The organism is Pseudohalocynthiibacter sp. F2068, from assembly GCF_023015645.1.
Taxonomy (GTDB): Bacteria; Pseudomonadota; Alphaproteobacteria; order Rhodobacterales; family Rhodobacteraceae; genus Pseudohalocynthiibacter; species Pseudohalocynthiibacter aestuariivivens.
Window position 1 is genome coordinate 167,930 of record NZ_JALKAK010000005.1, and the last position, 55,464, is coordinate 223,393.

General features: G+C 51.7%; 58 protein-coding genes, 1 tRNA gene, 3 pseudogenes and 1 riboswitch (1 of these 63 running past the window's edge). Of the genes and pseudogenes, 28 read left to right on the forward strand and 34 right to left on the reverse strand.

The window, feature by feature from the left end; all coding sequences use genetic code 11:
- The 7 genes from MWU63_RS08280 to fabA form a co-directional block, all read right to left on the reverse strand.
- Positions 1–909 carry the 5' portion of a threonine/serine dehydratase gene (locus tag MWU63_RS08280; protein ID WP_213889181.1) on the reverse strand. 87 nt of this gene lie to the left of the window's left edge, so 909 of the gene's 996 nt are visible here — the first part of the coding sequence; it begins with the start codon at positions 907–909; its stop codon lies off the left edge, out of view.
- Entirely contained in the window at positions 906–1,727 is an 822-nt protein-coding gene (locus MWU63_RS08285; RefSeq protein ID WP_247077523.1) for an alpha/beta hydrolase, read from the reverse strand. The genes MWU63_RS08280 and MWU63_RS08285 overlap by 4 nt, the downstream gene beginning before the upstream one ends.
- Before the next feature lie 3 nt (positions 1,728–1,730).
- The gene (locus MWU63_RS08290) at positions 1,731–2,420 is read right to left on the reverse strand and encodes a haloacid dehalogenase type II (protein ID WP_213889177.1); all 690 of its coding nucleotides are present in this window, start codon (positions 2,418–2,420) and stop codon (positions 1,731–1,733) included.
- Positions 2,421–2,716: 296 nt separating this feature from the next.
- Positions 2,717–3,109 carry a GFA family protein gene (locus tag MWU63_RS08295; RefSeq protein ID WP_213889176.1) on the reverse strand — a complete coding sequence of 131 codons (393 nt, stop codon included), beginning with the start codon at positions 3,107–3,109 and terminating at the stop codon, positions 2,717–2,719.
- A gap of 147 nt (positions 3,110–3,256) precedes the next feature.
- Positions 3,257–4,045 carry an SDR family oxidoreductase gene (locus MWU63_RS08300; RefSeq protein ID WP_213889175.1) on the reverse strand — a complete coding sequence of 263 codons (789 nt, stop codon included), beginning with the start codon at positions 4,043–4,045 and terminating at the stop codon, positions 3,257–3,259.
- 9 nt (positions 4,046–4,054) lie between these two features.
- A complete protein-coding gene (gene fabB / locus MWU63_RS08305; RefSeq protein ID WP_213889174.1) occupies positions 4,055–5,281 on the reverse strand; it encodes a beta-ketoacyl-ACP synthase I in 1,227 nt (408 codons plus the stop codon).
- Between the two features lie 20 nt (positions 5,282–5,301).
- Positions 5,302–5,814, reverse strand: coding sequence for a bifunctional 3-hydroxydecanoyl-ACP dehydratase/trans-2-decenoyl-ACP isomerase (gene fabA / locus MWU63_RS08310; RefSeq protein ID WP_213889173.1), 513 nt, complete (start codon positions 5,812–5,814; stop codon positions 5,302–5,304).
- Between the two features lie 185 nt (positions 5,815–5,999).
- Here fabA and irrA point away from each other — a divergent pair, with 185 nt between their 5' ends.
- Positions 6,000–6,416: an iron response transcriptional regulator IrrA gene (gene irrA / locus MWU63_RS08315; protein WP_213889172.1), complete on the forward strand. Its 417-nt coding sequence runs from the start codon at positions 6,000–6,002 to the stop codon at positions 6,414–6,416.
- A gap of 47 nt (positions 6,417–6,463) precedes the next feature.
- On the opposite strand, the gene MWU63_RS08320 is transcribed toward irrA, so the two are convergent.
- A complete protein-coding gene (locus MWU63_RS08320; protein ID WP_247077534.1) occupies positions 6,464–6,847 on the reverse strand; it encodes a hypothetical protein in 384 nt (127 codons plus the stop codon).
- A 262-nt stretch (positions 6,848–7,109) separates the two neighbouring features.
- Between MWU63_RS08320 and MWU63_RS08325 the strand changes: the two genes are divergently transcribed.
- A complete protein-coding gene (locus MWU63_RS08325; protein ID WP_213889170.1) occupies positions 7,110–7,913 on the forward strand; it encodes a cytochrome c in 804 nt (267 codons plus the stop codon).
- A gap of 3 nt (positions 7,914–7,916) precedes the next feature.
- Here MWU63_RS08325 and MWU63_RS08330 read toward each other — a convergent pair whose 3' ends face one another.
- A complete protein-coding gene (locus MWU63_RS08330; protein ID WP_213889169.1) occupies positions 7,917–8,786 on the reverse strand; it encodes a hypothetical protein in 870 nt (289 codons plus the stop codon).
- Between the two features lie 130 nt (positions 8,787–8,916).
- Between MWU63_RS08330 and miaB the strand changes: the two genes are divergently transcribed.
- The 11 genes from miaB (at position 8,917) to aroA (ending at position 19,409) form a co-directional block, all read left to right on the forward strand.
- Complete coding sequence (gene miaB, locus MWU63_RS08335) at positions 8,917–10,257, forward strand: tRNA (N6-isopentenyl adenosine(37)-C2)-methylthiotransferase MiaB (protein ID WP_213889167.1); 1,341 nt, start codon at positions 8,917–8,919, stop codon at positions 10,255–10,257.
- 314 nt (positions 10,258–10,571) lie between these two features.
- Positions 10,572–11,051 carry an OmpA family protein gene (locus MWU63_RS08340; protein ID WP_213889445.1) on the forward strand — a complete coding sequence of 160 codons (480 nt, stop codon included), beginning with the start codon at positions 10,572–10,574 and terminating at the stop codon, positions 11,049–11,051.
- Positions 11,052–11,065: 14 nt separating this feature from the next.
- Positions 11,066–11,362: a hypothetical protein gene (locus MWU63_RS08345; protein WP_213889166.1), complete on the forward strand. Its 297-nt coding sequence runs from the start codon at positions 11,066–11,068 to the stop codon at positions 11,360–11,362.
- 148 nt (positions 11,363–11,510) lie between these two features.
- Positions 11,511–12,527, forward strand: coding sequence for a PhoH family protein (locus tag MWU63_RS08350; protein WP_246531703.1), 1,017 nt, complete (start codon positions 11,511–11,513; stop codon positions 12,525–12,527).
- A complete protein-coding gene (gene ybeY / locus MWU63_RS08355) occupies positions 12,514–13,029 on the forward strand; it encodes an rRNA maturation RNase YbeY (protein WP_213889161.1) in 516 nt (171 codons plus the stop codon). Before MWU63_RS08350 ends, ybeY begins: the two co-directional genes overlap by 14 nt.
- Before the next feature lie 35 nt (positions 13,030–13,064).
- Entirely contained in the window at positions 13,065–13,967 is a 903-nt protein-coding gene (locus MWU63_RS08360; RefSeq protein ID WP_213889155.1) for a hemolysin family protein, read from the forward strand.
- Positions 13,960–15,462: an apolipoprotein N-acyltransferase gene (gene lnt, locus MWU63_RS08365; protein ID WP_213889154.1), complete on the forward strand. Its 1,503-nt coding sequence runs from the start codon at positions 13,960–13,962 to the stop codon at positions 15,460–15,462. The genes MWU63_RS08360 and lnt overlap by 8 nt, the downstream gene beginning before the upstream one ends.
- 33 nt (positions 15,463–15,495) lie before the next feature.
- Positions 15,496–15,543, forward strand: a riboswitch (SAM-SAH riboswitch).
- A 4-nt stretch (positions 15,544–15,547) separates the two neighbouring features.
- On the forward strand, positions 15,548–16,729 hold the full coding sequence (gene metK, locus MWU63_RS08370) for a methionine adenosyltransferase (RefSeq protein ID WP_213889153.1): 1,182 nt from the start codon (positions 15,548–15,550) through the stop codon (positions 16,727–16,729).
- 16 nt (positions 16,730–16,745) lie between these two features.
- Positions 16,746–17,210: a preQ(1) synthase gene (queF, locus tag MWU63_RS08375; protein WP_213889149.1), complete on the forward strand. Its 465-nt coding sequence runs from the start codon at positions 16,746–16,748 to the stop codon at positions 17,208–17,210.
- An 8-nt stretch (positions 17,211–17,218) separates the two neighbouring features.
- The gene (gene trmB / locus MWU63_RS08380; protein WP_213889147.1) at positions 17,219–17,935 is read left to right on the forward strand and encodes a tRNA (guanosine(46)-N7)-methyltransferase TrmB; all 717 of its coding nucleotides are present in this window, start codon (positions 17,219–17,221) and stop codon (positions 17,933–17,935) included.
- 127 nt (positions 17,936–18,062) lie between these two features.
- Positions 18,063–19,409, forward strand: a complete 1,347-nt coding sequence (gene aroA / locus MWU63_RS08385; protein WP_213889146.1) for a 3-phosphoshikimate 1-carboxyvinyltransferase — start codon at positions 18,063–18,065, stop codon at positions 19,407–19,409.
- Positions 19,410–19,462: 53 nt separating this feature from the next.
- On the opposite strand, the gene MWU63_RS08390 is transcribed toward aroA, so the two are convergent.
- The 3 genes from MWU63_RS08390 to MWU63_RS08400 all read right to left on the reverse strand — a co-directional run bounded on the left by MWU63_RS08390 (position 19,463) and on the right by MWU63_RS08400 (position 21,652).
- Positions 19,463–19,918 (reverse strand): MarR family winged helix-turn-helix transcriptional regulator, encoded by a 456-nt coding sequence (locus MWU63_RS08390; RefSeq protein WP_213889144.1) that lies wholly within the window; start codon positions 19,916–19,918, stop codon positions 19,463–19,465.
- A 75-nt stretch (positions 19,919–19,993) separates the two neighbouring features.
- On the reverse strand, positions 19,994–20,473 hold the full coding sequence (locus MWU63_RS08395) for a YHS domain-containing (seleno)protein (RefSeq protein WP_213889141.1): 480 nt from the start codon (positions 20,471–20,473) through the stop codon (positions 19,994–19,996).
- Positions 20,474–20,602: 129 nt separating this feature from the next.
- Positions 20,603–21,652, reverse strand: a complete 1,050-nt coding sequence (locus MWU63_RS08400; protein ID WP_213889140.1) for a cupin domain-containing protein — start codon at positions 21,650–21,652, stop codon at positions 20,603–20,605.
- A 42-nt stretch (positions 21,653–21,694) separates the two neighbouring features.
- Here MWU63_RS08400 and cmk point away from each other — a divergent pair, with 42 nt between their 5' ends.
- The 6 genes from cmk (at position 21,695) to trpB (ending at position 26,935) form a co-directional block, all read left to right on the forward strand.
- Complete coding sequence (gene cmk / locus MWU63_RS08405; protein ID WP_213889139.1) at positions 21,695–22,315, forward strand: (d)CMP kinase; 621 nt, start codon at positions 21,695–21,697, stop codon at positions 22,313–22,315.
- A gap of 108 nt (positions 22,316–22,423) precedes the next feature.
- Positions 22,424–24,103, forward strand: a complete 1,680-nt coding sequence (rpsA, locus tag MWU63_RS08410) for a 30S ribosomal protein S1 (protein WP_213889134.1) — start codon at positions 22,424–22,426, stop codon at positions 24,101–24,103.
- 282 nt (positions 24,104–24,385) lie between these two features.
- Entirely contained in the window at positions 24,386–24,667 is a 282-nt protein-coding gene (gene ihfB, locus MWU63_RS08415) for an integration host factor subunit beta (protein ID WP_213889133.1), read from the forward strand.
- A 6-nt stretch (positions 24,668–24,673) separates the two neighbouring features.
- Complete coding sequence (locus MWU63_RS08420; protein ID WP_213889129.1) at positions 24,674–25,024, forward strand: lipopolysaccharide assembly protein LapA domain-containing protein; 351 nt, start codon at positions 24,674–24,676, stop codon at positions 25,022–25,024.
- Positions 25,025–25,055: 31 nt separating this feature from the next.
- Positions 25,056–25,709 carry a phosphoribosylanthranilate isomerase gene (locus tag MWU63_RS08425; RefSeq protein WP_213889127.1) on the forward strand — a complete coding sequence of 218 codons (654 nt, stop codon included), beginning with the start codon at positions 25,056–25,058 and terminating at the stop codon, positions 25,707–25,709.
- Positions 25,706–26,935, forward strand: coding sequence for a tryptophan synthase subunit beta (gene trpB, locus MWU63_RS08430; protein WP_213889126.1), 1,230 nt, complete (start codon positions 25,706–25,708; stop codon positions 26,933–26,935). Before MWU63_RS08425 ends, trpB begins: the two co-directional genes overlap by 4 nt.
- A gap of 66 nt (positions 26,936–27,001) precedes the next feature.
- Here the strand turns inward: trpB and MWU63_RS08435 are convergent, their stop codons facing one another.
- The 7 genes from MWU63_RS08435 to MWU63_RS08465 form a co-directional block, all read right to left on the reverse strand.
- Positions 27,002–27,934, reverse strand: a complete 933-nt coding sequence (locus MWU63_RS08435) for a carbon-nitrogen hydrolase family protein (protein WP_213889125.1) — start codon at positions 27,932–27,934, stop codon at positions 27,002–27,004.
- Between the two features lie 199 nt (positions 27,935–28,133).
- Complete coding sequence (locus MWU63_RS08440) at positions 28,134–28,508, reverse strand: DUF2237 domain-containing protein (RefSeq protein ID WP_213889123.1); 375 nt, start codon at positions 28,506–28,508, stop codon at positions 28,134–28,136.
- A gap of 56 nt (positions 28,509–28,564) precedes the next feature.
- A complete protein-coding gene (locus MWU63_RS08445; protein ID WP_247077536.1) occupies positions 28,565–29,728 on the reverse strand; it encodes a serine hydrolase in 1,164 nt (387 codons plus the stop codon).
- 55 nt (positions 29,729–29,783) lie between these two features.
- Positions 29,784–30,839, reverse strand: a complete 1,056-nt coding sequence (locus MWU63_RS08450; RefSeq protein WP_213889120.1) for a DUF2332 family protein — start codon at positions 30,837–30,839, stop codon at positions 29,784–29,786.
- On the reverse strand, positions 30,836–31,510 hold the full coding sequence (pth, locus tag MWU63_RS08455) for an aminoacyl-tRNA hydrolase (RefSeq protein WP_247077547.1): 675 nt from the start codon (positions 31,508–31,510) through the stop codon (positions 30,836–30,838). Before pth ends, MWU63_RS08450 begins: the two co-directional genes overlap by 4 nt.
- Before the next feature lie 212 nt (positions 31,511–31,722).
- Positions 31,723–32,385 carry a 50S ribosomal protein L25/general stress protein Ctc gene (locus MWU63_RS08460; RefSeq protein WP_213889116.1) on the reverse strand — a complete coding sequence of 221 codons (663 nt, stop codon included), beginning with the start codon at positions 32,383–32,385 and terminating at the stop codon, positions 31,723–31,725.
- 202 nt (positions 32,386–32,587) lie between these two features.
- Entirely contained in the window at positions 32,588–33,751 is a 1,164-nt protein-coding gene (locus tag MWU63_RS08465; protein WP_213889115.1) for an alpha-hydroxy acid oxidase, read from the reverse strand.
- Between the two features lie 156 nt (positions 33,752–33,907).
- Here MWU63_RS08465 and MWU63_RS08470 point away from each other — a divergent pair, with 156 nt between their 5' ends.
- On the forward strand, positions 33,908–35,014 hold the full coding sequence (locus MWU63_RS08470; protein ID WP_213889112.1) for a twin-arginine translocation pathway signal protein: 1,107 nt from the start codon (positions 33,908–33,910) through the stop codon (positions 35,012–35,014).
- Entirely contained in the window at positions 35,007–35,462 is a 456-nt protein-coding gene (locus tag MWU63_RS08475) for a MarR family transcriptional regulator (RefSeq protein ID WP_213889110.1), read from the forward strand. The genes MWU63_RS08470 and MWU63_RS08475 overlap by 8 nt, the downstream gene beginning before the upstream one ends.
- A 3-nt stretch (positions 35,463–35,465) precedes the next feature.
- On the opposite strand, the gene trpA is transcribed toward MWU63_RS08475, so the two are convergent.
- Entirely contained in the window at positions 35,466–36,257 is a 792-nt protein-coding gene (gene trpA, locus MWU63_RS08480; RefSeq protein WP_213889109.1) for a tryptophan synthase subunit alpha, read from the reverse strand.
- A 177-nt stretch (positions 36,258–36,434) separates the two neighbouring features.
- Here trpA and MWU63_RS08485 point away from each other — a divergent pair, with 177 nt between their 5' ends.
- The 4 genes from MWU63_RS08485 (at position 36,435) to MWU63_RS08500 (ending at position 39,452) form a co-directional block, all read left to right on the forward strand.
- Positions 36,435–37,265: a PhzF family phenazine biosynthesis protein gene (locus MWU63_RS08485; RefSeq protein WP_247077550.1), complete on the forward strand. Its 831-nt coding sequence runs from the start codon at positions 36,435–36,437 to the stop codon at positions 37,263–37,265.
- 80 nt (positions 37,266–37,345) lie between these two features.
- Complete coding sequence (gene ychF / locus MWU63_RS08490; protein ID WP_213889444.1) at positions 37,346–38,443, forward strand: redox-regulated ATPase YchF; 1,098 nt, start codon at positions 37,346–37,348, stop codon at positions 38,441–38,443.
- Between the two features lie 247 nt (positions 38,444–38,690).
- A tRNA-Ser gene (locus MWU63_RS08495) sits at positions 38,691–38,780 on the forward strand.
- A gap of 369 nt (positions 38,781–39,149) precedes the next feature.
- Positions 39,150–39,452, forward strand: coding sequence for a hypothetical protein (locus MWU63_RS08500; RefSeq protein ID WP_213889105.1), 303 nt, complete (start codon positions 39,150–39,152; stop codon positions 39,450–39,452).
- Between the two features lie 450 nt (positions 39,453–39,902).
- Here MWU63_RS08500 and MWU63_RS08505 read toward each other — a convergent pair whose 3' ends face one another.
- Entirely contained in the window at positions 39,903–40,082 is a 180-nt protein-coding gene (locus MWU63_RS08505) for a hypothetical protein (RefSeq protein ID WP_213889104.1), read from the reverse strand.
- Positions 40,083–40,625: 543 nt separating this feature from the next.
- Between MWU63_RS08505 and MWU63_RS08510 the strand changes: the two genes are divergently transcribed.
- Positions 40,626–41,018 (forward strand): nuclear transport factor 2 family protein, encoded by a 393-nt coding sequence (locus MWU63_RS08510; RefSeq protein WP_213889103.1) that lies wholly within the window; start codon positions 40,626–40,628, stop codon positions 41,016–41,018.
- Positions 41,019–41,476: 458 nt separating this feature from the next.
- Here MWU63_RS08510 and MWU63_RS08515 read toward each other — a convergent pair whose 3' ends face one another.
- From MWU63_RS08515 to MWU63_RS08555, 9 genes and pseudogenes are all read right to left on the reverse strand, one after another.
- Complete coding sequence (locus MWU63_RS08515) at positions 41,477–41,902, reverse strand: cytochrome c (protein ID WP_213888428.1); 426 nt, start codon at positions 41,900–41,902, stop codon at positions 41,477–41,479.
- Between the two features lie 1,094 nt (positions 41,903–42,996).
- A complete protein-coding gene (locus MWU63_RS08520) occupies positions 42,997–43,593 on the reverse strand; it encodes a hypothetical protein (protein ID WP_247077553.1) in 597 nt (198 codons plus the stop codon).
- A gap of 36 nt (positions 43,594–43,629) precedes the next feature.
- The gene (locus MWU63_RS08525) at positions 43,630–44,151 is read right to left on the reverse strand and encodes a helix-turn-helix domain-containing protein (RefSeq protein ID WP_247077555.1); all 522 of its coding nucleotides are present in this window, start codon (positions 44,149–44,151) and stop codon (positions 43,630–43,632) included.
- Positions 44,144–44,281 (reverse strand): hypothetical protein, encoded by a 138-nt coding sequence (locus tag MWU63_RS08530; protein WP_247077557.1) that lies wholly within the window; start codon positions 44,279–44,281, stop codon positions 44,144–44,146. The genes MWU63_RS08525 and MWU63_RS08530 overlap by 8 nt, the downstream gene beginning before the upstream one ends.
- The gene (locus MWU63_RS08535) at positions 44,278–44,571 is read right to left on the reverse strand and encodes a helix-turn-helix domain-containing protein (protein WP_247077559.1); all 294 of its coding nucleotides are present in this window, start codon (positions 44,569–44,571) and stop codon (positions 44,278–44,280) included. Before MWU63_RS08535 ends, MWU63_RS08530 begins: the two co-directional genes overlap by 4 nt.
- 97 nt (positions 44,572–44,668) lie before the next feature.
- Positions 44,669–44,884: an AlpA family transcriptional regulator gene (locus MWU63_RS08540; RefSeq protein WP_348646223.1), complete on the reverse strand. Its 216-nt coding sequence runs from the start codon at positions 44,882–44,884 to the stop codon at positions 44,669–44,671.
- Positions 44,885–44,958: 74 nt separating this feature from the next.
- Complete coding sequence (locus MWU63_RS08545; RefSeq protein ID WP_247077561.1) at positions 44,959–45,831, reverse strand: hypothetical protein; 873 nt, start codon at positions 45,829–45,831, stop codon at positions 44,959–44,961.
- On the reverse strand, positions 45,831–47,042 hold the full coding sequence (locus MWU63_RS08550; protein ID WP_247077564.1) for an integrase arm-type DNA-binding domain-containing protein: 1,212 nt from the start codon (positions 47,040–47,042) through the stop codon (positions 45,831–45,833). The genes MWU63_RS08545 and MWU63_RS08550 overlap by 1 nt, the downstream gene beginning before the upstream one ends.
- 133 nt (positions 47,043–47,175) lie before the next feature.
- Positions 47,176–47,543 (reverse strand): annotated as a pseudogene (locus MWU63_RS08555) (transposase); the annotation flags it as partial.
- A gap of 192 nt (positions 47,544–47,735) precedes the next feature.
- On the opposite strand from MWU63_RS08555, the gene MWU63_RS08560 reads away from it, so the two are divergent.
- Positions 47,736–48,365 (forward strand): hypothetical protein, encoded by a 630-nt coding sequence (locus MWU63_RS08560; RefSeq protein ID WP_247077567.1) that lies wholly within the window; start codon positions 47,736–47,738, stop codon positions 48,363–48,365.
- Between the two features lie 539 nt (positions 48,366–48,904).
- Positions 48,905–49,241, forward strand: a pseudogene (gene tnpA / locus MWU63_RS08565) (IS200/IS605 family transposase).
- Between the two features lie 156 nt (positions 49,242–49,397).
- Here tnpA and MWU63_RS08570 read toward each other — a convergent pair.
- The 4 genes and pseudogenes from MWU63_RS08570 to MWU63_RS08585 all read right to left on the reverse strand — a co-directional run.
- A complete protein-coding gene (locus MWU63_RS08570) occupies positions 49,398–50,423 on the reverse strand; it encodes a pentapeptide repeat-containing protein (RefSeq protein ID WP_247077578.1) in 1,026 nt (341 codons plus the stop codon).
- A 28-nt stretch (positions 50,424–50,451) separates the two neighbouring features.
- Positions 50,452–54,369 carry a response regulator gene (locus MWU63_RS08575; protein WP_247077569.1) on the reverse strand — a complete coding sequence of 1,306 codons (3,918 nt, stop codon included), beginning with the start codon at positions 54,367–54,369 and terminating at the stop codon, positions 50,452–50,454.
- Positions 54,370–54,382: 13 nt separating this feature from the next.
- Positions 54,383–54,658: a hypothetical protein gene (locus MWU63_RS08580; protein WP_247077570.1), complete on the reverse strand. Its 276-nt coding sequence runs from the start codon at positions 54,656–54,658 to the stop codon at positions 54,383–54,385.
- A pseudogene (locus MWU63_RS08585) lies at positions 54,655–55,464 on the reverse strand (hypothetical protein); the annotation flags it as partial. The gene MWU63_RS08580 and the pseudogene MWU63_RS08585, both read right to left, overlap by 4 nt.

The window sequence follows — 55,464 nt, forward strand, 5'->3', positions numbered from 1 at the left end:
AATCACTGCATCACCCTTAATCTCATCCTGATGGAACAACGCAGAAGCAAGGGCGATTGCGCCTCCGGGTTCAAGAATAATTTTCAACCTCAGAAAGGCAAGGGCCATTGTTTTCAGGCATTCTTCATCCGTTGCAACAATTCCGGGGCCGCAAAGTCGCTGCATGATCGGGAAAGTAATCTGGCCGGGCGAAGGAGTTACAATTGCATCGCAAATGGATTGGTTGCCAGAGGCATTTGTTTCAATGTTCCCAGATAGCAGTGACCGGGTCGCATCATCAAAATTTTCAGGCTCTGCAGGACGCGCGCGCAAACCCGGAGCACGCGCTTCGAGTGCCAGCGCGATACCAGAAGTAAGGCCACCACCACCGCAGCAGACAATGACATCTGCCTTGTCAATGCCCTCGTGAGCCGCCTGCTCTGCTATTTCAAGGCCAGTTGTACCCTGGCCTGCGATGACCAAAGGCTCGTCATACGGCTTGATCAAAGTAAGGCCGCGTTCCTTTGATAACGTCTCCCCAATCGCATCGCGGTCTTCGCCGAAACGGTCATAAAGAACAACCTCTGCCCCCAACGCGCGGGTATTGTCGATCTTCAGGTGGGGCGCGTCATACGGCATCACTATGACGGATGGGACGCCATGCATGCGTGCGGCAAGCGCAACGCCTTGTGCATGGTTTCCCGAAGAAAAAGCGATCACACCCTTGGTTCGCACCGCAGGATCAAGCGCAGAAAGGGCTGACCACGCTCCGCGAAATTTGAAGGACCCGGTATGTTGAAGGCATTCAGGTTTCACAAAAACCCGGCGCCCGGCGATTTCATCCAGAAACGGCGAAGACAAAAGTGGGGTGCGCCGCGCGTGACCCTTTAGACGCTTAGCAGCCGCTTCGATCATTGTGATATCTGTCATCGGATTTTATCCAGAAATTGTGAAATGATTTCAAGGCTTTCAGGTTCGTCGAGAAAAGGCACATGCGCGCGGTCGGGGATATTAGCAAACACCATGTCAGGGCGGCGGCGCTGCATTTCAGAGGCCGTTTCCGGTGACAAAAGGTCAGAGTTTTCACCGCGGATCAGTGCCAGCGGCAACCCTTGAAGTGCATCAAAAAATGGCCAGAGGTCTAGGGCAGGCTGCGCGCTTGCAACTTCAACAGCGCGGCGTAGTTTTGCGTCATAGGTGATGCCAAGACCGTGGTCAGTTTCGACATAATGTTTGCGTACTTCATCGTCCCAGCGGGATATGGGAACATCGTGGAAACCGACCATAAACTTGGCCCGGGCAATTGCCGCATCTTCAAACGTTTTTTGCGGAGGGCGACGACCGAGGTAGGTCATAATGTTTCGCAGACCTTCGTGCGCAATCTCTGGGCCGATGTCATTCAGGCAAACGCCAAGCAGCCGGTCCTTAACTGTACCTGCCAGCCCCATCGCAATAAGCCCGCCACGCGAGGTGCCAAGAATGGCTGCCTTTTCAAGGCCCAGATGATCCATCAGTTCCAACACATCCCGTGCCTCTGTTGGAACAGTGTAGGTCGTATAGTCAGCATGCTCCGATGCGCCGCGGCCGCGATAGTCCGGCCTGATCACCCGGATGTTTTTTAAATGCGGAACGACATAATCGAAGTCAGTCGAGTTTCGCGTCAGGCCAGAGAGGCATAGCAAAGGAAGACCCTCGCCTTCATCCTGGAAGGCGAGGGTCAAACCATCAGAAGATGTGTAATATTTCATATGTTAAAGGCGCTGGGCTAGATCTGGGATCGTTGTAAGATTGCTCAGTATGTTATGCGGGACCCAGGGCAGTCTGTCTACCGGTTCATTTGCGCGATTGGCCCATGCAGTCTGGAAGCCATAACCTGTTGCAGCAGCAGCATCCCAACCATTTGAAGAGACAAACAAAACCTGATCAGGTTTTGTGCCAAACCGTTTGCCGACGAGGTCATAAACGCTGCGGTGAGGCTTGAAGACACCGACAGATTCAACCGACAAAACGTCGTCAAGCACGTCAGACAGGCCGGCGGATTTTACAGCGCCATCCAGCATTGCGGGGGAGCCGTTTGACAGAATCGCGGTTTGCATGCCGTTCTCTTTGAGTGTTGCCAGCATTTTGGGAACTTCGGGGTAAGCCGAAAGCTCCCAGTAAAGCTGCAACAGACGCTCTCTTAATTCGGCATCGCCATCAAGACCCGATGCTTCGAGTGCCCAGTCCAGCCCGTTTTGCGTGACATCCCAGAAATCTGCATGGGCATCAGCAACGGCGCGTAGCCAGGTGTATTGCAGTTGCTTCAACCGCCAGTCATTTGCAACTTTGGGCCAGAGGTCAGCGAACGCTTCGCGCCCCGGCTCTGCCGCTGCTTCACGCGCCGCAGCGGATACGTCAAACAGTGTTCCGTAGGCGTCAAAGACACAAGTTGTGATAGGCATGGTGTTCTCCTTGGTTGCGGCGAGATTGGCATAGCGATTTGGCGAGGAAAAGGGCCATTCACTTAATGGTTATATCCTGTCCCGATCATTGACGGGTCTGTGGCAGCAGAGTGTTAACAATTCGTAAACGAGGTATCGGGCCGCTCATAGAAGCCGGTAATACGTCAGCAATCGTGATCCTGAACCAGACCCATCAAAACCGTTGCAATAAGGCGGGGTCCATACACAATCCACACAGGATAAAGCTGACATCCCTTACTTTTAGCCGAATAACCGCTTTTCAAAGATTGCGGAATTTAATTCTCAGCCCTACCAGTGGTTTCACGACCGTGCTCGTACAGCCTCGTTTCCGGAAATGGAGGCAACCAAGACTCACGATGAACGGTCCAGCTTTCGTAAGTTGGCACGAGTTGGTCCGCAGCATCCAACGATCCCAAGTGCACTTCGATTTCGTCTTCGCTGCGTGCAAAAACTGACGAACCGCAACGTGGACAGAAAAATCTCCCGGCGTAGTTGCGTGTTTCGCCTTCGATTGTAACCGCATCCTGAGGGAACACCGCGGAAGCATAAAAGAGCGCCCCATGATGCTTACGACAACCTAGGCAGTGACAAAGGCCCACCCGGTATGGGTTTCCCAACGCAGTAAATTGCACGTTGCCACAAAGGCAACTTCCCGTGAACCGATCCATGGGGTGTCTCCTCAAAATCAAACGGTCGGGATATCTACAACGAATTCTGTCAGGCGTCTACGATTTGGTAAGCCCAACAGCGGACATTCCCTGAAAAGCCGGAGACGGTCACCAAGGGCTCAAAGCAGCCCTTGGTGCCTGTGTTACCTACAGGTTTTCAGGCTGTGGCATTCCCAAAACATGGTAGCCGCCATCAACCGTGATAATTTCACCCGTCGTGCAAGCCCCATATTCAGAGGCGAGGTAAACTGCAGTACCTCCGATTGCCTCCAACGTCGCATTGCTGCGCAGCGGGCTGTTCGCTTCTGTCTGGCGAAAGGTTTTGCGCGCGCCGCCTATCGCGGCTCCGGCCAGGGTTTTCATCGGGCCGGGGCTGATCGCGTTTACGCGAATACCTTCTGGTCCCAGGTCATTCGCAAGGTAACGCACAGAACTTTCCAGCGCGGCCTTCGCAACACCCATCACGTTGTAATACGGTGTCACCCGGTTTGAGCCTTGGTAGGTCAGGGTCAGGATTGTGCCGCCATCGCTCATTAGCGGGGCGGCCCGGCGTGCGACTTCGATCAGCGAGTAGCAGGAAATACACAGCGAATTTTTGAAGTTTTCGCGGCTTGTGTTGATGAAACGGCCCGTGAGTTCGTTTTTGTCAGAAAATGCGATTGCGTGGACGACAAAATCCAGGCTGCCCCAACGATCTTTGAGCGTCTGAAATGCCAGATCAAGCGATGCATCATTATTGACATCTGCATCGACCAGTATATCCGAGCCGAGGCTTTCCGCGAGCGGGGCGACCCGTTTTCCAAAAGCCTCACCCTGGTAGGTGAACGCCAGTTCTGCACCTTCGGCGGCCATCGCTTTTGCAATGCCCCAGGCTATAGAACGTTCGTTGGCGACCCCCATGATCAGGCCGCGCTTTCCCTTCATCAACTCAGGCATTTTATTTAATCATCCGTGATATTTGCTCATGATCAAGGTGGCATTTGTGCCGCCAAACCCAAAGCTGTTTGAAAGGACTGTATCAAGATTTACGTCATTCAGGCGCGTTGTCACAATTTCACCTTCATCAAGTGCCGGGTCAAGTTCGGTGATATTGGCAGACGCTGTGATAAAATTGTCTTTCATCATCAGAAGCGAATAGATTGCCTCGTGTACACCGGTTGCGCCCAGACTGTGACCTGTCAGCGATTTTGTAGAACTTATTGGCGGAGTGCTACCCCGGCCAAAGACGCGACGAACGGCTTCTATTTCGGTGACATCGCCTGCTGGCGTCGATGTGCCATGTGCGTTGATATAGTCGATTTTGCGATCGCCGATCGTGGATAGTGCCACTTTCATAGAACGTTCGCCGCCTTCGCCAGATGGTGCGACCATGTCGTAGCCGTCCGACGTCGCGCCATAGCCGGTGACTTCGGCGTATATCTTGGCTCCGCGTGCCAATGCGTGGCTTAGTTCTTCTAACACCAAGACACCGCCGCCGCCGCCTATGACAAAGCCATCGCGGGTCGCATCAAATGGGCGAGAGGCCGTTTCGGGCGTGTCGTTATACTTGCTCGACATCGCACCCATTGCGTCAAACAGGCAGGAAAGGGTCCAGTCGACCTCTTCGCCGCCGCCCGCAAAAACGATGTCCTGTTTGTCCATCTGAATTTGCTCGACCCCATTACCGATGCAATGCGCACTGGTAGAGCAGGCAGATGTTATTGAATAGTTTATACCCTTGATTTTGAAGGGCGTGGCAAGGCAGGCAGAATTGGTAGATGACATGCAGCGGGTCACCATAAAAGGACCCATACGCTTGGGTGCGCCTTTCTCTTTAACTGCTGTGAAAGCCGTAAAGAAGTTCGACGTAGATGGCCCGCCAGAGCCCATTACCAGCCCGGTGCGCGGGTTGGACACTTCATTGTCTTCGAGTCCGGAGTCGGCGATTGCCTGTTCCATCGCAAGATAATTATAGGCAGCACCCGGCCCCATAAAGCGAAGCTGGCGCTTGTCTATGGATTCAACCAGATCGATCTTTGGAATACCGGCAACTTGGCTGCGAAAACCATTCGCGGCATAGTTCTCCTCAAATATAACCCCGGATTTTCCTGCTTGCAGCGAAGCAGTAACCTCTTCGGCATTGTTGCCAATGGGTGAAATGATCCCTATTCCGGTGATAACGACGCGGCGCATGGGTAGTCCTTTCCTTGATGTCAGCTGGCGTCTGTTGCCAGGCCGACCTTCATATCTTTTACGAGATAGATCTCTTCGCCATCCGCTTCAACCCGGCCATCCGCGACGCCCATCTTCAGACGACGGTCGATCACCTTTGTAAAGTCCACGTAATAACGCAACATTTTGCGGTCGGGTTTGACCATGCCTTTAAGCTTCACTTCGCCCACGCCAAGGGCCATGCCCCTGCCTAGCATGCCGCGCCAGCCCAGATTGAAGCCGGTAAGTTGCCACAAGCCGTCAAGACCAAGACAGCCGGGCATGATTGGGTTGCCGGGGAAGTGGCATTCGAAAAACCACAGGTCGGGGGTAATGTCGAATTCAGCAACAACATGGCCTTTGCCATTGGCACCGCCATCCGCGCTGATTTCGGTGATGCGGTCCATCATCAGCATCGGGGGCAGCGGCAACTGAGCGTTACCGGGGCCAAAAAGTTCGCCCCGCGCGCACTTCAAAAGCCCCTCTTTGTCAAAACTGCTTGGATATTCGGCCATAGAGACCCGCCCCCTGTTCGTCATGTATTTGTTATCACCCGTTTAGCACCTGAAAAAGACGGGTGGCAAGGGTTGCAAATCCAACAAATAAAAAGGCTCTGGAGGGTAGTTGCAATTGAAAATCATTTGAAATTGGCGCGAATTCAGCCATATATGAGGTGGAAGCAACCGAAAGTAGTCCACTTATGACCATCCGCGCGACCGAGAGAGGTACATCCTGGCTTAGCAGCGCGGGCCTGCGCCCGACGCGTCAGCGCATGTCGTTGGCTACATTATTGGTGGGTGATGGCAATGATCGCCATGTGACGGCAGAAAGCCTGTATGCTGCCTCTGTTGCTACGGGTGACAAGGTGTCGCTCGCGACGGTCTACAACACGCTACGCGCGTTCTGTGACGCCGGATTGATGCGTGAGGTAACGGTGGATGGTTCAAAAAGCTATTTTGACACCAATATCACGGACCACCCGCATTTTTTCTGGGAAGACAGCCACGAGCTGACCGATGCCCCTGCGGAGCAACTCGTGATTTCACGCCTGCCCGAGGCACCCGAGGGTGCAGAAGTCAGCAAGGTTGACGTCGTGATCCGGGTGCGGCGGGTTTAGGACTACCTTCAATTTATGAATTGCGGGTAATACTCAAAAGCGCTGCTTTAGTCTAAAAACTTCTCCAAAATTTCTGCGATCCATGGATCAGTGTAGTCAGAAATCGGATCATCGCTTTTGTCTTTTGAATGGTGATATTCGCCTTCGTCAAAGGCGCTGAATACTTCATAGAACATTTCGGGTATTTTGAATTCTCCACGATGCTCGTGAAGAATTACAACCCAAAGATCATTTACAATTGCATCACAAATTTCAAAGGACAAACGTCCTTGGTGGTATTCCTTGGCCAAGTACAATGCGAGTTTTTCGTAGAAATCGGGTAGCGTAAGTGATTCCGCCACCGCCCAGCGGATAACGTCCTCTTTAACAATGCGGAAAGTCCCGTTCTCCGGGTGATCGTTCGGCATCATTTCATCAAGAACAGCTTTCATTTCAATTCCGTGTGCTGAGCTACAGATACGCATAACTGAATTCTGGTCGAAGCACCCAATCAACTTACGTTGAGAATTGTTATTGCAGGCCAATCGATAACCGCAGCTCAACAATGTGAAGATCCTTCAAAATTTCAGAAATTAACGTTGCACAGTTGAGTTCCGGAATCTCCAGCATCGTTAGATAAAACAATGCTAAACTGAATTTAGGGAACGTCGCGAATCGCTGCGCTTTTAAGGCGCGGAAACCTCGGGAGGGGATATGCGACTATTTTCGTTAAGTTTTTCAGCAATAGTAGTAACAGCTTTGGTTGCGGGTGCCGCGGGGCAGCTCGAAGCCAGTGAAGCGGAAAACCATGACTATTCGCATGGTGAAGAGGCACAAATGTTTGTGCACGGTGCTCCGGAAAATCCAACAGACGCTTGGACGCTCGCTGCGGGTGGGCGCATTTATGACAACTGGTGGGTTGCGCTTGATAGGGACGAGCCGGAAGGGACGCATCCCTCTTATCCCGCAACGGGCAAAAAGGACGGCTCAACAACATGGCGCTGCAAAGAATGCCATGGATGGGACTATCTGGGGGCTGAGGGCGTTTATCGTTCTGGCAGCCATTTCACGGGGATCAAAGGTATCTCCGAAGCTATTGGAATGGATGAGGCCGAGATAGCGACCACGATGAGGGCCCCCACACATGGTTTTACCGCTGAGATGATCAGTGACGAAGAACTGGCGCGCTTAGCGGCCTTCGTTTCCCGGGGTCAGATTGACATGGCGAATTACGTCGATCTCGCAACTCGAGAAATCATCGCAGGCGATCCAGACAGCGGACGCGCGATTTTTCAGACAACCTGTGCTGTATGCCATGGATTTGACGGGCGTAGTCTTGATTGGGGCGATGAAGATGGGCCTGCCTATGTCGGGACCGAAGCGGTTGCTGCTCCTGATGAAGTCATGAACAAGATTCTGAACGCCCATCCGGGTGTTGAAATGATCAATCTTCGTGTGTTTGGTCCTGACGTTGCAGGGGATGTGCTGAGTTACATCGCGACGCTTCCGCAGGAGTAGGCTCTAAAACCACTGCCCCGGCTCCATCAAGCCAAGATCCAGCAATTGCTGCGAATGCCACTCGAACGTTGTGGAATTGTGCCAGGTGAAGCTTTCGATATCAAACTTGCTGCCGGGGTTTGATTTCAGCGCTTTTGCAGTTCGGAAACTGCAAATTGACGCCGTGATGTTGTGGTGCCAGGGGCAAGCGTAGGTATTCATTTCTTCATCGTTGAAGGTATGGCTTGGCAGTAACCGCAATCCCGGTTTGCTTTTGAACAGGGCAATCCGGTCAATCTTGCGCCGGATCATCGGGATATGTTCCTCATACCGCCAGCGCAGCCCGCCAAAGAAATCAAGCTGGCGTTCCTTCGGATGAAAGTGATTGTCAGGGTCTTTGCGCGCGAGGGCGTAGTACCCAGTTTTATCCATATGTGCGTCTTCCAGCGAGACTGCGGTGGGGTATTCATTAAGATCGCCCGCATAGAGATCGACGACATAAGTTAAGACGGAATCCCGGCGCTCCTCAGAATTGAAGGCCAGCATTTCACCTATGCTGCGCGTTTCACAAAACGGATAGAAAAGATATTCGGCGTTGTAGCAGTAGTAGATCCAGACATCTGGCGCGGCGTCATTGATGGCGTTCACCGCCGTTTCCGTCGCGCCATTTTCGTGCATATTAAACGGAATGCGATGTATTGCCTTTTCCAGAACGTCAGGAAGCTCTAACTCCGGCGGAGCAAAAACCAATGTCTCTTTGAACCCGGCCTGCTGGTGGTGTCGGATGGTTGTGTCGACTTCGACCAGATCTTCGACAAGAATCAGCGCAATCGGGCCTTTGGCCAGCACCTCTTTGCCTTTTGACAGAAAATCCTTGAGATCGTTGTAGATCATTTGCCTGCTGCCCGCCTTTTGCCGGTCCGTTTTGTCCAAAATCGATTAATTTTCTGTTCATTGCAAGCGTTGCAGCCGCGCTTCTCTTTCTATAGGAAGCTCCACTGAACAGATGTAAAGGCTAAGGGCCATGTCGGACGCAAAGAAACTTTTCATCAAGACCTATGGCTGTCAGATGAATGTCTATGACAGCGAACGAATGGCTGAGGCGCTGGGCACCTCGGGTTACACAACAACAGATGTAGTTGAAGACGCGGATATGATTCTGCTGAACACCTGTCACATTCGTGAAAAGGCGGCGGAAAAAATTTATTCGGAACTTGGGCGATTTAAAGGGCTGAAAGCAGAAAACCCGGACCTGAAGATCGGTGTTGCCGGTTGCGTCGCACAGGCCGAAGGGGCCGAAATTATGCGGCGTCAACCGATGGTCAATCTGGTTGTTGGGCCACAGACCTATCACCGCTTGCCAGAAATGATGCTCGAGGTTGAGGCCGGTAAGAAGGCGCTGGACACGGATTTCCCTGAGGAAGACAAGTTTGATCACCTTGCAAAACGCCCCAAGGCAAAACGCGGCCCGACTGCTTTTCTGACGGTGCAGGAGGGATGCGATAAGTTCTGTGCGTTCTGTGTGGTGCCCTACACCCGCGGTGCAGAGGTCAGCCGCCCGGTTGACCGAATTCTCGGCGAAGCGCGAGACTTGGTCGAACGGGGTGTTCGCGAGATTACCCTATTGGGTCAGAATGTGAATGCCTATCACGGTGCAGGAGAAGGTGGCGACTATACATTAGCGCGGCTCATCTGGGTGCTGAATGACATCGACGGTCTGGAACGTATTCGTTTTACCACAAGCCACCCCAACGATATGGATGACACGTTAATCGAAGCGCATGGTGCCTGTGAAAAACTGATGCCCTACCTGCATCTTCCGGTTCAATCTGGCAGCGATAAGGTTCTGAAAGGAATGAACCGCAAACATACCGCCAAAGAATATCTGCGCATTATTGAGCGTATTCGCAAAGCACGCCCGGATATTTTGCTATCCGGAGACTTTATTGTCGGGTTTCCGGGTGAAACTGAAGATGATTTTCAGGACACCATGCGCTTGATCGAAGAGGTGCGTTACGGACAGGCCTATTCCTTTAAGTATTCTACGCGCCCCGGGACGCCCGCAGCAGAGCGCGCGCAGGTGGATGAAGCCGCGAAGACAGAGCGTCTCTATCGCCTTCAAGCGCTTCTTGCACGTCAGCAGAGCGAGATTCAGAACGAAATGATTGGTCGCGATGTGAAGGTTTTGTTTGAAAAACCAGGGCGGCTGGATGGCCAAATGGTCGGAAAATCTGAGTATTTGCATGCTGTGCATGTCAGCGATCCGAATATTGCGACTGGCGATATCAAATGGGTGAGAATCACCGGGAGCGAGCGAAACTCTCTGGGTGGCGAAATCCTGGAAAAGACAGCTCCAGTTTCCTGACGTTAACGATTTTGACAGTATCGTGAAGGTATTTTCAGCGATATGTCGAGACAATGTACCTAAAGTTGTATCAGTGTTTCCTGATTGGACACGATGAACTGACCTAGTGCATTCTTTTTATTGTAAAATTTGCTAATATCCTCCTGATTTTGTGGCGGCACAGAACCGGGAAAATACATCCTGTGGTTTCTCCGCTGCACCAATTGAGAACAAGGATGTAAGCGGTGTTGATCAGATATTTAAAAAGCATTCGGTTCGTGCTGGGGGGCGTTTCTGCTCTTGCACTGACGTTTGCATTTTTGGCTGGCCCGAGTATGGCGCAGCAAACCGTGAGAGGGGAACGTTATGTCCCGACGATCTGGGTTGATCCGGATGGTTGCGAACATTGGGTGATGGACGACGGTTGGGAAGGTTACATGGATAACCACCTCAATCGCGATGGTACGCCAGTATGTCGCCAACTGGATACCTGTGCTGTGATGAGTTCTGACCAGTTGTTTGCAACGGACCGCTATTCAATCAACGCAACAAACCGCCAGCGTCTTGCAGAGTTCTTCCGTCAGGATGGCGTGAATTCCTACATTGTCATTGGTCACACTGATAGCCGCGCGAGTGATCAGTACAACATGCGCCTTTCCGAAAACCGGGCAAACGCTGTTGCGAGCATTGCGCGTAGCGCAGGTGCAAGTGTTGCCGATGTGCGCGGTTATGGCGAACGACAGCCACGTGCTACCAACACGACCGCTGCGGGCATGCAGCAGAACCGCCGCGTCGAAATCATTTGTGTCCGCTGAAGGAGAGAACCGACATGAAAATCTTACATGGTTTTACAATTCTCGCCTCTGTAGCAGTTCTTTCTGCATGCACAGAAAAAGTAGACAAAACCGTTGACCGCTTTGTTGACTCAAAAGACCTGACCGAGCTTCAAGCGGGAATCTGGATTGACCCGAATGGGTGCGATCACTGGATTATTGATGATGGCATCGAGGGTTATCTTAGCACAAGGCTTGATCGTCTTGGCCGTCCGGTCTGTTCCGGCTCTGCCCCGCCAAGCACAGCAATCGGCGGGTATCATGATGGGACAACCATTGGCGACCCGATCTGATATCTAAACACACCCAGAAAACCAAAATAGCCGCGATCAGTCTTCGCGGCTATTTTGTTGCAGTTACGTGATGTTTTGCAATGTGTGCTTGCACACCGGCGCGCGACTTGGCACCATCGGTCTTAACTTGCACCCAACGGAGATATTTTTGGATATTCGTGCGTTGACACCACCGCCAAACACAGAAGAGGCAGAAGAAACTCTTCTGGAATTCCCTGATAATCGGTTATTGATCGACCTTTGTGGTGAGTTTGATAAAAATTTAACTCAGATTGAAGAAAAATTATCGGTGCAGATTTTGCGCCGGGGAAATCTGCTTGCGGTTCTGGGCGAGTCGGGAGCACGTGAAAAAGCGGCCGAGGTATTGCAGGCGCTATACGTTCGGCTTGAAGCCGGGCAAAGCTTTGAGCCCGGCGATATCGACGGTGAAATTAGAATGGGTGATTCTGAAAAGGACACTGGAATCCGCGATGGCGACCAACTGGAAATGTTCCGGGGAGGTCGGGTTGAGATAAACACCCGAAAAAAAACCATTGTACCGCGTACTGAAGCGCAGAATGCCTATGTGCAGGCGCTTTATCAGAATGAAATGGCTTTTGGCATCGGGCCTGCCGGGACGGGTAAAACATATTTGGCCGTCGCGGTTGGTGTCAGTATGTTTATCGGTGGCCATGTCGACAGAATTATCCTCTCGCGTCCCGCTGTCGAGGCCGGTGAAAGGTTGGGGTTCTTACCGGGCGACATGAAAGAAAAGGTCGACCCCTTCATGCAACCCCTTTACGACGCGTTGGCTGATTTTCTGCCAGGCAAACAGGTTGCGAAGCTTATCGAGGATAAACGGATCGAGATTGCGCCGCTTGCGTTTATGCGTGGGCGAACGCTGTCCAACGCTTTTGTCGTGCTTGACGAAGCACAGAACGCCACAACCATGCAGATGAAAATGTTCCTGACCCGCCTTGGTGAGGGGTCACGGATGGTTATTACCGGTGACCGTTCACAGGTGGACCTGCCGCGTGGTGTGACAAGTGGATTGCATGATGCTGAACGGTTGCTCAAAGATATCGATAGCATATCGTTTAATTATTTTACTGCCAAAGATGTCGTGCGGCATCCGTTGATCGCAAAAATCATTGAAGCTTATGATCGCGACGATGCCCGCCTCTGATCTTGTTGACACAATTGTTGAAGACGAGCGCTGGGATGCGTTGAACCTTGAGGCGCTTTCTCAGGCCGCTGCGACTGCGACGTTGAAGCATTTGGCGCATGATCCGCAGAAATTTGAAATTTGCGTTATGGGGTGCAACGACGCCAGAATAGCAGAGTTGAACAGCGAATTTCGGGAAAAGCCAACGGCAACAAATGTGTTGTCCTGGCCCAGCGAAGACCGCGCCGCAGATCAACCCGGTGGCACGCCCGCACCGCCAGGAAAAGATCCGACCGGAATGCCAGTAGAACTTGGTGATATTGCAATTTCGTATGAGACGTGCTTATCCGAAGCGAACGCAGCCGCAAAATCGCCTAAAGAACATGTTACCCATCTAATTGTGCATGGGGTCTTACATCTGTTGGGTTATGATCACATATGCGAAGAAGATGCAGCCCTTATGGAGGGGGTGGAGAAAGAGATACTTGCGGATTTGGGAATTGCAGACCCATATAATATTTAGGACACTAATTGTGTCGGAACACTTGGAAAGGAAAAATGGGCGACACAAGCGAAGGCTCCTCTAGCGCAGCGCAAAGCGCGCAAGAGTTTGAGACACACGAGACCGAAACATTGGGGCAGCGCGGCTTTTTTAGCCGTATTATTGGTGCCCTTTCACCTTCAGACTTAGATGATGCAACGGAAGATGTCGTTCCGCTGAATGGCAGTTCCGATAGTTCACCAAGAGGAATGGTGAACCTGCGTAGTATGCGTGTTGAAGATGTTGCTATTCCGAAAGTCGAAATTATTGCAATTTCCAACGACATTCACAAAGACGAGCTGGTTCAGGTCTTTCGTGACAGTGGCCTAACACGGTTGCCGGTTTATAGTGGAACACTTGATACGCCGATCGGGTTGATCCACCTCAAAGATCTTGCCTTGAAACACGGGTTTAACGGCACCGGGAACGGCGGACGTTTCGCGGTTAAAAGCCTGCTCCGACCGCTGCTCTATGCGCCCCCTTCGATGCCAATCGGTGTTTTGCTGCAGAAAATGCAGTCAGAACGTATTCATATGGCATTGGTGATCGATGAATATGGCGGCGTTGACGGGCTGGTTACTATCGAAGACCTGATTGAACAGGTGATTGGTGAGATCGAAGACGAGCATGATCTGGATGAAGGTCAGTATTGGACGAGTGAAAAGCCGGGATGCTACCTAGTCGAGGCACGTGCTCCGCTTGATGAATTTGAAGCCGAAATTGGTCAGAGCCTGACCCAAAATATCGATGACGAAGAAATTGATACCTTGGGTGGTCTGGTGTTTGTTTTGTCAGGCCGCGTTCCCGCCCGGGGTGAAATGATCCGCCATCCGGATGGTCCCGAGTTCGAAGTGGTCGATGCTGATCCACGCCGTATAAAGCGGCTGCGTGTGCGCCTTCCTGATGTAATGAATGCCTAAGCTTTTGGCGCGTGTTTCGGCGTGGTCATCCCGCGTTCAACTGTTGTTCGCACTTTTGATGGGTGTGTTTGCCGGGCTGGGACAAGCGCCATGGAATCTTTGGTGGCTGGCTTTGCCGGCGCTGGTGGTTTTGGTCGCGCTCTACAGTGTAACAGAGGGTGCAAAACAAGCGGCTCTGATTGGTTGGTCAGCAGGTCTGGGGTATTTCGGCCTCGTCTTGTTCTGGATTGTTGAGCCTTTCCTTGTAGATGTTGCACGACACGGATGGATGGCCCCGTTTGCGTTGGTTGGCCTTGCGGGCGGTATGGCCCTGTTCTGGGGTTTGGCTTTTGCACTGGCACGCAGAATGGGTGGCGGCACAGTGACACTCGCTTTAACCTGGACAGCAACAGAGTTGCTGCGGTCTTACGTTCTGACCGGGTTCCCTTGGGGGCTGTTATCATACATCTGGACAGAGACGCCGGTTCTACAACTGGCCGCCGTTTTTGGGCCGCATGGGCTGACGTTGCTCACGTTGTTGTTCGCGGAAAGTGTGCATCGGGTTTTGTTGAAGCAAACCCCACGCAACTTTGGAAGCGTTCTGTTGCTTGGGATACTCTATCCTTTGGGTGCATTTTACGAGCCAGGCGCGCTTGAACCTAATGATGAACCGCGTCCTGTTGTTCGTCTGATCCAACCCAACGCGCCCCAGCATCAAAAATGGGATCCTGAAATGATCCCGGTCTTTTTCCGTCGTCAATTGGATTTCACGGCGGCAGAGGGAAACCCAAATCTGATCATATGGCCGGAAACGGCTGTGCCCTATGCATTAACCGCTGACAGTCCGGTGCTCCCATTGATCTCCGATGCCGCAGGTGAGGCGCAGGTTGTTTTTGGCGCACAACGGCGTGACGGCGACCGGGGGTTCAACAGTCTTGCGGTCGTGGACAGTACCGGCTTTCTTCAGGCGGTTTATGACAAGCACCATCTTGTACCTTTTGGCGAATATGTACCGGGTGGGTCGGTAGCGGCGAATATGGGTCTTGTCGGTTTTGCCGCCCAAAATGGTTTCGGCTTTTCACCCGGGCCCGGGCCTGTATTGCTTGATCTTGGACCCCTAGGTCGCGTTCTGCCACTGATCTGCTACGAGGTGATCTTTCCACAAGATGTAAATGCGGCACCCGAGCGACCCGACTGGTTATTGCAAATTACCAATGACGCCTGGTTTGGAAAGGTGACGGGCCCTTACCAGCACCTTGCACAGGCCCGGTTTCGCGCTGTCGAACAAGGCCTGCCCATGGTGCGCGTCGCAAATACCGGGGTTTCAGCGGTTATTGATGCAACGGGACAGGTCGTTGAAAGCCTGCCTTTGGGTCAGGCTGGCTATCTTGACGCCGTATTACCAAACGCTGCGCGCGCGACTTTTTACAGCAAAACTGGTGACAGTCTTGTTGTCTTGTTGCTTATTGTTTTTTTAGCGGTGCTAATGATCGCCCGTTTTCGAAATAGCGATTGACGCCCAACGCTCACGGCCTTACGCAGACATATCTTACCACCACAACGGCTTCCTGGCGTGGTGGGTTTTTTAAATGGAGCGTTTCATGTCCCGCCAAAACTACATTTTTACTTCTGAATCTGTTTCAGAAGGCCACCCAGATAAAGTCTGCGACCGTATTTCAGATGCAGTCCTTGACGCTTTTCTAAGCGAAGAGCCCGAGGCGCGTGTCGCCTGTGAAACCTTCGCCACAACAAACAGGGTCGTCATTGGTGGTGAGGTTGGGCTGTCGGACCAGGCAAAACTGAAAGATTGTATGGGCCGGATTGACCAGATCGCGCGTGATTGCATCCGGGATATCGGTTATGAGCAGGAAAAGTTTCATTGGGAAACTGTTGAGGTCACAAACCTCCTGCACGAACAATCCGCTCATATCGCGCAAGGCGTGAATGCGGCTGATAATAAAGACGAAGGTGCGGGTGACCAGGGTATTATGTTTGGCTATGCAGTCAGAGAAACTGAAGAGCTTATGCCTGCCCCCATACACTATGCACATGCAATTCTGCGCCGCCTTGCCGAGGTGCGCAAATCAGGCAATGAACCTACATTGCGCCCAGACGCAAAATCCCAACTCTCGGTTCACTATGAAGGCGGCAAGCCGGTGGGTATCGGCTCTGTTGTGCTCTCAACTCAGCATTCTGACGAGGCACAAACCTCGGACGATATACGCGAAATTGTAGAACCATATATTCGCGAAGTACTGCCGGATGGTTGGTTGACAGCAGAAACCGAATGGCACGTAAACCCGACAGGTACGTTTGTGATTGGCGGCCCAGATGGGGACGCAGGTCTGACCGGACGTAAGATTATCGTTGATACCTATGGTGGCGCGGCCCCGCATGGGGGGGGTGCGTTTTCCGGGAAAGACCCGACCAAGGTAGACCGGTCTGCGGCCTATGCGGCGCGTTACTTAGCCAAGAATATTGTGGCGGCGGGCATGGCGGAACGGTGTACGTTGCAGCTTTCCTACGCGATCGGCGTTGCAAAACCTTTGTCTATCTATGTTGATGCACATGGCACGGGCGAGGTGCATGAGGCCGAGATTGAGAAGGCGGTTGCAGAATGCATGGACCTTACACCAAGGGGTATTCGCCAACATCTGGGGCTGAACAAACCAATTTATCAGCGCACTGCGGCATATGGGCATTTTGGGCGTATTCCTGATGCTGACGGCGGGTTTAGCTGGGAACGAACCGATCTCGTCGATCTTTTGAAAAAAGCCGTTTAGGTCAAAGGAGACTGTCTTGGCAAAAACGGATGTGTCTGGTTTGTCGCTACTTGGCAACGAAGTCGAACAACCCAAAAACCCGGAAGAAGCTGTGCTTGAAAAAGTACCCGCCAGCCATTCCGGGACAGAGTATGTTGTTCGCTTCACGGCACCGGAGTTTACATCAATCTGCCCAATGACGGGGCAACCGGACTTTGCGCACATCGTGATAGATTATGTTCCCCGAGATTGGCTGGTGGAATCAAAGTCATTGAAACTTTACTTGACTTCCTTTCGCAACCACGGCGCTTTCCACGAAGACTGCACCATCGACATAGGCAAACGTTTAGGTGATCTTCTCGATCCGGTTTGGCTTCGGATCGGGGCTTATTGGTACCCGCGCGGCGGTATCCCGATTGATGTCTTCTGGCAAACCGGGCCAGCACCCGACGGGGTCTGGATTCCGGATCAGGGTGTCCAGCCCTATCGCGGACGTGGCTGAGGGACGTTATGTCTGAGAACGATGGGAAGAATGGTGCACCTTGGCGAAACTTTTACGGTCGCTTTAAGGGAAAGCACCTGCGGGATAGCCAGAAAGCATATCTGAATGAAGACCTCGCAAAGCTATCACCTGGGCCGGTTACTTGGGACGAAAACCCGGACCGTACCCCGCTTGATCTGAAAGCTCTTTTTGATGACAAACCGCTTTGGCTCGAGGTCGGATTTGGCGGTGGCGAGCATATGGTGCATCAGGCACAGCAAAACGCTGATGTTGGCATCATAGGGTGTGAGCCATACATCAATGGTGTGGCGATGCTGCTCGGGAAAATCCGTGAAGCAAACGTGCCCAATGTCGCGATTCACCCTGGTGATGTGCGTGATATGTTTGATGTATTACCGGAGGCATCAGTCGCACGAGCGTTCCTGCTTTATCCGGACCCATGGCCGAAGAAACGCCACCATAGGCGACGCTTTGTGACGCCAGAGCACCTTGACCCTTTAGCGCGGGTGCTGAAACCGGGCGCGATCTTTCGGGTCGCGACCGACATTCAGGACTATGTGCGTCAAACCCTTGAACAGATGATGCCCCGTAACGATTTTGAGTGGCTTGCGGAGGGACCAGACGATTGGCGTAAGCCCTGGCCGGATTGGATTCCAACCCGGTACGAGCAAAAAGCGCTACGCGAAGGGCGCATACCGCATTACCTGACATTCCGCCGCAAGTGACCGGTACAAAATTCTTGTAAAGAATTTTGGCAAGATTTTTTGTAAAAATCTTGGTGCCAAACCCGATGGACCTCCTTGGGCGCTTGCGCTATCACCGCGCGTACTTCGCGCTTTCAAGGAAATACCCATGTCCGGCCATGACACCCCAATTCCAATGACGTCATCGAAATGCGGCCCGCTGAGCGGTGTGGCACAGGTTCCAGGTGATAAGTCAATTTCGCATCGGTCACTGATCCTCGGCGCGATGGCTGTTGGTGAAACGCGTATCACGGGCTTGCTTGAAGGTGAGGATGTGCTGGATACTGCAAAAGCGATGCGTGCTTTTGGGGCAGAGGTCAGCCAGCACGGCCCAGGAGAATGGTCCGTTCACGGTGTTGGCGTCGGCGGGTTTGCTGAGCCCGAGAATGTGATTGATTGCGGGAACTCCGGAACGGGTGTCCGCCTGATTGTGGGGGCGATGGCAACACAGCCGATAACCGCAACATTCACTGGCGATGCGTCGCTTAACAAACGCCCTATGGGACGCGTGACAGACCCGATTGCACTTTTTGGCGCGCAAGCCCACGGGCGTGACGGCGGCAAGCTTCCAATGACGATTGTTGGAGCGGCGGAACCTGTACCGGTGACCTACACTGTACCAATGCCGTCGGCGCAGGTGAAATCTGCAGTTTTGCTAGCAGGGCTAAATGCGCCCGGAAAAACAGTCGTGATCGAAAAGGAAGCAACCCGTGACCATACAGAGCGAATGCTTGCTGGCTTTGGGGCCGAACTTACCGTCGAAGATACAAATGAGGGCAGAAAGATTACCCTCACCGGCCAGCCGGAACTGACGCCGCAGGACATTGCCGTGCCTCGCGACCCAAGTTCTGCTGCTTTTCCTGTTTGCGCGGCGGTTATTGTACCGGGCTCTGAAATCACCGTTCCGGGTGTCAGCCTGAACCCAACGCGCAATGGGCTCTATACGACCTTGATTGAAATGGGTGCCGATATAGCGTTCGAAAACGAGCGCGAAGAAGGTGGTGAGCCTGTCGCAGATCTAAGGGTGCGCGCAAGCGAGACTAAAGGTGTCGAAGTTCCGCCAGAACGCGCGCCGTCAATGATCGACGAATATCCAATTCTTTCTGTGGTTGCTGCCCTTTCAACCGGTACGACCGTGATGCGCGGTGTCAAAGAGCTGCGGGTGAAAGAATGCGACCGTATCGATGCGATGGCACGCGGGTTGGAAGCCTGTGGTGTAACGATTGAAGAAGATGAAGACACTTTGATTGTTCATGGAATGGGGCAGGGCGGTGTGCCGGGAGGCGCAACCTGCAAAAGCCACCTCGATCATAGGATTGCAATGTCGTTCATGTGTTTGGGTATGGCTGCGCAAAATCCGGTTTCGGTTGATGATGGCGCACCAATTGCAACGTCTTTTCCCGTGTTTGAGCCATTGATGGCTGCACTTGGTGCAAACGTCACACGAGATTCATGAAGAGAGACGTCATTAAGCCCGACGCAACGATTCAGAAAATCACAAAAGCAGGCTTAGGCCTTTAGACTTTCGTTCAGGTTGCGAAACCCTTCCAGCACGTGCTCTGCGACCTGATGCGCCTTGTTGACGGAATCAAAAGTAAGCTCTTGTGAAATGCTTTCGACGACGGCCATTTCAGCTTTTCGAATCTGGGTGATTACGTTTTTTCCAGCGCTGCTAAGCTCAAACAGAACGGAACGTTTGTGGGCCGGGTTCACTTGTTTTTTCACGAGCCCGGCAGCTTCGACTTCATTCATCATGACCTGAACATACTGCCGCTGTATTCCGAGTTGCTTTGCAACTTGCGGAACGGTGGCGGTTTCGAGGTTTTCCAGTTGTTCTAGCACGGCGCGCATTCGGACTGTCACAGTCGTTTCGGAAAGCATCGCAGCGATTGCAGCTTCGACCTGTTGATGGATTGGTCGTGCAAGCAAGATGAGGTCGTAAAGGAGATCTGATTTTTGTGTCATAATGAATCCCCTAATCCATTATGACATTCAGGATGTCAAGAAAGGGGGCCGAGTAGCCCCCTTCCGAGATTGAATTTACAGCTCTGCAGCAGCAGTATGCTGAATTTTTTCCCACTGTGCGTCTGCATTGGCAATCGTGCCATCAATATCTTCAAGGAAAAGATCACGTGTCGCAGCGTTCAGGAAGACAAAAAGCTTGTCATCGTGGACGACAAAGTGACGTGGGTCGCCATCGAACTTTTTACCAACGGAAACACCGTAGGTGCAAAATCCACCGTTCTGGGGCTCAAAACGGGCTGGGTTTTCCATGAATGCTCCAGCGTTCTGAGGAGATGTGAAGTAGTAAGATGCACCGTTGTGAGTTCCGGAAAGGTAAGAGGAACCGAGCGCAACTTTTTCACCGTTGAGCAAAGCAACAGGGTCAGCGCCGTGAAGAGCCAAAGGCGCGCCAGCAGCAGAAATGCCAGGTGCAACATTAATTTCATCTGCAGCAAATGCTGAGGTGACCGTGAGCATGGTGGACGCCGCAATGGCAGCCATTACAAAACTTTTCATGATTTCATCCTTCAGTTAACTTTCGTCGGTTAATGGTGCCGACAGAAGGAAAATGGGGCTTCAGACTTATCTCGCCATGTCCGCGCATCCGGCAAATATTGCTATGCGTCCGAAGGGTCGACGAGATGTTCAGGCGACCCGTTGCAGCGCAGCACGACGCGTACTTCCCGGCCCTTCCCCAAACTCACGCGCATAGACACGGCTGAAAGACGCGACCGAACGATAGCCCACACCTTCTGCGATTTTTTCGACCGAAAGGGAGCCAGCCCCAAGCAGTTTGCGTGCTTTTTGTAAACGCCATTCTGTCAGGTAGCGTAACGGCGTGGTATTTGTAAGCTGGTGAAACCGTTGTGCAAAGACGGAACGTGACATTCCCGCGATCGTTCCAAGCTCTGCAACGGTCCACGGTTGTTCGGGGGCTGCATGTAGCGCCGTGAGTGCCTTTGAAATCTGTTTATCAGCCAGCGCAAGAAGCACACCTTTTGGTATATCTTGCTGCTTCATCCAAACACGAATGGCCTGAACAAACAGAATTTCAGTCATTCGGTGAAGAATGGCGTCGTGGCCTGGTGCCTGCTCCTGCGTTTCATGCTCTAGTTGCAGTAATGTCGTCATTAGCCATTCGTTTGAATAGTCCGGTAAGTTTCGGGCGATGATCTGGTCAGGAAATGCGTTTAAAAAGCTTTGCCTTTTTGGGGGTGTATCAAACACGAAATGCCCACACAGCATACGCGTCGGCTCCCCATGATCCTGAAGCCCATAGATAAGAGGGCCAGTGCCCGAATAACCCGCATCAGAAAGAACGGTCTCGAGCGGCGGTGTTGCGGATCGTGGATCACCCATGATGTCATGCTCCTGGCCGCGGGGGATCATCAGGAAATCACCAGGTTTGAGTGTGTAGTGATCCGAAGAACGGCCAATTCGGGCGTGACATGTACCACGAAGAACGAGATGAAACCTGATCACGTATTCATCGGCAGGAACATGCACACCCCATTTACCAGAAAACCGGGTGGAAAAGTACAGCATCCCGCGAAAATCAAGATGCGAAAGAATATCACTGATTGGGTCCATACCCGCGAGATAGGGTTGTGAAACCGAGTTCAAAGCCGGACTGAACGATCTGACAGAAATTTTGGACGATTTGACAAGTGAACGGTATTCCGTTTGACAGATCATACGCGGCTGATTACCCGGCAACCCATGAGTTTTGGAGCAAGAATGAGTTTTACCGTAGCGATAGACGGGCCTGCCGCCGCAGGAAAAGGTACGATCTCCATGGCCGTCGCGGCCTGTTTTGGTTTTGCACATCTCGATACAGGGCTTTTGTACCGGGCAACCGGACGGCGGGTGCTTTTGGGTGAAGACCCTGTGAAAGCGGCGAAAACCCTTCGTCCTGAGGATTTGGCTGGTGAAGAATTGCGTACACCCGAAGTTGCGCAAGCTGCCTCAAAAGTTGCGGCTGATCCTGAGGTTCGAAAAGCTTTGATTGCTTTTCAAAAGGCGTTTGCACGCCGATTGGGCGGTGCGGTGTTAGATGGACGTGATATCGGCACGGTTATTTGCCCGGAGGCCGAGGTGAAGCTTTATGTCACGGCAAGTGATGAAGTTCGCGCAGAGCGCCGTTTTTCGGAACTGAACGAAAAAGGACTCGACGTGACGTTCGAAAGTGTTCTTGCAGACCTGCGTGCCCGCGACGCCCGCGATAGCGAGCGGGCAGCAGCCCCGATGCGCCCTGCTGACGATGCGCTCTTGCTAGATACGTCAGAATTGTCTATAGACGCCGCTGTCGAAAAGGCTGTTCACGCCGTAAAACAAAAGATCGAGCAGGGTCGGGGTTAACCACGGCCCTTATTGTTTTGTGAACAACTGTATCGACCAATTGAAACCCAAAGACCGGCGGAGACAACCGCACGGCCAGAAAATAAATGTAAAGGAAACTGAGACCACATGGCTCAATCAAATTCTATGGAAGAGTTCGAAGCCCTTCTACAAGAAAGCTTCGAAATTGACACACCCGAAGAGGGGTCTGTCGTTAAAGGCAAAGTGATCGCTATTGAAGCCGGTCAGGCCATCATCGACGTCGGCTACAAAATGGAAGGCCGCGTAGATATTAAAGAATTCGCAAATCCTGGCGAAACCCCTGAAATTGCTGTTGGTGACGATGTCGAAGTCTTTCTTCGCCAGGTCGAAAACTCGCGTGGTGAAGCTGTCATTTCCCGTGAAATGGCCCGCCGCGAAGAAGCATGGGATCGCCTCGAAAAAGCATATGCAGACGAAGAACGTGTCGAAGGCGCGATCTTTGGCCGCGTTAAAGGTGGCTTTACCGTCGACCTTGGCGGTGCAGTTGCGTTCCTGCCTGGTAGTCAGGTTGATGTGCGCCCCGTGCGTGACGCAGGCCCGCTGATGGGTCTGAAGCAGCCATTCCAGGTTTTGAAAATGGATCGCCGCCGTGGCAACATCGTTGTTTCACGTCGCGCGATCCTCGAAGAATCACGTGCCGAACAGCGCGCTGAAGTTATCGGTCAGCTGGCCGAAGGTGATTCAGTTGACGGTGTTGTTAAAAACATCACCGAATACGGTGCATTTGTTGACCTCGGCGGTGTTGATGGTCTGCTTCACGTTACCGATATGGCATGGCGTCGGGTGAATCACCCGTCCGAGATTCTGGCGATTGGTGAAACCGTTAAGGTTCAAGTCATCAAGATTAACAAAGAAACTCACCGTATCAGCCTTGGCATGAAACAGCTGCAGGATGATCCATGGGATGCGGTTGCCGCGAAATTCCCGCTTGAGTCTGTGCACAAAGGTCGCGTGACAAACATTACTGATTACGGCGCATTTGTTGAGCTGGAGCCAGGTGTTGAAGGTCTGGTTCACGTTTCAGAAATGTCCTGGACGAAAAAGAACGTTCATCCGGGCAAAATCGTGTCTACCTCGCAAGAGGTTGAAGTCATGGTTCTGGAAATCGACAGCAGCAAACGCCGCGTTTCGCTTGGCCTCAAACAAACCATGCGTAACCCATGGGAAGTCTTCGCTGAAAACAACCCGGTTGGGAAAGAAGTTGAAGGCGAAGTCAAGAACATCACCGAGTTCGGTTTGTTCATTGGCCTTGAAAACGACATCGACGGCATGGTTCACCTCTCTGACTTGACTTGGGAAGGTCGGGGCGAAGACGTGATTGGCGACTACCACAAAGGTGATGTCGTCAAGGCAGTTGTAACCGAAGTTGACGTTGAAAAAGAACGTATCAGCCTTTCGGTCAAAGCACTGGGCGAAGATCCATTTGAAGGCGCAACCGATGGCGTTAAACGCGGTTCGATCATCACTGTTGAAGTGACCGCAATCGAAGACGGTGGCATCGAGGTTGAATATGAAGGCATGAAATCCTTCATTCGTCGTTCCGACTTGTCGCGTGACCGCTCTGAACAACGCCCAGAGCGTTTTGGCGTAGGTGATAAGGTCGACGTTCGTGTAACCAACGTTGATGCAAAATCGCGCCGTCTGGGCCTGTCGATCAAAGCCCGCGAAATCGCTGAAGAGAAAGAAGCAGTTGAACAGTATGGTTCTTCTGACTCTGGCGCATCTTTGGGCGACATTCTTGGTGCCGCACTTAAAGGCGACGAATAACACTATTCTGAACCTGGAATTAGAAACGGCCCCGCATTGTGTCGGGGCCGTTTTTTTGTGCGAATCAATCAGACGCGGAGCAGATTTTTCTGCGTCTCAGCGCGACTGGCGTCGCCTCGGCGTGTGCCAGAGTGGCTTTTTAACCCTTAAATACCGGGAATCCGGGGTTTTTTCTGTGGAAGTTTCTCAAATAGTTTCTCACTTTAAGGAAATTTCATATAGTCTCAGAAAGAAATCGCGCTGCCAAAATTGCGCAAGTCCTATACATGGGGGATACAAGGGATGATCCGTTCGGAGCTGGTCCAAAAAATTGCTGATGAAAATCCACATCTCTACCAACGTGACGTAGAGCGCATCGTAAACACCATTTTCGAAGAGATTATCGAGGCCATGGCCAACGGCGACCGGGTCGAATTGCGCGGCTTCGGCGCCTTCTCTGTCAAAAAACGTGATGCACGTATTGGTCGCAATCCGCGCACTGGTGAATCGGTTTCGGTTGAAGAAAAATACGTCCCGTTCTTTAAGACAGGAAAGTTGCTTCGCGACCGTCTGAACGGAAAATAAGAACCTATGCGCTATTTTCGCTACGCTTTTTTGGCAATCCTTGGAATTTGCCTGATCACTGTCGCGCTCGCAAATCGCGATGCGGTGACTCTACGCTTGTTGCCTGATGAACTCGCCTCGTTAATTGGCTACAGCAAAGTGATTGAGCTTCCGCTGTTTCTGGTAATTTTCGGTGGCATCGTTGCGGGCCTATTGATTGGCTTCGTCTGGGAATGGATACGTGAGCATAAGCAGCGCGCAGAAGCCGCACGGGCCAAGCGCGAGGCGTCAAAGCTGGCTCAGGAAGTATCGCGTCTGCGTTCTGAAAAGAATAGCGGCAAAGACGATGTTCTGGCCTTGCTAGAGGACGGTACTTGAGGCGGCTGCCACAACGCGCTAGACCGCCCCTATGGTATCTGAGATCAAAGTCAAAATTTGCGGGCTGCGCGATGCGGCCCATGTCGCTGCCGCAGCTAAGGCTGGCGCGGCCTATGTCGGATTTAACTTTTTTTCTAAATCTCCCCGCTACATTAGCGTGGATGATGCCCGGTCGCTGGCCGTTGATGTGCCGCTTGGCATTGCCAAAGTGGCCCTGACCGTAAATGCTGACAACGCGTTTCTGGATGACATCGTTGGACGTGTTCCACTTGATATGTTGCAGTTGCACGGTTCTGAAAGTGTAGAACGTGTTGCCGAGATTCGTGCCCGTTATGGTTTGCCTGTCATGAAGGTTATTGGGGTCGCAGATGAGGGTGATCTTGCGGCTATTTCTGAATTTAGCAAAATCGCCGATCAATTGCTGATAGACGCGAAACCTCCCAAAGAGGCGGAACTTCCGGGTGGCAACGGACTTTCGTTTGACTGGCGGCTGATCGCCGGGCAGCGCTGGTCTGTGCCATGGATGCTTGCCGGGGGTTTGACCCCATTGAATGTTGCCGAGGCAATCAGCATGACGGGCGCGAAACAGGTAGATGTAGCTTCGGGCGTGGAAACGGCGCCGGGGGTAAAGGACGAGAGATTGATCGCGGATTTTATTAAGGCCGCGAGAGGAGAGAAGACATGAATGACCTTTTCAACAGTTTCATGAGCGGTCCCGACGAAAATGGCCGCTTTGGCAAATTTGGCGGGCGCTTCGTTTCTGAAACGCTGATGCCGCTGATCCTTGATCTTGAGGCCGAATATGAAAAGGCAAAAACGGATGATAGTTTCTGGGCCGAGATGGATGATCTCTGGAAGCACTATGTTGGTCGCCCAAGCCCGCTCTATTTTGCACCACGTCTGACAGGGGCGCTGGGTGGCGCAAAAATTTATCTCAAGCGGGACGAACTGAACCATACCGGTGCGCATAAGATCAACAACGTTCTGGGTCAGATTCTACTGGCTCGACGAATGGGAAAGACACGTATTATCGCTGAAACTGGCGCTGGGCAGCATGGGGTTGCGACAGCGACCGTCTGCGCCCGCTTCGGCCTTAAATGCATTGTCTATATGGGTGCGCACGATGTCGAACGTCAGGCGCCTAATGTGTTCCGCATGAAGCTGCTTGGCGCAGAGGTTATCTCTGTTACCTCTGGTCGTGGTACGCTCAAGGACGCGATGAATGACGCGCTGCGGGACTGGGTTACCAACGTGCGCGATACCTTCTATTGCATCGGTACTGTTGCAGGGCCGCACCCATACCCGGCGATGGTCCGCGATTTCCAGTCTATCATCGGCAAGGAAGCGAAGGAGCAGTTGCAGGAGCAAGAGGGTCGACTGCCCGACACGCTTATCGCAGCGATTGGTGGCGGGTCTAACGCAATGGGATTGTTCTATCCCTTCCTCGACGACACAGATGTGAACATCATCGGGGTAGAGGCCGGTGGCAAAGGCGTGAACGCCAAGATGGAACATTGCGCGTCGCTTACAGGTGGCCGCCCGGGCGTGCTGCATGGCAATCGAACTTATCTGTTACAGGATGATGATGGTCAAATCCTCGAAGGGTTCTCAATTTCGGCCGGTCTTGATTACCCCGGCATTGGCCCAGAACATTCATGGCTGCATGACATAGGCCGCGCCCAATACGTTTCAATCACCGACAAAGAAGCGCTGGAAGCGTTCCAGTTCTGTTGCGAGCAGGAAGGCATCATTCCGGCGCTCGAGCCGAGCCATGCGCTGGCACATGTGATGAAAATTGCGCCTGAACTGCCCAAGGATCATATCATCATCATGAACATGTGTGGCCGGGGTGACAAAGACATCTTCACTGTCGCCAAAGCGCTTGGGATTGAGATGAACGATGGTGACTGAGTTTTAGAACCCTGCCTTTCGAATCATGGGCTGGGCGCTTACTGCACGACGATACAGTTACAGGTTCTAACTGAACGTCACAGGCGTTTGTTTTTGACGGTTTACGTTCAGGGTAAAGACGTCCGGGCGCGCGTAGTGGCCACTGACATCAAATTTCCTTCGGGAAGCGCGTGCTGCGCTAACGTCGATTTCGGCAATAAGCAGCCCTTTTTCCTGATGCATTGGTCCGGCGGCGATACCGCCAAAGGGTTTGTAAACTACGGCATCGCCTGGGTTCACCCATTCATCATTATTCGGGAAAAGCTCTTCTCGGTACGGAATGTCCTTTGGGATGTCTTTTGCTTCAAGCGCGGTTGCGCAACCGATCACCCAACAGCCACCTTCGCGTGCGATATGCTGCATGGTGGATAGCCAAGTTTCGCCGCTGTCCCACGTTGGGGCAACATAGATATCAATGTTCTGAGCGTAGAGCGCGAAGCGCGCCAAGGGCATGAAGTTTTCCCAGCAGATCAATGCGCCAACCCGGCCAACGGCGGTCTCTACAACATTCAGGCCAGATCCGTCACCAAAACCCCAAACCATCCGCTCCGGATTTGTTGGCATTAGTTTCCTGTGGTTGTTCACCAGTTTGCCGTCAGCGTCTATAATCGCGCAGCTGTTGAACAGGGTGCTGCCACTGAGTGAGCCATCAACCTCCTGATAGCCGATGACAATAACAACGCCGTGTTCTTTTGCAGCTTCTTGCAAGAGCGCCAGGCCGTTTTTACTCAGGTCAACCGAATTTGCCAGAGACAACGCAAACAGTTCATCTGTTTTGCCCATCCCGGCACCTGGCGAAAGTCTCCAGACAAACGTTGGATATCCGGGAAGCCATGTTTCCGGGAACACGACCATCTCGCATCCCTGCTTTGCAGATTGCGCGACAAGTTCAACCGCTCTTTCCAATGATTTTTCTAACTTGAGGTATACCGGAGGCTGTTGAACAATGGATACTTTCATAGATTTTCCCTAACTCAGCTCAATTATCACGAAAATGTTACCAGAAAGCGCTGGGTTCGCAGCATCTATTTTTCAACTGTCGGCAAGGATTACTCAACAAACACGCTTGTGTTGGTTTAAATTCTTGATCTGATTAGTTTAAATGATCGAGGGGTAACGCGTTAAATCTGTAAATGCGCGATTTGAGGAATGAGGAAATTCATTTTGACGCAGCGTAAAACTCCAGAATATCAAGCGGAACGATTGCAAGTGCGCGCCGATGGGTCGCCTTGAGAACCACATTTGGGGCACACCCTTCGTCATGCGCCTGCAAAAACCGGCTGGCACATAAACACCATTGGTCCCCGGGTTCCAGCCCTGCAAAGCCGAATTCAGGACGCGGCGTGGACAGGTCGTTTCCAAGATATTTTGAAAACGCTAAAAACTCTGCTGTGACAATTGTACAGACCGTGTGGCTACCCTGATCCTGCGCACAAGTGTTGCAGTGACCATCCCGGAAATATCCTGTGGCAGGTGCAAAGGAACACGGCTCTAGCTTGCCGCCCAATACATTTATCGAAGGATCTTTCTCCATCACACCACTCTTCCTAGTGTAAGCATAAGTCAGGGTTAGAAACGCGCAAGCTTTTGCTAAAGGCTTTCCGCGATTAAACGAAACAATGCAACGTTCTGGTCGTCTACGCCTGTATCCCGGAAACTTCGGTCAGCAGCGCTTGTGGCGATTACAATGCCGCGCCGCTGATTGATGTAAAGGTACTGGCCGTAAATGCCGCGTGCCATAAATTCACCGGGAGTGGCGCCCTTGGGTATCCACCATTGATATCCATAACCATATTCATCCTCCGTAGTCGGCGCAGTAGCCGCAGTTGACTCTTCGACCCAAGCGCTGGGCACAACTTGCTGCCCGTCGATTTTACCCTTCTGGGCGTACATTAACCCAAGTCGCGCATAGTCGCGTGTGGTCATGTTTAATCCGCCAAGTACAAAGGCAACACCCTCCCCATCGGTGACGTAGAAGGGCGTCCTCTCAACCCCCATGGGGATAATAATGCGTTCCGATAGCAAGTCAGGAATGGAACGCCCTGTTGCACCACGGATCACCATACCGATTACATGGGTGTCGATCGAAACATACTTCCACGCGGCACCGGGTTCGGAAATTCGTTCAACAAGTTTCGCGGTAAAACTATCAAGCGCCTGCCCCAATGCAATGACCCGACCCATGCGATTAATATCGGAGTTGTAGTCCAGATAATCTTCGTCAAACTTCACTCCACTTGACGTTTGCAGGACATTTCGGATGGTTACACCTTCGTAAGCGGACCCCATCAGCAAAGGGGCATAGTCGGTTACTTGGGCATCAAGGGAACGGATTGACCCATCCTCAACCAACAAGCCTATCAGCGCTGAAAGAAAACTTTTGGCAATAGACCATGAGATACGTAGATCGTCAGAAGATGTGCCAAGATAGTAGTCTTCGAAAACGATTTTTCCATCTTTTAGAACAACAAGCGACGTCACCTGCCGTTCTTTGACCCAATCTTCTATCCCGGGTGGTAAGCTTGCAGGCGTCCCTTTAGGCAGAAGGCTTGCCGGGCCATCGCCGCGCGGCACATCAACGGTTAAGAACGCGGCATCCATATTGCTGAAGTTTGATACTATTTTTTCTTCAGAAAATAAGGCGTTGACGGCAATAAGGCGGGCAATTTCGTCACGCTTCCAAAGCGCTGCCGCGGCAAGAACGACCAGCAAAACCAGCAATGCTTTTAGCGCGATTTTGAATTTTCGGGACATGGTCTCCTCCTTTTGAAGAAACGAATTGCACGAGTTGGAAATGCCTGCCTTAACGCTATTTCGGCGACGTCAGACCGGCCCATCTAACCCAGCGACCGTGAAAATCGGCACGCCCTAACGTTACAGTCTGGCCGCTCGGCCATAGTGTCAGGGTGATCGCAGCGCCATCGTTATGCACATCGGGCTCCAACCGCAGCCAAGCAAGTGGGGCTGCGCGTGTTGCGCGATTTCCTGCTGTCTTCAAAAGACTGGATGCCCGGTTCGCTGTCTCCTTTGGCAAGTATTGCCAAAAGATCGAATGGTAGACGATATGTAGGGAGCCTGAGCACGAGGTCTTTAACCTTGTTTCGAGCCAGTCTGCTGCATCCGCACGCTCTACATTAAAGCCACCAGTTGCGGCCATGGCTAGCGCGGCTTTGGTTCTTTGCATACGCTCAGATTGGTCTGGCCAAGTGTAGGCCAACAGTCGAAGTCGATCATCTGGGTTATCTGGAGAGAGCGGAGCCTGATCACAGGCCGCTCTGTTTTGGATTCTGATTTCAGTCTTCGGGGGCAGCGAGCCGCTCCAGTCAGGGTTAAGCTGAACCGGGCTTTGCGGATCACCCCATGTATGATCTCCAATTGAAAGCGCGAACTGATCCCAGATCATATTAAGACCGGCACTTGCCCCAAGTTCGGACAGCACAAAGGGCATGTCAAGTTTGCTGGCCAATGTATGGAACGCTGGGATCAAAGCGCTGGATCGGCGTACTTCGTTGGTTTGGGGCGGGGACTTAAGCCACTGAAGAATGAAAGCTTCTTCATCAATGAGAGCTGAATGAACAGCGGCGCGAAGCGACACAATGTTTGTTAGGTCATGATGCGGGGGATATTGGGCCACTAGGGCGGGGTGACGCTCAAGCAGCACCAGTGCGTGTAGCGCACCGGCAAGCCGCAGTGCGACAGCGCCACCTCGCGCAGAAGGATCACCGGGCCAGCTCGATAATTTTTGGGCAACCGCGCCGGCGTTCGTTGGTAAATCCGCGAAGATACGACACAGCGTCGCGGTAAATGGAGATCCAAGCGCATCGCAGGCGTCCGCTTGAAAATGTGCTGTTTCATGAAAGCTCAAGAAAACTTATCCAACAAGCGTTTAAACGGAGATTTTTGCTTCTGAACTTCTGGTTTTTCTGGCGCTTCTGATCGTTTTGATTCCGGCTTGTTGTTCTTTCGTTGCGGGGAAAGCCTGAGCGCCACTGCGTTCAGAAACTTGCTGCTGTCGCCAGCGGCGAGCATCGGAGCAGCCTCTGCCAAACCGCTGATAAGATCGTCCAGCCACGCTGCATCTGCTTTGGCAAAATCATGCAGGACGTAGCCAGCAACCCTGTCTTTGTGGCCGGGATGCCCAATGCCAAGGCGCACACGTTCATACGCGTCACCAATGTGCTGATGCAATGAGCGCAGGCCGTTATGCCCGGCGTGTCCACCACCCTGCTTTACACGCAGCTTGCCGGGTGCAAGGTCAAGTTCGTCATGAAAAACAATAACATCTTCCGGCGCGATTTTGTAAAACCGGATCGCCTCGCCAACGGATTGACCTGAAAGGTTCATGAAGGTTTCTGGTTTCAGCAGAACGATTTTTACGTTTCCAAGCCGCCCTTCTGAAACTTGGCCCTGAAATTTTTTGCGCCAGGGGCTGAACCCGTGTTCTTCGGCGATACGTTCAACAGCTATATAACCGATATTGTGTCGGTTTCGCGCGTATTTCGCGCCCGGATTTCCAAGGCCAACAAAGAGTTTCATGGGGCTCGTTTTAGCGGCTTTGCCATGGGGAAGCCAGAGGCAGGGTAAGCCTGAAGAAGAATCAAATGCTCAACTTGTTGCAAGTGCCAGGCAAGGTGACGAGCATCGAAAAGTGTTTGGATTTTATTTACCCGCGAAAAGCTGAGGAAACCATTAAATGCAAACGCGGGGCCAATGGCCCCGCGCGAATATTCGAAACAAAAGCGGTGCTTTTATTCTTCAGCAGCCTCTTCGGTGCTTTCCTCATCCGCTTCGACTTCAGTGCTTTCACCTTCGTCTTCATCCTCGTCATCTGCAGAGCGCAGGCTGGATGGAGCAGAGATGTTCGCAATCACAAAATCACGGTCGATGGTTACCTTGGCACCCTTTGGCAGATCGATGTCGGAAATTGTCACTGTATCGCCAACATCAAGGCCAGTCAGATCGACGGTCAGCTTCTCAGGAATATCGCCAGCAGTCACCAAAAGCTCTACTTCCGGGCGCACAACGGTCAGAACGCCACCGCGTTTAATGCCAGGAGCTTCCTCTTCGTTAATGAAATCAACATGAATGAACAGTGCGATTTTGGTGTTCCGGTGCAGACGCAGCAGATCAAGGTGTGTCGGCAGGTCTTTAACAACATCACGTTGAACGTTACGGCAGATAACGCGAACGTCGTCGTGACCGTCAACTTTAAGGTTGAACAATGTTGACAGGAACCGGCCCTGTTTTAGCCTTGTGAACAGTACGTTAAACGGTACTTCAACCGGGAGCGGATCAGTGCCGCCGCCGTATACGATGCCAGGTACGTTGCCTTCGCGGCGAGATTTGCGAGCGGCCCCCTTGCCTGTCCCCGTGCGTACCGTAGCGTTAAGATCTGGGATCTCTCCAGCCATGGTTATTCTCCTAGGTTATGCGGTCATCCTCCAAGGGTGTATGCCCGCGTGAAGCCGCGCGTATAGACGACTCGGAAGCCCTTGGAAAGAGGCCAAATCGCCAATTTGGTCGATCAGGTCAGCTTTGGCGTGGATTTTGGAACAAAGTTCTGCAAAATACGCGCGTATGTCATACAGGGAACGGCCTTCCGGCTATGTGTTGCTACACCCAGCGGCCTTCAAAGTCCTCTGGAACCAGCAGTACGTCGCGTCCGACGTCTTTCAGGTCGCGATGACCGCAGAGCGCCATCGAGGTATCAAGCTCTTTGTGGATCACCTCAAGCGCCTTTGTCACACCGGCTTCGCCCATTGCGCCAAGACCATAGACAAAGGCACGGCCAATATATGTACCCTTCGCCCCCAATGCGCAGGCTTTTAAAACGTCCTGACCAGAGCGAATTCCACTGTCTAAGTGAACTTCAATCTTGTCACCAACCGCCTCAAGTATCGAGGGCAGGGCGCGGATCGAAGAAATTGCACCGTCTAGTTGCCGTCCACCGTGGTTGGAAACGATAATTGCATCTGCACCAACTTCAAGCGCCATACGGGCGTCGTCGGCATCCAGAATACCCTTAAGGATCACCTTGCCGCCCCACATTTTCTTGATCTTCGCGATCTTTTTCCAGTCAAGCGTTGGGTCAAACGCCTCGGCCGTCCAGGATGCAAGCGAAGACGGATCAGAAACGCCCTTTGCGTGCCCGACAACATTTCCAAAGAAACGGCGTTTGGTGCCAAGCATCCCAAGCCCCCAATGCGCCTTGGTCATCATGTTGGCAATTGATTTAACTGTCAGCTTGGGTGGCGCGGAAAGGCCGTTCTTAAGGTCTTTGTGGCGTTGTCCCAATATTTGAAGGTCGACCGTAATAACGAGCGCACTGCATTTCGCCGCCTTCGCGCGATCAACCAGATTGCGCATGAAATCGTCATCCCGCAGCGTATAGACCTGAAACCAGAATGGTGCGGTTGTGTTTTCCGCCACATCCTCGATCGAGCAGATCGACATTGTGGAAAGTGTGAAAGGAACGCCAAATTTCTCTGCCGCGCGGGCGGCCTTGATTTCGCCGTCAGCGCATTGCATGCCAGTCAACCCAACAGGGGCCAGCGCGACGGGCATGGAAACATCCTGCCCAATCATTTGGGTAGCTGTTGTGCGTCCGGACATGTCGACGGCGATCCGCTGGCGTAGCCTGATCTTTTCAAAATCAGAGGTGTTTTCGCGAAAGGTTTGTTCGGTCCAGCTGCCTGATTCTGCATAGTCGTAAAACATCTTGGGTGTGCGACGCTTATAGATGCGTTTCAGGTCTTCGATATTTGTGATGATGGGCATGCGGCTGGCCTTTGTGGCTGATTTTGGTAAGCGCCGTTTACCAATCAAGCAAAAAACCTGCAAGTTTTATGTAATTTTTGCGATCAAAATAACAAAGGGGTTGAATTAGTACGATTTCGAACTTAATAGTGCGATATCGTACTAATGGAGGTTGAGATGACCCTATCACGACGTAGAACACTAGCCCTTATCGGAGGCGGGATTATTCTGGCCGCAGGTTCAGCAGCGGGTGGATTCGCCGCAACACGAAGGCCAGATAAGGCCCTGATGCCCTGGGAGCGGGCAGGAGGATATGAAGACATCCGCCATTTCGCATTGTCTTATGCGATCCTTGCGCCAAACCCGCATAACCGCCAACCTTGGTTGGTCGACCTTAAAGGTGAAAATCGAATCGTTCTTTACCGGGACACGACACGAGAGCTGGAACACACCGACCCTTTTCAGCGTCAACTTGTCATCGGGCTTGGTTGCTTTCTGGAGCTGATGCGAATTGCTGCTGCAGAACGCGGCTTTGCAGTGGACTTAAAGATTTATCCTGAAGGCGAAGACGGGCCAGTTGCGATTGCTGATTTTAGCGAGGGCGCGCAAAAAGACCTACTATTCTCGCAAATACTGGGGCGTAGAACCTGTCGAAAACCGTTTGCCGATACCCCTGTTCCTGGTGAAATAGTGGACGCGCTTTCAGGATATGGTGAGATCATTACCCAACTTGAACGTGTTGTGGAAATTCGCGAACTGACTTGGCAGGCCATGAAGGTTGAGTCCGAAACACCCCGGACCCTCAGCGAAAGCATTGATTTGCTTCGTCTTGGTAAGGCAGAAATCAACGCCAATCCTGACGGCATATCCTTGGGCGGCCCACTGGTGGAAACCCTGGTCGCTTTCGGGGCTGTAACACGGGACGGGCAGCGTGACCCGTCCAGCAAACAGTTCGCGACGACGCAGGAGATGTTTCGCGATATTGCAATGGCGTCCCCGGCTTATGCCGTTATCAAAACCGGTCAAAATACGCGGAGAGACCAGATTGACGCCGGGCGCCGCTGGGTTCGGTTGAATCTTGCGACCACGGGTTTAGGGCTTTCCCTGCATCCTGTCAGCCAAGCCTTGCAGGAATACCCAGAAATGGCCGAGCATTACACGCATATCCACGAGATACTTACCGAGCCGGGAGAAACAGTTCAAATGCTTGGGCGCCTGGGATACGGTCCTGATGTGGCGCAATCCCCGCGCTGGCCGCTCGAAACACGGATGTTGAATGGATAAAGAACAGACAGCGACTTACTTTTCGTTTTTCACGGAAATCGGTATACTTGACCAACTTGTTTCTGCAGGGCTAGAGGCGCGTTTGCCAGCAGGTTTACTGATGTCGCATTTCACAGTGATCAACCATTTGGTGAGGGTTGGAGATGGTGGTACGCCACTCGCTCTGGCTCGCGCCTTTCAGGTTCCAAAGACCACGATGACACATACATTGGCTGGGCTGGTCAAACACGGATTGGCAGAGATGCGCCCAAATCCAAAGGACAAGCGGTCAAAACAAGTCTGGCTGACAGAGGAAGGGCGCTCGTTTCGTAAGGTGGCAATAGCCACTGCAATTCCAGTTTTCGAAAGAGTTTCTCGGAAAATACCTGCGGAACGGTTGGCAGAGGTGCTGCCATTGCTTCAGGAGCTACGAGAACTTTTAGACGAAGACCGAGATGCTAAAGACTGAAGCTTAGGCGCGGTGCGCCCCATCAGCGAGCGATTTAATAAATGCCAGAACGTCAGCTGGAGAGTCGCCATCGCCAATTCGCTTCACGATCGCAGAGCCAACAACAGCACCGTCGGCAATGCGTGCAATAGCTTCGGATTTTTCAGGAGTGTTGATGCCAAAACCAACGATTACAGGCAAATCTGTTTTCGCTTTGATGCGTGCAACCTCGGGGCCAACATTCGCTGCCTCTGCCTCGGCCGCGCCTGTGATGCCGGTTATAGAAACGTAGTAGACGAAACCAGACGTGTTTTGCAGCACTTTCGGTAGGCGTTTGTCATCGGTTGTAGGTGTCGCGAGGCGAATGAAATTCATTCCTGCGGCCTGCGCCGGAATGCAAAGCTCTCCATCTTCCTCTGGGGGCAGATCGACGACAATCATGCCGTCGATACCAGCAGCTTTCGCATCGACCAGAAACTTGTCAACGCCACGATTATAGATCGGGTTGTAGTACCCCATAAGAACAATTGGCGTTTCATTGTCGGTTTTGCGAAAGTCGCGCGCAAGCTGAAGCGTGCGTTCAAGTGTCATGCCCGCAGCAAGGGCGCGCTGCCCTGCAAACTGGATCGTGGGTCCATCTGCCATAGGGTCAGTGAAAGGAATGCCCAGTTCAATAACATCAACGCCGGCAGCAGGCAGGCCTTTGACAATCTCAAGCGACGTTTCGTAGTTCGGGTCACCTGCCATGACATACGTCACAAAAGCTTTTTTGCCTGCTTTACGTAATTCAGAGAATTTCTGATCAATCCGTGTCATGGGAGTCCCTCAATATCTTTCAACAGGGTTTGCGCGAGCTTTTAGTGAATTTCAATGGTATTCCGACAAAAATCTTTGGCTAATCTAAGCAATCGCAATACTTCTTATCAAAAATTGCAATTTGAACATGAAACGCGGTGTTTCTACTTCTGTGCAAAGCAGAAAAAGGAATTCAAAGTGAAAGTAGAACGACGTGCAGCCTTTTCATCAGATGGAAAAGGTGGAAACCCGGCAGGTGTAGTCCTGACAAATGAGTTACCCACGGCAGATCAAATGCAGGAGGTGGCTGCAGAAGTCGGTTATTCGGAAACCGTTTTTGCAGCCCCGCAAAAAGGTGGGTTCCGGGTGCGGTACTTTGCGCCAGAAGCCGAAGTGCCGTTTTGCGGTCATGCAACAATCGCGCTGGGCGCGGAGCTTGGGAAAACCAATGGCGCTGGTAAGTATGCTTTAACATTGAATGACACTGAGATAACCGTCGAAGCCTTTGAGGAAGATGGTGCCTGGAGTGCACGGCTCGTTTCTCCCAACACGTCTTACAGAGATGTTGAGCCGGACCTGCGTGCTGACGCGCTCGCACTATTTGGTTGGACGGAAGCGGATATTGATCCATCTCTGGATATGGCGCGCATCAACGGCGGTGCGGAGCATTTGCTGATACCTTTGGCGACACACGAGGCGCTTAAGGGCATGAAATATGATTTCGACAAGGGTGCTGCGCTGATGCAGGCGCATAGCCTTGTCACAATCAATCTGGTCTGGCGCGAAAATGCTAATACCATCCACAGCCGGAACCCCTTTGCGGGTCATGGAGTCTACGAAGACCCGGCAACGGGTGCCGCTGCCGCGGCACTGGCCGGTTACATGCGTGACAGCGCGCAGGTTACAGAGCCATTTACGGTGCATCAGGGTGTAGATATGGGTGTGCCGTCGCGGCTTATCGTCGATCCCAACCCGGGCAAAGGGCAGTCTGTTAACGTTGCCGGGCAGACGCGTGTTATCAACAATTGATCTATTTGCGTTGACCCCGGTAGCGCTTATTTCGTAGATGCGTCCGAGTTTGGATGAATGCAAGCAAGGACGTGAACGATATGGGTTTCAAAATGGGGATCGTTGGCCTGCCTAATGTAGGTAAGTCGACATTGTTCAATGCGTTGACAAAAACCGCCGCCGCACAGGCGGCGAACTTCCCGTTCTGCACAATCGAGCCGAACGTCGGCGAGGTTGGCGTACCCGACTCACGGCTTGAAACACTCGCTGGTATCGCCGGGTCAAAGCAAATCATCCCGACCCGAATGACATTTGTCGATATCGCGGGGCTCGTGAAAGGTGCCTCAAAAGGCGAAGGGCTTGGAAACCAGTTTCTTGCAAACATTCGGGAAGTTGACGCCATTGCACATGTGCTGCGGTGTTTTGAAGACGGCGATGTCACCCACGTTGAAGGCCGGGTCGATCCGGTTGAAGACGCGGAAACCATCGAGACCGAGCTTATGCTTGCGGATATGGAATCAATCGAACGCCGCCTGCAAAACATTGTTCGTAAGGTAAAAGGTGGCGATAAGGACGCGGTCCAGCAAGAGCGCCTGCTGCGTCAGGCTTTGGCTGTGCTGGAAGACGGCAATCCGGCCCGCACCGTAGAGGTGGATAAGGACGACCTTAAAGCATGGAACACGCTACAGCTTCTGACGACGAAGCCGATACTTTTTGTCTGCAACGTTGACGAAGACTCTGCCGCAACGGGGAATGAGCACTCTGAAAAAGTTGCGAAAATGGCGGCAGAGCAGGGTGCTGCTCATGTGGTTATTTCGGCCCAGATTGAAGAAGAAATAAGCCAGTTGGACCCAGAAGAAGCCACCATGTTTCTTGAAGAAATGGGACTACACGAAGCTGGTCTGGACCGGTTAATCCGGGCTGGCTACGAGCTACTCGAGCTGCAAACCTATTTCACGGTCGGTCCGAAAGAGGCGCGCGCCTGGACCATCAGGCGCGGCACCCTGGCACCACAAGCTGCTGGTGTCATCCACGGGGATTTTGAACGCGGATTTATCCGTTCGGAAACCATCGCCTTTGACGATTTTGTGGCATTAAAAGGCGAGCAGGGTGCCAAGGACGCCGGAAAAATGCGTGTTGAAGGTAAAGGCTACGAAGTTAAAGACGGCGATGTGCTGCATTTCCTGTTCAACGCCTAATTCCTAAGAATGACTTTGACGCCAAGGAGCAGGGGTTTTTGCGTTTTTTCGTTCGTTTGATGGCGCTTAGTCTGCTTGCAGAAATGTTTGCCACCAACGTCGCACGTTCCGCGCCGACGAGTGCCAATCAATGCATCCATCAAAACAAGTAGGTCTGAGGAAGCTGTTTAAGATTTTCTCAGGATAAGCGCGTCAGATCATCAAAACCATGTTGCAACCACGGCTTCGTGCAAATATACGCATCGGCGGAGATGTGGCCGAGTGGTCGAAGGCGCTCCCCTGCTAAGGGAGTAGGCCCGGAAGGGTCTCGAGGGTTCGAATCCCTTCGTCTCCGCCACTAAAATATTATATGTTATTGATATTATTTAATAAATAGTGACTCGATGACTATCTATCCCCCGTATTGTCCCCCACTTAATTCTGTAATTCGTGGGTAATGAGCGGAAAGGGTTTGCGGAAGCAACATAGAACGAAAGAGATGAATACTACCAGTTCGAGCAAGGGCATGTTGAGTGCGGTTAGACGATGAACCACAGCTGTGTCACTGCGCGACCCAAAACCTCTTGACGGATCAAAGGCCTGCGCCACGACGCTGGTTTTGGCAGCGATAATTTCAATAAGGACAGAATATGCTTAAGAACACTATCCTTGCGGCAACAATCGCTCTTATTGGCATGTGTCAAGAAGCAACGAAACGTTCACGCTCGTGAAAGGAAAAAAGACAGATGCAGCATTGAAGTGTTTTACCAAATATACTGACAAGATCATTGGATATGAAAGGCAAGTTATGAAACGAATTTATGCAACCGCTGCGATTGCTTTTATGGCAGGTTATCTAGTTAACGATGTTGTTCAGGTGTTGGGTTTAGGTGTCCAACCCGCACAAGCGTCAGTTGCGGGGATGAATTACCGCCTCCTCTCAAGAGATCCTGATTTCATAGAAGCCGTCCTTCAGGTTGTTGATGGGGCTTGTCGGGTCAATGATGGGGCTGAAACCGTCTACTGCTAATCCTCAACCGTATTTGATGGCGGATATTTGCATGGCTAATAAGAAGCTTTATATATTGAACAAATGTGCCACGCTAGAATACAACCAAACTTCGTGCCAATTTGAAAATTCATGGTAAGGCCCCATGCCTCGCGCGTTAACGCTTCGGAAAAGTGTCTTGATTTTGCCTTTCAACTGCACACGCAAAAAAAAGTGACTACCCGCGCCGGTCCCGTTCTGATGACTTGAGAGGTTGCACCTCCCCCTACTAGCGCGCGCTCAATCGCATTCTTGGTAGTTTGACTCCATGCAAATCCTAGCTCGCCTTTGCGCCATACCTAGTCAAGTGTGGCAATCGTCAAAGTACATCGTGCAAATACGTTCGAAAAGAAGCACTGAGGTCGGCGAACAATATCAATCAGCCGGACGCTGGCACGAAAGAAGCTCTTGTGATGAGCCGAGCGTCAGGAATTAGCGCATTTTTTGAATTTTCAGCTTGTCTTGTTTTGCTCTATTCTTAGTCGATTCCTCAGAACGCGTGAGAGCTTTGGCAATAGCCTTTAAACTCATCCCCTTTGACACCAGCATATGCAGCTTTTGAATTTCCTCATGTGTCCAAGCTTGGCGGTGGCGTTCGTAACGTTCGGTCATTGGGTCGTCTACCTTATCATTATGTTGGAGCTTTCATAAAGCCTGGTCGTACCGATGGCGCCGATACAATGGCGATAACGATCATGGAAGGACCTGTCGATCAAATAGGTGCTGAGGATAAAATACGCTCAATTTATTTACGTGACCCTGACCCGAACCTAATCGAGATATCCAACTGCTATGAATGGCAGCAAAGTCCCGCATAACAGTCATACGTCCAAGCCCAATACACACGGCCTCACCGACACACTCTAACGATGTTTGAGTACATTCCTCACAGCCGCTAACGCGGCCCACACCAACACACGCGGTGTTGGGTATGCCGTATCAGCAAAAAAACTGCAAACACGCACCACAGGAGGCACTCAGCGCCGCTGATTTCTGACAGAATGCCTCGGACGACCGGTCTGCAGAAGACCTGCTTTCTCTTATGTATCGAATGGCGGCTATCGGGGGAAATACTAATAAAACGCGGCAAATTGCACTGGACGAATGAAGGCTACATGTCATGATGCGGGTATATTAATTGGGAAAGGTGAGGCAATGATTGATGCGCAAGCAGTGGCCAAGATGGCGGCAGACTATACTGCAGCTTGGAACTCTAAGTCCGCAGAGGCGGTGGCCTCTTTCTACGCAGAAGACGGCGAAATCATTATAAACAATGGCGATCCATGGAGTGGTCGGTCGCGCGTTCAGGATATGGCTGCAGGCTTTTATGCGGATGTCCCAGATTTGACGCTCACCTGTGATGATGTGCGTTGTGCTGGAACTCATGTGATTTTCGTTTGGACATTCACAGGGCACGATGCAGCCAGTGGAAATCCGCTGAACATTCGGGGATGGGAAGAATGGGAAGTTGGTGACGACCTCAAGGTAAAGGCTTCTCGCGGGTGGTTTGATGCTGAGGATTATGGACGGCAGGCCGAAGGCAAGTAGCCACATTTTGGACTGCGCAGGCACATTCTTGTGTGCTTGCGATAGTGCAGACGCGCTATCTAGTGATCTGTCCGAAAGCCGCCATTCGGCGATGTCGGACTCCCTTAAATATAAATGACGCCTGACAGCCGCTAACGCGGCGCTGTGCATGCCGTTCAGAAAAATACCGACGCAGCACGCCGGTCACGTACCGACATAGCACCATAGCAGCACCCAGCACGCCAGTACACGAGCGGGTGAGATGCAGAATTTCTGAGGTGGTGAGAATGTCGACTGCTGAGACGCGGAAAGGGCCAAGCCATTCTGAAACAACGAGAAAGGATTAAACGATAGACCATCGAAGCCCCGCGCTTGCAACACCGCAAGACTGCTGCATAATCAATCCAACCAGATAGGCCAGATACTCTATTAGCTCAAGCAGCTCTTAAGACCATTATCCCTGATGACGGACAGCTCGATTACGTCGGCTCTTGGATTGTCGCGAGAAAGAAGACCAACTCAAGAACCCTAGATTGTGCTGTAGGTACTCCGCTACCGCCAGTCCCATACTCCCCTTCTTGAGCAATAGTATCAGCGTTAAATCGGTTTCCCCAGATTGGCATCTCGCTGGTTCCGTGACCACGGCTCTGATCAGCGTCAGCGATAACTTCATAGACGCGTTTAATCGGAAACTGTCCTCCGTTACGCTCAGAAATCCTAGTCAAATCAGAGGGCGCACTCTTCAATAAATCAACAATTGGACCATTTCCCTTTCCATTCACACCATGGCAAACTGCACAGTTGGCTATAAACGAGTCCTTGCCGATTTCTTGAGCAACTGACGCGCTTGGAATGGCAATGATGAGTGCCATTGCCGAAAGAATAGATTTTGCGTGATGGATCATTGCTTTCCTCCAGAATTGACAAAGTAGTAAGGGGCACTTGATAATCATACAGAGGTTAGCTGGACCGATAATTGATCTTAATCAATGCGTAGGCTTTAAGCGCGGCGAACGGCGCAAGGTATGGCCATCTCCACTTAAGTGGTTAACTTTGCCGGGATCAGGTGAGATCTCTAACTGGACCGCCGCAGCGCAGAAGGAAAATGCGGCATAGCAACCCGTTGAAAGTCTACTTCTGAAGTATGAGCCCGTCAGGTTTGCGAGTGCAGCGAACGACCGCGTTAGTAGCTGACCTAGGAAACTCATTTTAAGAAATTACTACACAAAGAAAAACTGGTTGCCTGTAAAATTTTAAGTAGTGTCACAAAGACGCCCAGTAGAACCGCCAAGTTGAGTTTTTGAAATCATCGGCATCAAGCCAAAATATATATGCAGAATTATCTGTGGCACTAATAGCAATGGTGACCGATAAGGTGCCATCAGCTCCCTCGGTGAATTTGTTGGCCGCCCTCAGACTTGATCCATAAGCATTCAGTAAATTGGCGCGAGACTGCCGAAGTGAGTTCGTTGGGGTGGGAACTTTACTAAGCGCCTCCCGTGCTGTTTGCGTTGCGGACACCAATTCGCGAATTTGTTCTTTTGTTATCGTGTCGCCTTTTCGGCCATGTGTCTGAATATGGGCGGCAGTACATCGACATGCAGGAATGGATTCTTGAACATGCAGGCCGAGACAACTTCGCCTGGAACAGTGATTCAGTGCCGGGAAACAGGAAGAGATTGTAACGAAGTTAAGGTAGGTAGCCGTCTCACCTCTAACAACTCACGATTTCTTCCAGCATGCCTCTAGTCAGGATACGCTTTAGGCGTGCGAGAACTTCGCCAATAATGTCGAAAGCCGACGTATCGTAACAACCTCCCCCGACCTCCCACCATGCTTGTAATTCGGATGCGCTAGACCACGCGGAGCCCCACCACCCGCGCCGTGCATGCGACAAACGTTCCACCCACGGACAGCTGGGGATTTGCATAGAAGACCAGTCCGCTTGGAGCGTGCAGTGCATCTAGGAGCGTTGTGTGCGCTTTGCATGGGGTTAGTGTCATTTTTCATGTTCAGCCCGCCCCCCATGCGCCACAGAGCCGACAATGGCCTGACCGCCTTCATTCACCGTCACACGCTCCACCCTGACAGTTTGCTGGGCCTTAGCACGGTGCTTCTTGAGCGCGTCCATCTGAGTTGTGAAAGTTCGGGTGAGCTTGTTCAATGCTCGTTCTGCGCTGTCCCTTTGGGGCAAGTTGCTTGCCCAAAGAAGCCGTCGAGATGTGTCCATTGCGCAAACATGTACAGCAGCCATTTGAGCCGCCAGCATGGCTTCTATTTCGCTTACCGGCTCAATGCTTTTGATAAAGCCAATTGCGAATTTCATCGAGCTTTCACAAAACTCATCTTTCTTTGATACCGAGTTTCCGATTTGCCCGAGAAACGGGTTTAGAAAATCCAAATCCAAAACTCCCATGGCGCCCATCAGCCGCAAGGTGTCATCCTCATCGTCTTTATCTCCAATCGACAATTTTGCTATGCCATCTACCATTTCCGCTTTGATGTTTGGAGCTTTCTCGCGCCTCGCCAGAACTTTATCTTTCAGAGCAGCAATCTCTGAGTCGGTAACAATTTCCTTGTTTTTATCTTTGCTCATTGCATGGTCCTTCAACATAGAGGGGAGTGGTTAGTATTAGTGTTCCGATTTAGAACCCAAGGAATGGGCACTTTTGGTCCTGACGGGTTCTGTTTCGGAACCATGCCCGTGCCTAGGGTTCTGGAATGGAACCACCGATACGCTTGACGGGTCCGCATTAGAACCGCGTTTTGATTTTTCGGGTGGTTGCCATTTGCGCCAGTCATTTGTTGCAGGGGACCGTTTGTAACGCGTCACAACAGGCTTTGTCGTTAGTCGCCATTCATGGGCGCGGCGATGATACCATGCACCTTCCTTTTCCAGCACAATGAAGCCCTTGGCTTGCAGTTCATCGAAACCTCGTTTGACAGTTGCCTTGCCCAAACCCAGGATTTCGGCGGCTTCATTCATCGACAGATGCAATGTGCCATTGTTCCCGCCGTGAAACCTTGAATGGAGCTCAAACCATATTTTGACAGCGGCCCCGGATAGGGACCGCCATGCTTTTGACCGCAGCATAGGATATGGCATATTGACGTATTGCTCTTTTCCTTTGCCTTGCTTGTCACTCTTACCCAAGGCGCGGCTCCCCGTAGTTCAGAAGCGCGATTGCGCGGGCCTGTGACTGCGTGACACCGTATTTACGGCTCAACCGCTTTACTTGCAGGTCTAGAGGCGCTGGGCGGGGCTCTGAGAAGGTGTGCTTCATGCCTGCCCCTCAACGTCGCCCTGCAACTGCACCGAAACGTCTGTCAGCAGCCTGTAGCGAGCGTGAAGACCCTTGTAGCTGCCCCCATGCGCTTCCATTTCGGTCTCAATGGCGAAACCACGTTCACGCAGACGATGGACATAAGCGGACAGGCGTAGGGCAGGACGTTCGATTGTGGTGATTCCGTGCCATCCAGCCTTAGCCAAATGGTAGAGTGTCCAGCCTTGGCGGTTTCTTAGTTCAATGGTTTGCGGGCCTTGCCCAGAGTCAAAGGTAACTTGTATTTTCATTTTCACACTCGTTGATTTACGAGGGCAAACGCGCTACGGATAAGATGCAAAACTACCCAACGCCCGCGCCCTCTGTTTCATGGTTGCGGGTGTTGTTTTATTTGGTTGCAGTTTCACGATTGGAGAGCCAATCGTTGATAGACGTTTCGGACCACGCGACCGCACGGCGTCCGATGCGGATAGGTCGGGGAAATTCGCCTTTGTTCATCATGTCATAGATTGTAGAGCGGCTGAGTCCAGTCGCAGCTTCAACTGCAGGACGTCTGAGGTGGTGTTCGACCATGTCGGTTCCTTTAGGTTTACGGTGGGACATGGTGGTATTTTGGTGAATTAACTTCCCTTAAATAGTCTGCACGATAGAAAATGCGTTTCGATACGATGTACCGATTAACTATTTTTTCTTCGCCCTGGCATGGAAATTGCTGGATTTATTTCGGAAGCTTGTCGGCGGTAATACTCAAATTTTCTCCAAGATATACCCTTGCTTAGAAGTTGAAACTGTTCGGATTTGGTGGTTGCCTCTCCAGATTCAAACGCTTCCAAAATTTCTTTCGTCACGTCTCGAAATTGCGAAGCAGCTTGTTTTTCAGCACTGTCTTTTTCCATTAACTCGTCGACAAAAACTGGATCCAAATTCAATTCCTTTGGGATACTATTGTTAGGTGCACATATCGACCAGCCTTCGAATTTCTCAGCGATCTCCTGAAGAAAGTTTCTTTCGCCGAAAAGATAGCCATCGAAATGAGAACAGAAATCGTCGTCAGGAAATGCGCGTGAAAAAAGGTTTTCTAAATATTCAGCTATTTTTGCTGTGATAGTGAATGATGCACGGTCATAATACAGCGGCAGAACTCGTTCAATCTTGCCTTTTCCTGAATACAAATCAATAATTCCCCTTTCCGCAAAATCGTATTCGATAGGCCATCCCCACTTATCAACTAGGTGCAAAAAGAAACTAGTTTGAATTGAAGTTTCAGAGCCTTCAGGAATGATTATTGGCTGAAATGCCGTTTCCAGAATGGCGGCTGAAATTTTCATGACGTCTCCGCGAGGGGAAGATATATGAATTGCGCCATCAGTCACCATCGACTTGAGAGCACATTCTTCAATCGCATCCTGGACGCATAGTAGGGGGTGGGGTCCAAATTCTGACTCGGCATGTCCATACTTCTCATATTTAACTTTGAGTTCACGTACTTCGTCTTGGCTGTATCGCTTCAAAACATCAAATACGGTGACAAAATCTGTTGGACAGTACACTAGCCTATCCTCACAATGTTTTCCGATTTAGTAGCTAAAAAACAGGTCCAGTTCTCCATCAATCTACGCCGCTTTTCAAAAAAGTCGGACCGAGCATAAGCCGCCTCAGCCTTGTCTTTCACCGTATGCGCTAGTGCGGCCTCTGACACGTCACGCGGAGTATTTGTCTTCTCTTGCGCCCATGTCTTGAAAGAAGTGCGAAATCCATGCACGTGCACATCATATCCTAGTTCCTTAACCAGCTTTGAAAGCGTCATGTCAGACAATGGCTTTCCTTTAACGGTGCCGGGAAAAACCAGGCCTTTGCCAGAACCAGCTTCTCTCGCTTGTGTTAGAATTTCAATCGAGCGATTGGACAATGGAACACGGTGCTCCTTGTTAGCCTTCATACGGTAAGCAGGACGGGTCCATATTGCATTTTCTAGGTTCATCTCTGACCAATCTGCCAAACGTACCTCCCCTGAGCGTGAAGCTGTCAGTATGACCAATTCAAGAGCGAGTTTAGTCATGAGACCAGCTTTGGAAGTACGTAGCGTCTCAAGAAATTCCGTGACTTCGCCATATGGCAAGGCTTTCCGGTGTTGTTGAGTTTTGTCTTGCTTTGGCAAAGCTTGGGCAATTGCATCGGCTGGATTATCTAGTCGCCAGCCGTTAGCAACCGCCCATTTCATGATAGTGCCGATACGCTGTCGAACTCGCCGCGCTGTTTCTGGTTTTTTCAGCCAGATTGGTTGCAGCACTGCCAACACATCAGCAGTTGTCACATCCCCGACCTTGAGTTTGCCAATTCGTGGGAAGGCATAGGTCTCCAAAGTAGAGATAAATTGAGCGGCATGTTTGACATTGCGCCACGTTGGTTTGTGCAGTTCGTGCACCTTTCGCGCAGCCTGTTCAAAGGTCAGCGCGGCCTTTGCTTCTTTCTTTGCGCTTAAGGGGTCGCCTCCCGCTCGCGCCAATTTACGGTTGGCTAGCGCTGTTTCACGCGCCTCAGACAAAGAAACCAGCGATGGGTTTCCCAGACCTAGTTCGCAGCGCTTGCCGCGAATGACTATTCTCTGCACCCATTGCCGCGCCCCGTTCGATTGCACACGCAAAAACAGACCGTGACCGTCAAAATACTTACCAGGCTCTTTGACGGTTTTCACAAATTGCGCGGTTAAAGCCTTTTCAGGTTTGCGAAGCCCACCCGTTGACATATCAATATCCCCCATCTTATCCCCCAGATAGTGGGGGATTAATTGGGAATATGGTGGAACTTATCGGACAATGTAAGGAGTAATACCATATATTTTTAATACCTTAGCGGAACAAGCAAGCATAGGTTGGAATATAGATAGGCGGACTTCGTCTCCGCCATCCGCGATCATACTTTTTTTGAGCAACCGCAGTTCAAGGGCCTGTTCGGCAACCACTTCCTTCAGATCGCGTGCCTCACGGCGCAGATCTTTGACCTCGGTCGATGTCGCAGCGCGGGCCGTGTCGCCTGCAAGACGCTTCTTTCCAGCTTCGAGGAATTCCTTGGACCAGCTGTAATATAGGCTCTGGGCAATGCCTTCGCGGCGGCACAGCTCCGCAATACTGTCCTCGCCCTTCAGGCCGTCCAGCACGATCCTGATTTTCTCTTCCGCTGAATACTGCTTGCGCGTAGCGCGGCGGATGTCCTTGACGACATTCTCGCCATGGCTCTTGCGGGTTCCGGGTTTCTGTCTCATCTCCACTCCATAGTGGTTACGATGTGCCAGAAACCCTCTCTTATCAAATCAACCTAAACTGTCCCATTGGCGCTGACGTCAGACACATGTAATATCAAACAACATAGTCGCGTCGCAGGACCACAATCTAGCAACACGCAATAATTGGGCATGGGGCATTCAGATCTGGCGCCCGAGGAGGAACACAAGCATATGAGAAATGTCATCAGAATTGGCGTTTTGTCTCAACCAGATCCTCCGAAGCAGCTTGAACCCATGATTGAAGCCATATTTCTAGAGCAGTTCAGAAAATTGTGTTCGATCGTCGGGTCAAAAAACATAGTTTTGGTCAGTTCAGTCGAATGTAAAGTTCGTGAATTAGCTTGTATCTCTGCTGTCGAGGAGGGCTTGATTCTCGAACTTGAGCCTTTCGAAACACCTGAAGAGATTGGTGTCGAGGAGGCTGAAATTAAGACAAAGATACACGCTATTCTGGAAAAGCAGCCGGGGACAACTGAATTAAAAGAGCGCATTCCGGAGATGGAGCTGACTGAATTTTGTGACATAATGTTTCTTGTGTATGATAGGTCAGACCCGGATCAATCATCTAGATTTGAAGAAATGCGCAAACGCTTTTTTTTGAATGAAGCGAAGGTTGCAAGGTTGGAGAAACTAATAATTGATGTGAATTGCCCAAAGCGTTGGAGTGCGGACGCTGATGGCGAGGTCTACTTCGATTATGTCACGCGAGCATCAGGGCAGTTTGGTGTGTCCTCTGAAGTTGAAATTCCTGACAAACTGATAAGGCAGTGGGTTAATGCAATAGCTGCTATTCCTCATTAGGAACAAGATTTTCAAATAGAAAAAACCGGCTGCATCTTGGTTTTCAGTTCCATGCCGCCGACTCCGGCGAGTTGAAGGAAGACCGCAATGTCGACTGGCATTATATCGCGCCATAGACTCGTCCAGCGGACCGAGATGATGCGCCTAGCGCCATTGTGTCAGCAACTCTTGCATCGACAGCACCCCGCGCAAGATGTCGACCTCGTTCTCGCGGCAGACCTGGCGGCAGATGTCGCGCACTCGCAATCGCAAGTCCCGTACCGCCGAGCCTTGCCTGTGGCCTCGGCAACTCTCCTCCACGATCCGGAACTTCGCCCCCTTTGCGGGGCGATCTCGGAGGATACTTGCCATTCTCCAGATTTCGCAAGCCAGGAGAAACATAACGGTCTGAAATAAATCAATTTAGTATCCACTCCTTGGTCTAAACCCTCCGACTTCCAGTCGGACCCGCTTTAGCGCGAAAGAATCGTCCTATGATCATACCCTCTGAAAAATGAGCCGCAGCCGGGTCGGAGGCTCATTTTTCAGAGGGTATGATCATGCAATATGACACCGGCAAGCACTGCGTATTTTACCACCGCTATCACCTCGTCTGGTCGACGAAGTACCGCTACAAGATCTTGACGGGAGAGCGACCACGTCCACATGTTCGTTTCGGTGCCGCCGAAGCTTGCGATCTCGGATCTGGTGCGCAAGATGAAGGGCCGTTCGTCTTACAAGGTGCAGCGCGAATTTCCGACGATCCGCAAGCGCTATTGGGGCTGTCGTTTTTGGGGCAGGGGCTACTTTTCAACCACCAACGGGGCCATCACCGAAGACATCGTACTTCAGTACCTGGAAAACCATATCGCTGATCCTACCGGCGCCAGCCGGTAGTCGTTCAGTCGCGCTGGCTGGGCGAACTGGATGGGTGCGTTACCGAATTCCAAACCCTAGGCTGCGACAGGAGAAGACAAACCTACAAAGACTGCAGCAAATTTGCCAAAATGTTTGCGATTCAACTTTTTGCTCCAGATTGCTGGTAGCACACTGTTAGCTCCGCCGAGCAATTGTGTTTGCAATAATCGAGAGAAGCAGTCCTAGAGTAAAATATCCTAAAACCACCTCGCTAATTACGAGGATCTCACCATAAACGTTCTCAGCTGTTACGTCGCCATAGCCTAGCGTCGTGTATGTGACCATAGAGTAGTAAAAAGGAGTAAACCAACTCTGCGCAGAGTTTGAATAATCCATCATCCCCCAGCCTAACCACATATCAAATGAATAAATAATCCCATAAAGCGTTGCGAGAAAAAGTGCATAAATTCCAACTTTTAAAAGACTACGGCCGTGATCAAAAAGCCCCCACGCCTTGAACAACACGAGCTCAACGGACTTAGTAAACCCGCTTGGCATATTTGAAATAGAAGCCTCCAGGGTGTCTATGTAATCTTGATCTCTGGCGTCTCGCGCAAAGAGCGCGTTGCCGTAAACAGAGTCTATGCCGCGAATTCCAAGGTAACGCCCGCTCATATCTTTTAAGTTGCCGTAGACGACGCTGGTCACATTGGCCCCTTCAACCCGAGCTGTGCAGAACGATGCGCGCGAGATATTTGCGTTTTCCAGGCAGGTATCACGAAGGTCGGCGTTTGTTAGGTTTGCATCACGGAGGTCCGCGCCAGTGAGATCCGCCCCGGCAAGATTTGCTCCACGCAGATCTGCGCCAGAGAGATCAGCCTCCGTTAGGTCGGCGTTCTGGAGGTTTGCGGCCGTCAGTGTGGCAGCGCTCAGCGACGCCTTGTAAAGTCCGGCATTCGAAAGATCCGCACCTGACAGTTCCGCGCGATCCATCTTTGCGTGCTTTAAGTTTGCAGATGACAGCCTGGCTTCGAAAAGGTCTGTGCCGGTGAGGTCAAGTCCTGACAGGTTCCGTTCCGCTAGGTCCGCCTCGGAAAGGTCGGCCCCGGCGAAGACGGCAGAATTATCGGGATTACTTGAGAGGAAAAGCTCCCAGTCCGTTAATTCACCTTTAAGTGACTCTAATGCCTCTTCAATCCCCGGAGCTTGTTTGCCAGCCATTTCTTTCAAATCAAAATCTCCTCACGCTCTATCGGTGAATTAGCGACAGTATTTCTTCCAAAGCGCCTTCCACATCTCCGCCTGACTTTTGGACAACATCGCTGACACTTGTCTGTAGGCGTTTACGGTCTTCAGTGTTCAGCTCCATCGCCGTAACAATAATTATTGGGCAATTGGCTGATGGGTAGTCGCTTGATCTGAGCCGTTCGAGAAACTCGAAACCGTCCATGACCGGCATCATGAGATCAAGAAGGACCAGTGAGAATTTTTGCAGTTCCGTTTTCTCAAGCGCTATTTTGCCGTTCTCAGCTTCGTCGACTTCCCAGCCGTCGCCTTGAAGGGTGCGCACCATGGTTTCGCGAGCAGCCGGATCGTCTTCAACGACAAGCGCCGTCTTTTGTCCGCTCGACGCATACTTTTCAACAAGGCCGGACAGCTTGCCTCGATCAACCGGTTTCTGCAGGGATTCAACGGCGCCAAGCGAGTAGCTCATGGCCTTGTTTCCAACCATCGAAATCATGACGACCGGAATATCTTTCAGTGTATCGTCGGCCTTAAGTCGGCGGAGGACCGTCCAACCGTCCATCCCTGGCATCATCACATCCAGCGTTATGAGGGCAGGCATGTGTTCCGCTGCGAGTGCCAGACCTTCGGCCCCGGACTTGGCCAATAATACCGAACAGCCTTCCGTTTCTAGGCGCTTCTTCAGAAGCTCCCGGGCCGAGGCCTCATCATCAATGACAAGTACCGTGTTTCGAGCAGAAGCATTCTTGATTGGCTGACGTGAAACAGGCGTTGTATCCGGGTCCGATGAAGAAGGCTCGGGAGATGTGTTCGAAATGCGCGCCTCCTCTTCAAGACCTAGGTGCTTCTTTTCGGCTTTCTTGGGCAGTGTGACGATAAAACTCGAACCTTGCCCGATAGTACTTTCAACGCGGATGCTGCCACCCATCATTTCGCAGAACCTCTTAACGAGGGCGAGCCCAAGGCCGGTTCCGCCATAATCACGTGTAGTAGATTCATCCGCCTGAGAAAATTCCGAGAAGATATGCTCAATCTTGTCTTGAGGGATACCAATGCCCGTGTCGGTCACCGCGAAGCGAACGGAAGGCTCGTTCGATATAGATGCAGCGTTTGCAGAAAGAGTTATCTGTCCTTCCTTTGTGAACTTCGCTGCGTTGGAGATCAGATTGAAGAGGATTTGGCGAACTTTCGTTACATCGCCGTGCATGGTTTCCAGATCCTGATCGACATCCAGAACCAGTTCATTGGCATTCTTTTCGATAAGGCTGAGTGCTGTACTGGCAACGTCTTCGGCGATTTCCTTGACGGCGAAGTCTTCAAGGAACAGATCCATTTTTCCGGCTTCGATCTTGGAGAGGTCGAGAACGTCGTTGATGAGGGACAATAGATGCTTACCAGCGTTGGTAATCTTGTTCAGATCGCCGAGCATGTCTTCCAGCCCATCGTCTTCCGCATCCTCAGCCAGCATCTCTGAGTAGCCGATGATCGCATTCATCGGCGTACGCAGTTCGTGGCTCATGTTTGCAAGGAAAGCACTCTTCGCTTCATTCGCCCGTTCGGCTTGTTCACGAGCATCTTCAGCTTGCCGTTCAAGTTCCAACCGTTCCGTTATGTCCTCGACAAGGCCGATATAGAAGACATCATCGGGGACTTGTACTTCTTCGACCCTCGCCTCCAGCTTGAATACAGTACCGTCTTTCCGGACCGCGTTGACAACCCGACTTTGACCGACAATCTTTGATGGGGCGCCATGAATTCGACGCTCAAGATACAGATCGTGCTCAAAGGCAATTTCTTTTTCCATCAGGATTTTGATATTTTTCCCAATAACTTCAGATGCGTAGTAGCCAAAGATCCCCTCAGCAGCCGAGCTAAATGTTTCAATCACGCCGTTTTTATTGATCGACACGATACCAATGGGGCTCGCCTCGATGATCTTCGATACTCTCTGTTCGCTGAACTCGAGTTCGTCTTGTATTTTCTTCAGGTTTTCATTTTGTTCGATGAGTTCGGCCTCGTTGCGCTTAATTGTCGTGATGTCGGTCGCAACTCCGACAAGCCCTCCGCCGCTGATCGGCGTTGTTCTGATCTCGATCGTTCGCCCTGCTTGAGTATTTAGAACAACGTTTGATGAGTGGCCTTCAGAAAGTGATTTAAGCCTTGTGCGGATAATTTTCTCTGTGTCGCCTAGCCCGTAGTCTCCATTTTCAGCATGCCAGCGGATCACCTCTTCCTCAGGCTGTCCTGCTTCGACCAACCTTAGAGGCAATCCGAACATTTCGGTGTACCGTTGATTGGCCAAGACATAGTTCATGTCGGCATCAAGCATATAGATACCGTTCGACATCTTCGACAGCGCAAGCTCCAGTTGTGCCGAGGCGTCATTCAGTTCAGCGGTGCGTGCAGCTACGGTCTCTTCTAGGGTCGTCTTTTGGTTTTCAACTTCCTGCAATGAGCGCACCATCGAGTCGCGCAGCGCCTCGAAATTCTGGGCTAAATCTCCAATCTCGTCGCTGGTCCGTACTGTAACTGGTGTGTTCAGTTCGCCGTATGCCAGGCGCGTTGCGTCAGCTGACAGCAGCCTAAGCGGTCGTGTAAGCGAAATCGAAAACAGATATGAAGCATAAATGGCGGTGGCCAAGACAATCGATGCGACCAAGATCAGACGATCAATCAATGTATCCGCATCTCGCAGGGCTTCCTCGCGATCGATCTCGCTCATAATGACCCAGTTGAGTCCCGACAGCGATAGGGGACGATAAGAAGATAGGACTTCGACATTTCTGTAGTCAGGGAAGATTTCTGTTCCGGAATTTCCTGAAAGTGCTGCTCGCGTACCAATAGTGTCGACCTCTTGCAGGCCGATTGAACTGTTAGTTCGTTGGATTTGGTCTATTACTGAATGCGGGAGACCGACCTCCTCGATCATCTTCAAATACTGTTCTCGATCCTCGATCAGAAATCTTGACTGATTGCGCAGGAGTTTATCACTGCCGACGAGATAAGTTTCGCCGCTTGTCCCAAGCCCTACTTCAGTCCAGGCCTCATTTGACGTCATGATCGAGTTTATGCCGCTTAAGGGAAGCTGTACTGCCAGGACGCCGATGGGGGTTGGTCCATCATAAACGGGTACGGCAGCAAAAGCAGCCGGAGCATCGAATGAAGGGAGATAAGGCTCAAAATCTGCGAAGATGACTTGACCTGGGCGGGCAGCCATTGCTGATACAACCGCGCGCGCGAGATTCGTATCTGCGTGAGGTCCGTCGAAAAGACTCGTTCCAAAATCAATCTCGCGTTCGACGGAGTAAACTATCCGCCCGTCGTTAGGTTCAATCAAAAAGACGTCGTAAAAGCCAAAGCGCTTCTGGAAATCGCTAAGCGGTAGGTCCAGCCTTTCGAAGGCGGAGCCAAAGAAGCTTGCAAAGGACGATTCACTCACCGCCTGCGAATTGAATATGTATCGATCCTGCAGAAAGATTGCCAAAGGATCCTTGGGAATGACTGACTCAATGAGAAAATCATCTGGCTTGGATCCAGATGACGTCTGATACTGGGTCAAGAATTCCCCTGAGTAGTATTTCGATAGTCTCTCTTCTGACTGCGGAATCACAAGGTCTTCGGTCGTCTGGAGATAGACAACCCCCCGCCGAAGTTGCTGCAGCCCGTCTTTCAAGAATGTACTATCGGAAATGAAATTAAGTTCATCCTCCACCTGTGAGAAATAGTCTTCGATCTGCTGTGCCTTGAGCTCGCGAACCGCCGTCAGTCTTTCGAATGCCGCCTGCTTTAGGGCTTCACTGGAGGAGTAACCCGCTAATATCGCTGCTGCGCACACAGCAATCATAGAAATCAGAATACTGATGACAGCCAGCTTGGTCCCGATCTTCAATCGCAGTCCCGGTGCTCGGTTTTCATTTTTCATTTTTGAGCTCCCTTCATGAAGCGGTATCCTCATAGAGCAGAACGATTTCGTTCATCCTCTCCAGAAGACCCTTTGCCTGTTTGTCAGCATTCAGAATGTCGTCAATAGACCGATCTGTACCAGTCCAAACCGCTGTCGAAAAATAGGCCCTCAGGGCCTCCCATGTACCTTGTGCGGCGCTGAGCTGTTGAATGATTGTCTCCAGTCTCTCACTTTGCAGCGCATCAGGTTGTATCAGCATTCGCTGACGGCCTGATAAGTTGATTTTGCGAAGCGACATTTCGATCATGGAAACTTCCTTCCAAGCACCACCAAAGGGGATTGCAGTTCGCTTTCCTGCGTAACGCCAAGTTCTGAGATATTGAGCCCGGCTATCTCCTCTTGTTCAGTTACCCTGAACCGGAAAACGGCATTCCCCGCATAGAACACGAGAAAGGCCACTCCAAATGTCCATGCCCCATATACCAGCACGCCAAGGCCCTGGACGCCGATCTGCTCAAAGCGGCTGAGTCCCGTACCAAGTTTCTCGAGGTCCCCATAGAGTCCGGTTGCCAGGGTGCCCCATATCCCGGCCCCCAAGTGCACCGGGATTGCCCCAACCGCATCATCGATTTTCAAGGCTTCAAGGGTTTGGCTTAGGAATACGACAATCATCCCACCAACCAGGCCAATCAGTGCGGCGGAGCCCGTCGAGACGGCGAAACAATTCGCTGTGACTGCCACAAGCCCGCCCAAGGCGCCGTTGATGAATTGATCTACGTCGAGCCGCTGGTTGACTGCGTACCGCAAACCTCCCGCCGAAATGGCGCCAATGCACCCCCCGACGACCGTATTGACAAGAATCGACGGCACAGTTTCGTCCAGCATCAATGTGCTTCCACCATTGAAACCAAGCCAGCCAATGAAAAGAAGAAGAGCGCCTAGTGTGGCAGTGGGCATGTTTGACGGCGTAATGGCGTGGGTGCCCGAGTCGTCATCGAAGCGCCCCAAGCGGGGCCCGATAATCAAGACAAGGGCGAGGCCTGCCCAGCCACCGACACTATGAACCACCGTCGATCCCGCAAAATCCACAAACCCCAACTCAGCAAGCCAGCC

Bases quoted from the DNA above. Each gene is read 5' to 3' on its own strand.
- ybeY (WP_213889161.1), top strand. From the start codon at position 12,514: ATGCCCGCCTCTGATCTTGTTGACACAATTGTTGAAGACGAGCGCTGG.
- miaB (WP_213889167.1), top strand. From the start codon at position 8,917: ATGTCGGACGCAAAGAAACTTTTCATCAAGACCTATGGCTGTCAGATG.
- MWU63_RS08530 (WP_247077557.1), bottom strand. From the start codon at position 44,281: ATGAAGCACACCTTCTCAGAGCCCCGCCCAGCGCCTCTAGACCTGCAA.
- trpA (WP_213889109.1), bottom strand. From the start codon at position 36,257: ATGACACGGATTGATCAGAAATTCTCTGAATTACGTAAAGCAGGCAAA.
- ychF (WP_213889444.1), top strand. From the start codon at position 37,346: ATGGGTTTCAAAATGGGGATCGTTGGCCTGCCTAATGTAGGTAAGTCG.
- MWU63_RS08510 (WP_213889103.1), top strand. From the start codon at position 40,626: ATGATTGATGCGCAAGCAGTGGCCAAGATGGCGGCAGACTATACTGCA.
- MWU63_RS08580 (WP_247077570.1), bottom strand. From the start codon at position 54,658: ATGATCGAAATGTCGCTTCGCAAAATCAACTTATCAGGCCGTCAGCGA.
- MWU63_RS08285 (WP_247077523.1), bottom strand. From the start codon at position 1,727: ATGAAATATTACACATCTTCTGATGGTTTGACCCTCGCCTTCCAGGAT.
- MWU63_RS08520 (WP_247077553.1), bottom strand. From the start codon at position 43,593: ATGAGCAAAGATAAAAACAAGGAAATTGTTACCGACTCAGAGATTGCT.
- MWU63_RS08395 (WP_213889141.1), bottom strand. From the start codon at position 20,473: ATGAAAAGTTTTGTAATGGCTGCCATTGCGGCGTCCACCATGCTCACG.
- MWU63_RS08300 (WP_213889175.1), bottom strand. From the start codon at position 4,045: ATGCCTGAGTTGATGAAGGGAAAGCGCGGCCTGATCATGGGGGTCGCC.
- MWU63_RS08575 (WP_247077569.1), bottom strand. From the start codon at position 54,369: ATGAAAAATGAAAACCGAGCACCGGGACTGCGATTGAAGATCGGGACC.
- MWU63_RS08320 (WP_247077534.1), bottom strand. From the start codon at position 6,847: ATGAAAGCTGTTCTTGATGAAATGATGCCGAACGATCACCCGGAGAAC.
- MWU63_RS08550 (WP_247077564.1), bottom strand. From the start codon at position 47,042: ATGGGGGATATTGATATGTCAACGGGTGGGCTTCGCAAACCTGAAAAG.
- ihfB (WP_213889133.1), top strand. From the start codon at position 24,386: ATGATCCGTTCGGAGCTGGTCCAAAAAATTGCTGATGAAAATCCACAT.
- MWU63_RS08400 (WP_213889140.1), bottom strand. From the start codon at position 21,652: ATGATCTGTCAAACGGAATACCGTTCACTTGTCAAATCGTCCAAAATT.
- metK (WP_213889153.1), top strand. From the start codon at position 15,548: ATGTCCCGCCAAAACTACATTTTTACTTCTGAATCTGTTTCAGAAGGC.
- MWU63_RS08420 (WP_213889129.1), top strand. From the start codon at position 24,674: ATGCGCTATTTTCGCTACGCTTTTTTGGCAATCCTTGGAATTTGCCTG.
- MWU63_RS08475 (WP_213889110.1), top strand. From the start codon at position 35,007: ATGGATAAAGAACAGACAGCGACTTACTTTTCGTTTTTCACGGAAATC.
- MWU63_RS08295 (WP_213889176.1), bottom strand. From the start codon at position 3,109: ATGGATCGGTTCACGGGAAGTTGCCTTTGTGGCAACGTGCAATTTACT.
- MWU63_RS08340 (WP_213889445.1), top strand. From the start codon at position 10,572: ATGGCGCAGCAAACCGTGAGAGGGGAACGTTATGTCCCGACGATCTGG.
- MWU63_RS08440 (WP_213889123.1), bottom strand. From the start codon at position 28,508: ATGGAGAAAGATCCTTCGATAAATGTATTGGGCGGCAAGCTAGAGCCG.
- MWU63_RS08460 (WP_213889116.1), bottom strand. From the start codon at position 32,385: ATGGCTGGAGAGATCCCAGATCTTAACGCTACGGTACGCACGGGGACA.
- MWU63_RS08465 (WP_213889115.1), bottom strand. From the start codon at position 33,751: ATGCCCATCATCACAAATATCGAAGACCTGAAACGCATCTATAAGCGT.
- fabA (WP_213889173.1), bottom strand. From the start codon at position 5,814: ATGGCCGAATATCCAAGCAGTTTTGACAAAGAGGGGCTTTTGAAGTGC.
- MWU63_RS08360 (WP_213889155.1), top strand. From the start codon at position 13,065: ATGGGCGACACAAGCGAAGGCTCCTCTAGCGCAGCGCAAAGCGCGCAA.
- MWU63_RS08445 (WP_247077536.1), bottom strand. From the start codon at position 29,728: ATGTCCCGAAAATTCAAAATCGCGCTAAAAGCATTGCTGGTTTTGCTG.
- MWU63_RS08560 (WP_247077567.1), top strand. From the start codon at position 47,736: ATGAGAAATGTCATCAGAATTGGCGTTTTGTCTCAACCAGATCCTCCG.
- cmk (WP_213889139.1), top strand. From the start codon at position 21,695: ATGAGTTTTACCGTAGCGATAGACGGGCCTGCCGCCGCAGGAAAAGGT.
- lnt (WP_213889154.1), top strand. From the start codon at position 13,960: ATGCCTAAGCTTTTGGCGCGTGTTTCGGCGTGGTCATCCCGCGTTCAA.
- MWU63_RS08290 (WP_213889177.1), bottom strand. From the start codon at position 2,420: ATGCCTATCACAACTTGTGTCTTTGACGCCTACGGAACACTGTTTGAC.
- MWU63_RS08345 (WP_213889166.1), top strand. From the start codon at position 11,066: ATGAAAATCTTACATGGTTTTACAATTCTCGCCTCTGTAGCAGTTCTT.
- MWU63_RS08330 (WP_213889169.1), bottom strand. From the start codon at position 8,786: ATGATCTACAACGATCTCAAGGATTTTCTGTCAAAAGGCAAAGAGGTG.
- MWU63_RS08470 (WP_213889112.1), top strand. From the start codon at position 33,908: ATGACCCTATCACGACGTAGAACACTAGCCCTTATCGGAGGCGGGATT.
- fabB (WP_213889174.1), bottom strand. From the start codon at position 5,281: ATGCGCCGCGTCGTTATCACCGGAATAGGGATCATTTCACCCATTGGC.
- MWU63_RS08505 (WP_213889104.1), bottom strand. From the start codon at position 40,082: ATGACCGAACGTTACGAACGCCACCGCCAAGCTTGGACACATGAGGAA.
- aroA (WP_213889146.1), top strand. From the start codon at position 18,063: ATGTCCGGCCATGACACCCCAATTCCAATGACGTCATCGAAATGCGGC.
- MWU63_RS08435 (WP_213889125.1), bottom strand. From the start codon at position 27,934: ATGAAAGTATCCATTGTTCAACAGCCTCCGGTATACCTCAAGTTAGAA.
- trpB (WP_213889126.1), top strand. From the start codon at position 25,706: ATGAATGACCTTTTCAACAGTTTCATGAGCGGTCCCGACGAAAATGGC.
- trmB (WP_213889147.1), top strand. From the start codon at position 17,219: ATGTCTGAGAACGATGGGAAGAATGGTGCACCTTGGCGAAACTTTTAC.
- MWU63_RS08425 (WP_213889127.1), top strand. From the start codon at position 25,056: ATGGTATCTGAGATCAAAGTCAAAATTTGCGGGCTGCGCGATGCGGCC.
- MWU63_RS08570 (WP_247077578.1), bottom strand. From the start codon at position 50,423: ATGGCTGGCAAACAAGCTCCGGGGATTGAAGAGGCATTAGAGTCACTT.
- pth (WP_247077547.1), bottom strand. From the start codon at position 31,510: ATGAAACTCTTTGTTGGCCTTGGAAATCCGGGCGCGAAATACGCGCGA.
- MWU63_RS08535 (WP_247077559.1), bottom strand. From the start codon at position 44,571: ATGAAAATACAAGTTACCTTTGACTCTGGGCAAGGCCCGCAAACCATT.
- rpsA (WP_213889134.1), top strand. From the start codon at position 22,424: ATGGCTCAATCAAATTCTATGGAAGAGTTCGAAGCCCTTCTACAAGAA.
- MWU63_RS08515 (WP_213888428.1), bottom strand. From the start codon at position 41,902: ATGATCCATCACGCAAAATCTATTCTTTCGGCAATGGCACTCATCATT.
- MWU63_RS08390 (WP_213889144.1), bottom strand. From the start codon at position 19,918: ATGACACAAAAATCAGATCTCCTTTACGACCTCATCTTGCTTGCACGA.
- irrA (WP_213889172.1), top strand. From the start codon at position 6,000: ATGACCATCCGCGCGACCGAGAGAGGTACATCCTGGCTTAGCAGCGCG.
- MWU63_RS08540 (WP_348646223.1), bottom strand. From the start codon at position 44,884: ATGTCCCACCGTAAACCTAAAGGAACCGACATGGTCGAACACCACCTC.
- MWU63_RS08325 (WP_213889170.1), top strand. From the start codon at position 7,110: ATGCGACTATTTTCGTTAAGTTTTTCAGCAATAGTAGTAACAGCTTTG.